This window comes from Curtobacterium sp. MCLR17_036, from assembly GCF_003234445.2.
GTDB lineage: Bacteria > Actinomycetota > Actinomycetes > Actinomycetales > Microbacteriaceae > Curtobacterium.
In genome coordinates this window covers 2,274,070-2,331,740 of sequence record NZ_CP126269.1, presented here as the reverse complement: position 1 = coordinate 2,331,740, position 57,671 = coordinate 2,274,070, and the positions used below count along the sequence as shown (strand labels likewise).

General features: G+C 70.3%; 46 protein-coding genes, 3 tRNA genes and 3 rRNA genes (2 of these 52 only partly in view). 45 read left to right on the top strand and 7 right to left on the bottom strand.

Features of this window, described 5'->3' with window-relative positions; translation table 11 throughout:
• From DEI99_RS10900 to DEI99_RS10790, 23 genes are all read left to right on the top strand, one after another.
• Nucleotides 1-901, top strand: partial view of an alpha,alpha-trehalose-phosphate synthase (UDP-forming) gene (locus tag DEI99_RS10900; RefSeq protein WP_071261822.1) — the 3' portion only. It extends 692 nt beyond the left edge of the window; only the last 901 of its 1,593 coding nucleotides appear in the window; its start codon lies off the left edge, out of view; the stop codon is at nt 899-901.
• Nucleotides 894-1,676 (top strand): trehalose-phosphatase, encoded by a 783-nt coding sequence (gene otsB / locus DEI99_RS10895; RefSeq protein WP_111042872.1) that lies wholly within the window; start codon nt 894-896, stop codon nt 1,674-1,676. The genes DEI99_RS10900 and otsB overlap by 8 nt, the downstream gene beginning before the upstream one ends.
• Before the next feature lie 91 nt (nt 1,677-1,767).
• On the top strand, nt 1,768-3,462 hold the full coding sequence (gene ilvD, locus DEI99_RS10890; protein ID WP_284180799.1) for a dihydroxy-acid dehydratase: 1,695 nt from the start codon (nt 1,768-1,770) through the stop codon (nt 3,460-3,462).
• A 47-nt stretch (nt 3,463-3,509) separates the two neighbouring features.
• A complete protein-coding gene (locus DEI99_RS10885) occupies nt 3,510-5,333 on the top strand; it encodes an acetolactate synthase large subunit (protein WP_111042870.1) in 1,824 nt (607 codons plus the stop codon).
• A complete protein-coding gene (gene ilvN / locus DEI99_RS10880; RefSeq protein WP_022907763.1) occupies nt 5,330-5,830 on the top strand; it encodes an acetolactate synthase small subunit in 501 nt (166 codons plus the stop codon). Before DEI99_RS10885 ends, ilvN begins: the two co-directional genes overlap by 4 nt.
• A 41-nt stretch (nt 5,831-5,871) precedes the next feature.
• Complete coding sequence (gene ilvC / locus DEI99_RS10875; protein WP_111042869.1) at nt 5,872-6,897, top strand: ketol-acid reductoisomerase; 1,026 nt, start codon at nt 5,872-5,874, stop codon at nt 6,895-6,897.
• A 208-nt stretch (nt 6,898-7,105) separates the two neighbouring features.
• The gene (locus tag DEI99_RS10870) at nt 7,106-8,296 is read left to right on the top strand and encodes a mannitol-1-phosphate 5-dehydrogenase (RefSeq protein ID WP_111042868.1); all 1,191 of its coding nucleotides are present in this window, start codon (nt 7,106-7,108) and stop codon (nt 8,294-8,296) included.
• Between the two features lie 62 nt (nt 8,297-8,358).
• On the top strand, nt 8,359-8,820 hold the full coding sequence (locus DEI99_RS10865) for a hypothetical protein (RefSeq protein WP_111042867.1): 462 nt from the start codon (nt 8,359-8,361) through the stop codon (nt 8,818-8,820).
• On the top strand, nt 8,817-9,194 hold the full coding sequence (locus DEI99_RS10860) for a hypothetical protein (protein WP_146247192.1): 378 nt from the start codon (nt 8,817-8,819) through the stop codon (nt 9,192-9,194). The genes DEI99_RS10865 and DEI99_RS10860 overlap by 4 nt, the downstream gene beginning before the upstream one ends.
• A 180-nt stretch (nt 9,195-9,374) precedes the next feature.
• On the top strand, nt 9,375-10,964 hold the full coding sequence (gene serA / locus DEI99_RS10855) for a phosphoglycerate dehydrogenase (RefSeq protein ID WP_071261842.1): 1,590 nt from the start codon (nt 9,375-9,377) through the stop codon (nt 10,962-10,964).
• Nucleotides 10,964-12,034: a 3-isopropylmalate dehydrogenase gene (locus tag DEI99_RS10850; RefSeq protein WP_111042865.1), complete on the top strand. Its 1,071-nt coding sequence runs from the start codon at nt 10,964-10,966 to the stop codon at nt 12,032-12,034. The genes serA and DEI99_RS10850 overlap by 1 nt, the downstream gene beginning before the upstream one ends.
• Before the next feature lie 12 nt (nt 12,035-12,046).
• Complete coding sequence (locus DEI99_RS10845) at nt 12,047-13,162, top strand: branched-chain amino acid aminotransferase (RefSeq protein ID WP_111042864.1); 1,116 nt, start codon at nt 12,047-12,049, stop codon at nt 13,160-13,162.
• Between the two features lie 30 nt (nt 13,163-13,192).
• Nucleotides 13,193-13,963, top strand: coding sequence for a fumarylacetoacetate hydrolase family protein (locus tag DEI99_RS10840; RefSeq protein WP_071261851.1), 771 nt, complete (start codon nt 13,193-13,195; stop codon nt 13,961-13,963).
• A gap of 457 nt (nt 13,964-14,420) precedes the next feature.
• Nucleotides 14,421-15,942, top strand: a 16S ribosomal RNA gene (locus DEI99_RS10835).
• 433 nt (nt 15,943-16,375) lie between these two features.
• Nucleotides 16,376-19,503 (top strand): 23S ribosomal RNA (locus DEI99_RS10830).
• Between the two features lie 155 nt (nt 19,504-19,658).
• A 5S ribosomal RNA gene (rrf, locus tag DEI99_RS10825) occupies nt 19,659-19,775 on the top strand.
• The 16S, 23S and 5S rRNA genes sit together here, the layout of an rRNA operon.
• 93 nt (nt 19,776-19,868) lie before the next feature.
• Entirely contained in the window at nt 19,869-21,356 is a 1,488-nt protein-coding gene (gene gltX / locus DEI99_RS10820; RefSeq protein WP_111042464.1) for a glutamate--tRNA ligase, read from the top strand.
• 10 nt (nt 21,357-21,366) lie between these two features.
• On the top strand, nt 21,367-22,368 hold the full coding sequence (locus DEI99_RS10815; protein ID WP_111042465.1) for an NAD(P)/FAD-dependent oxidoreductase: 1,002 nt from the start codon (nt 21,367-21,369) through the stop codon (nt 22,366-22,368).
• A 44-nt stretch (nt 22,369-22,412) separates the two neighbouring features.
• A tRNA-Gln gene (locus DEI99_RS10810) sits at nt 22,413-22,484 on the top strand.
• Nucleotides 22,485-22,944: 460 nt separating this feature from the next.
• Complete coding sequence (locus DEI99_RS10805; RefSeq protein WP_258369502.1) at nt 22,945-23,826, top strand: glycosyltransferase family 2 protein; 882 nt, start codon at nt 22,945-22,947, stop codon at nt 23,824-23,826.
• Nucleotides 23,823-24,785 (top strand): glycosyltransferase family 2 protein, encoded by a 963-nt coding sequence (locus tag DEI99_RS10800; RefSeq protein ID WP_111042466.1) that lies wholly within the window; start codon nt 23,823-23,825, stop codon nt 24,783-24,785. Before DEI99_RS10805 ends, DEI99_RS10800 begins: the two co-directional genes overlap by 4 nt.
• Nucleotides 24,782-27,019 (top strand): hypothetical protein, encoded by a 2,238-nt coding sequence (locus DEI99_RS10795; protein WP_111042467.1) that lies wholly within the window; start codon nt 24,782-24,784, stop codon nt 27,017-27,019. The genes DEI99_RS10800 and DEI99_RS10795 overlap by 4 nt, the downstream gene beginning before the upstream one ends.
• Nucleotides 27,016-27,957, top strand: a complete 942-nt coding sequence (locus DEI99_RS10790) for a glycoside hydrolase family 16 protein (protein WP_146247161.1) — start codon at nt 27,016-27,018, stop codon at nt 27,955-27,957. Before DEI99_RS10795 ends, DEI99_RS10790 begins: the two co-directional genes overlap by 4 nt.
• A gap of 402 nt (nt 27,958-28,359) precedes the next feature.
• Here DEI99_RS10790 and DEI99_RS10785 read toward each other — a convergent pair whose 3' ends face one another.
• The 3 genes from DEI99_RS10785 to DEI99_RS10775 form a co-directional block, all read right to left on the bottom strand.
• On the bottom strand, nt 28,360-29,847 hold the full coding sequence (locus DEI99_RS10785; RefSeq protein WP_111042469.1) for a lipopolysaccharide biosynthesis protein: 1,488 nt from the start codon (nt 29,845-29,847) through the stop codon (nt 28,360-28,362).
• On the bottom strand, nt 29,844-30,749 hold the full coding sequence (locus DEI99_RS10780) for a beta-1,6-N-acetylglucosaminyltransferase (protein ID WP_111042470.1): 906 nt from the start codon (nt 30,747-30,749) through the stop codon (nt 29,844-29,846). Before DEI99_RS10780 ends, DEI99_RS10785 begins: the two co-directional genes overlap by 4 nt.
• A 91-nt stretch (nt 30,750-30,840) precedes the next feature.
• Nucleotides 30,841-30,975: a hypothetical protein gene (locus DEI99_RS10775; protein ID WP_258369505.1), complete on the bottom strand. Its 135-nt coding sequence runs from the start codon at nt 30,973-30,975 to the stop codon at nt 30,841-30,843.
• Between the two features lie 204 nt (nt 30,976-31,179).
• Between DEI99_RS10775 and DEI99_RS10770 the strand changes: the two genes are divergently transcribed.
• On the top strand, nt 31,180-32,487 hold the full coding sequence (locus tag DEI99_RS10770) for a glycosyltransferase family 2 protein (protein ID WP_111042471.1): 1,308 nt from the start codon (nt 31,180-31,182) through the stop codon (nt 32,485-32,487).
• A 393-nt stretch (nt 32,488-32,880) separates the two neighbouring features.
• On the opposite strand, the gene DEI99_RS10765 is transcribed toward DEI99_RS10770, so the two are convergent.
• Nucleotides 32,881-34,206, bottom strand: a complete 1,326-nt coding sequence (locus DEI99_RS10765; RefSeq protein WP_181434495.1) for a glycosyltransferase — start codon at nt 34,204-34,206, stop codon at nt 32,881-32,883.
• Nucleotides 34,207-34,521: 315 nt separating this feature from the next.
• Here DEI99_RS10765 and DEI99_RS10760 point away from each other — a divergent pair, with 315 nt between their 5' ends.
• The 8 genes from DEI99_RS10760 (at nt 34,522) to DEI99_RS10725 (ending at nt 40,612) form a co-directional block, all read left to right on the top strand.
• Nucleotides 34,522-35,784 carry an ABC transporter substrate-binding protein gene (locus DEI99_RS10760; protein WP_258369506.1) on the top strand — a complete coding sequence of 421 codons (1,263 nt, stop codon included), beginning with the start codon at nt 34,522-34,524 and terminating at the stop codon, nt 35,782-35,784.
• A 107-nt stretch (nt 35,785-35,891) separates the two neighbouring features.
• Nucleotides 35,892-36,917, top strand: coding sequence for a carbohydrate ABC transporter permease (locus DEI99_RS10755; protein ID WP_111042474.1), 1,026 nt, complete (start codon nt 35,892-35,894; stop codon nt 36,915-36,917).
• Between the two features lie 74 nt (nt 36,918-36,991).
• Nucleotides 36,992-37,828 carry a carbohydrate ABC transporter permease gene (locus DEI99_RS10750; protein ID WP_254784716.1) on the top strand — a complete coding sequence of 279 codons (837 nt, stop codon included), beginning with the start codon at nt 36,992-36,994 and terminating at the stop codon, nt 37,826-37,828.
• Between the two features lie 5 nt (nt 37,829-37,833).
• A complete protein-coding gene (locus DEI99_RS10745; protein WP_181434496.1) occupies nt 37,834-38,328 on the top strand; it encodes a hypothetical protein in 495 nt (164 codons plus the stop codon).
• Entirely contained in the window at nt 38,325-39,353 is a 1,029-nt protein-coding gene (locus DEI99_RS10740) for a LacI family DNA-binding transcriptional regulator (protein WP_258369507.1), read from the top strand. The genes DEI99_RS10745 and DEI99_RS10740 overlap by 4 nt, the downstream gene beginning before the upstream one ends.
• Before the next feature lie 272 nt (nt 39,354-39,625).
• Nucleotides 39,626-40,261 (top strand): MBL fold metallo-hydrolase, encoded by a 636-nt coding sequence (locus DEI99_RS10735; protein WP_111042476.1) that lies wholly within the window; start codon nt 39,626-39,628, stop codon nt 40,259-40,261.
• A 164-nt stretch (nt 40,262-40,425) separates the two neighbouring features.
• Nucleotides 40,426-40,501 (top strand) — tRNA-Glu (locus DEI99_RS10730).
• A 35-nt stretch (nt 40,502-40,536) separates the two neighbouring features.
• A tRNA-Glu gene (locus DEI99_RS10725) sits at nt 40,537-40,612 on the top strand.
• Nucleotides 40,613-40,830: 218 nt separating this feature from the next.
• Here DEI99_RS10725 and DEI99_RS10720 read toward each other — a convergent pair.
• Complete coding sequence (locus DEI99_RS10720; protein WP_111042477.1) at nt 40,831-42,369, bottom strand: glycoside hydrolase family 76 protein; 1,539 nt, start codon at nt 42,367-42,369, stop codon at nt 40,831-40,833.
• Nucleotides 42,370-42,501: 132 nt separating this feature from the next.
• Between DEI99_RS10720 and DEI99_RS10715 the strand changes: the two genes are divergently transcribed.
• The 5 genes from DEI99_RS10715 to DEI99_RS10695 all read left to right on the top strand — a co-directional run bounded on the left by DEI99_RS10715 (nt 42,502) and on the right by DEI99_RS10695 (nt 48,144).
• Nucleotides 42,502-43,806 (top strand): glycoside hydrolase family 125 protein, encoded by a 1,305-nt coding sequence (locus tag DEI99_RS10715; RefSeq protein WP_258369508.1) that lies wholly within the window; start codon nt 42,502-42,504, stop codon nt 43,804-43,806.
• Nucleotides 43,803-44,786, top strand: coding sequence for a carbohydrate ABC transporter permease (locus tag DEI99_RS10710; RefSeq protein WP_258369510.1), 984 nt, complete (start codon nt 43,803-43,805; stop codon nt 44,784-44,786). Before DEI99_RS10715 ends, DEI99_RS10710 begins: the two co-directional genes overlap by 4 nt.
• Nucleotides 44,783-45,739 carry a carbohydrate ABC transporter permease gene (locus DEI99_RS10705; RefSeq protein WP_111042479.1) on the top strand — a complete coding sequence of 319 codons (957 nt, stop codon included), beginning with the start codon at nt 44,783-44,785 and terminating at the stop codon, nt 45,737-45,739. Before DEI99_RS10710 ends, DEI99_RS10705 begins: the two co-directional genes overlap by 4 nt.
• Before the next feature lie 90 nt (nt 45,740-45,829).
• The gene (locus tag DEI99_RS10700; protein ID WP_111042480.1) at nt 45,830-47,086 is read left to right on the top strand and encodes an ABC transporter substrate-binding protein; all 1,257 of its coding nucleotides are present in this window, start codon (nt 45,830-45,832) and stop codon (nt 47,084-47,086) included.
• Nucleotides 47,083-48,144: a glycoside hydrolase family 76 protein gene (locus tag DEI99_RS10695; RefSeq protein WP_111042481.1), complete on the top strand. Its 1,062-nt coding sequence runs from the start codon at nt 47,083-47,085 to the stop codon at nt 48,142-48,144. The genes DEI99_RS10700 and DEI99_RS10695 overlap by 4 nt, the downstream gene beginning before the upstream one ends.
• On the opposite strand, the gene DEI99_RS10690 is transcribed toward DEI99_RS10695, so the two are convergent.
• Complete coding sequence (locus tag DEI99_RS10690) at nt 48,098-49,228, bottom strand: GntR family transcriptional regulator (protein WP_111042482.1); 1,131 nt, start codon at nt 49,226-49,228, stop codon at nt 48,098-48,100. The genes DEI99_RS10695 and DEI99_RS10690 overlap by 47 nt on opposite strands.
• Before the next feature lie 86 nt (nt 49,229-49,314).
• On the opposite strand from DEI99_RS10690, the gene DEI99_RS10685 reads away from it, so the two are divergent.
• From DEI99_RS10685 to DEI99_RS10675, 3 genes are read left to right on the top strand one after another with little or no spacing between them, the layout of a single operon-like run.
• On the top strand, nt 49,315-49,725 hold the full coding sequence (locus DEI99_RS10685; RefSeq protein WP_111042483.1) for a fluoride efflux transporter FluC: 411 nt from the start codon (nt 49,315-49,317) through the stop codon (nt 49,723-49,725).
• Nucleotides 49,722-50,096: a fluoride efflux transporter CrcB gene (gene crcB / locus DEI99_RS10680; protein WP_071253866.1), complete on the top strand. Its 375-nt coding sequence runs from the start codon at nt 49,722-49,724 to the stop codon at nt 50,094-50,096. The genes DEI99_RS10685 and crcB overlap by 4 nt, the downstream gene beginning before the upstream one ends.
• Entirely contained in the window at nt 50,093-50,698 is a 606-nt protein-coding gene (locus DEI99_RS10675) for a histidine phosphatase family protein (protein ID WP_071253864.1), read from the top strand. Before crcB ends, DEI99_RS10675 begins: the two co-directional genes overlap by 4 nt.
• Nucleotides 50,699-51,384: 686 nt before the next feature.
• Here the strand turns inward: DEI99_RS10675 and DEI99_RS10670 are convergent.
• Nucleotides 51,385-52,452 carry an FUSC family protein gene (locus tag DEI99_RS10670; protein WP_111041949.1) on the bottom strand — a complete coding sequence of 356 codons (1,068 nt, stop codon included), beginning with the start codon at nt 52,450-52,452 and terminating at the stop codon, nt 51,385-51,387.
• A gap of 162 nt (nt 52,453-52,614) precedes the next feature.
• On the opposite strand from DEI99_RS10670, the gene leuC reads away from it, so the two are divergent.
• From leuC to DEI99_RS10645, 5 genes are all read left to right on the top strand, one after another.
• Complete coding sequence (gene leuC / locus DEI99_RS10665; RefSeq protein ID WP_111041950.1) at nt 52,615-54,072, top strand: 3-isopropylmalate dehydratase large subunit; 1,458 nt, start codon at nt 52,615-52,617, stop codon at nt 54,070-54,072.
• Nucleotides 54,072-54,668: a 3-isopropylmalate dehydratase small subunit gene (gene leuD, locus DEI99_RS10660; RefSeq protein WP_111041951.1), complete on the top strand. Its 597-nt coding sequence runs from the start codon at nt 54,072-54,074 to the stop codon at nt 54,666-54,668. Before leuC ends, leuD begins: the two co-directional genes overlap by 1 nt.
• Nucleotides 54,668-56,035 (top strand): UDP-N-acetylglucosamine 1-carboxyvinyltransferase, encoded by a 1,368-nt coding sequence (gene murA, locus DEI99_RS10655; protein ID WP_111041952.1) that lies wholly within the window; start codon nt 54,668-54,670, stop codon nt 56,033-56,035. The genes leuD and murA overlap by 1 nt, the downstream gene beginning before the upstream one ends.
• 98 nt (nt 56,036-56,133) lie before the next feature.
• Entirely contained in the window at nt 56,134-56,883 is a 750-nt protein-coding gene (locus tag DEI99_RS10650) for a lysophospholipid acyltransferase family protein (RefSeq protein WP_258369430.1), read from the top strand.
• 91 nt (nt 56,884-56,974) lie between these two features.
• Nucleotides 56,975-57,671, top strand: the 5' portion of a protein-coding gene (locus DEI99_RS10645) for an NAD(P)H-dependent glycerol-3-phosphate dehydrogenase (protein WP_111041978.1). 317 nt of this gene lie beyond the right edge of the window; 697 of the gene's 1,014 nt are visible here — the first part of the coding sequence; its start codon is at nt 56,975-56,977; the stop codon falls past the right edge of the window.

Here is a 57,671-nt window from a genome sequence, read left to right as displayed (position 1 = left end):
CCCGGACGCGCCACGGAGCCGCAAGGGCATCACGGTGCGCCACGTCGAGGCGCGGCACTTCCCGATCTCGATCGACGCCGAGAGCTTCGAGGCGATCGCCCGCCGGCCCGAGGTGCAGGAACGCGCCCGCGAGATCCGGTCGAGCCTCGGCAACCCGAAGACGGTGCTGCTCGGCGTCGACCGGCTCGACTACACCAAGGGCATCCGGCACCGCATCAAGGCGTTCGGCGAGCTCGTCGAGGACGGCCGCATCAAGGTCGAGGACGCGACGCTCATCCAGGTCGCCAGCCCGAGCCGCGAGCGCGTCGACACCTACGCGACGCTGCGCGACGAGATCGAGCTGAGCGTCGGACGCATCAACGGCGACCTCGGCGTCATCGGGCACCAGCCGATCTCGTACCTGCACCACGGCTACCCGCGCGAGGAGATGGTCGCGCTCTACCTGGCCGCGGACATCATGCTCGTCACCGCGCTGCGCGACGGCATGAACCTCGTCGCCAAGGAGTACGTCGCGGCCCGCTTCGACACCGACGGGGTCCTCATCCTCTCCGAGTTCGCCGGCGCGGCCGACGAGCTCAAGCAGGCCGTCATCGTGAACCCGCACGACATCGGCGCGCTGAAGGACAGCATCCTGCGCGCCGTCGAGATGCCCCGCCGGGAGCGCTCGACCCGGATGCGCGCGCTCCGCAAGCGCGTGCGCGACAACGACGTGGCCCGCTGGTCGCGTTCCTTCCTCGAGGCGCTCGACCGGCACGCGCCGCGCAATGCGCAGCTCGACCCGTCCGCCACGGACCCGGCGGACCGCCACCGCGAGGCGCAGACCGACGGCACGTCGATCTTCGACCAGGACGCGCAGTCCGCGCGGGCCGCCGAGGACACCCGGGAGGCCCGTGATGCGTGAGCCCACCGCCGACCTGTCCGCCGTCACGGCGGCACTCGAGACGCTCGCGGCTGCGCCGCGACTCGTCGTCGCACTGGACTTCGACGGCACGCTCGCGCCGTTCGCCGACGAGCCCTCGCAGGTCGGCGCGCTCCCGGGGTCCTGGGCGGCCGTGCTCACCCTGCACCGTGCGCCGGACACCGAGGTGGTCCTCGTCTCGGGTCGACCGCTCGACAGCCTGGCCGCCGTGTCGTACGCCCCCGAGGGCATGGCGCTCGTCGGCTCGCACGGCGTCGAGTGGCGCGTCGACGGTCACGACGAGGCCGCGCTGACCGACGACGAGGCCGAGCGCGTGGCGCGGGTCGGCGCTGCGCTCGACGAGGTCGGTGCGCGGTACCCCGGCGTCGTCATCGAGCACAAGCCGGCCGGCCACGGGGTGCACACCCGCCGTGTCAGCGCCGAGGTCGCCGCCCGGGCGGACGCCGACGCGAGCGAGGCCGCGCACGCCGCCGACCCCGACGTGCTCGAGCGCGGCGGTAAGGACATCGTCGAGTTCGCCGTCCGGCACGTCACGAAGGGCGACGCGATCGTGCGGCTCCGCGAGCTGCACGGTGCCGACGCGGTGTTCTTCGCCGGCGACGACGTCACCGACGAGGACGCCTTCCGCGTGCTCGGCGACGGCGACGTCGGCGTCAAGGTGGGTCCGGGGGAGACCACCGCCGGGTACCGCGTCGCCGATCCGGCGGCGCTCACCGACGTCCTGAAGCAGCTCGCTCGCCTCCGGGCGACGCGCTGAGCAGGTGATCCGGGCCTCCCCTCCGTCCCCGTGAACATGCGGACGCATGTTGTTGCGCGACTGGTATCCCAAAGCGTCCTAGACTCACCCCATGCCTGATATCGACGTCAAGCCGCGCAGCCGGGTCGTCACCGACGGGATCGAAGCAACCACCTCGCGTGGCATGCTGCGGGCCGTCGGTATGGGAGACGAGGACTGGAGCAAGCCGCAGATCGGCATCGCGTCCTCGTGGAACGAGATCACGCCGTGCAACCTGTCGCTCGACCGGCTCGCGCAGGGCGCCAAGGAAGGCGTGCACTCCGGCGGCGGCTACCCGCTGCAGTTCGGCACCATCTCCGTCTCCGACGGCATCTCGATGGGCCACGAGGGCATGCACTTCTCGCTCGTCTCGCGCGAGGTCATCGCGGACAGCGTCGAGACCGTCGTGAACGCCGAGCGCCTGGACGGCACCGTCCTGCTCGCCGGCTGCGACAAGTCCCTGCCGGGCATGCTCATGGCCGCTGCTCGCCTCGACCTGGCGAGCGTCTTCCTCTACGCGGGCTCGGTCATGCCGGGCTACGTGAAGCAGGCCGACGGCACCATGAAGGAGGTCACGATCATCGACTCCTTCGAGGGCGTCGGCGCCTGCAAGGCCGGCACCATGTCCGAGGAGGAGCTCAAGAAGATCGAGTGCGCCATCGTCCCGGGCGAGGGCGCCTGCGGTGGCATGTACACGGCGAACACGATGGCGAGCCTGGCCGAGGCGCTCGGCATGTCGCTGCCGGGCTCGGCCGCGCCGCCGTCCGCGGACCGTCGCCGCGACTACTACGCGCACCGTTCCGGCGAGGCCGTCGTGCGGATGCTCGAGCTCGGCCTCACCGCCCGGCAGATCCTGACCAAGGAGGCGTTCGAGAACGCCATCACCGTGCTCATGGCGCTCGGCGGCTCGACGAACGCCGTCCTGCACCTGCTCGCGATCGCCTACGAGGCCGAGGTCGAGCTGTCGCTCGACGACTTCAACCGCATCGGCTCGAAGGTCCCGCACCTCGCCGACATGAAGCCGTTCGGGCGCTACGTCATGAAGGACATCGACCAGCAGGGCGGCATCCCGGTGGTCATGAAGGCGCTGCTCGACGCCGGGCTGCTGCACGGCGACGCGATGACCGTCACCGGCAAGACCCTCGCCGAGAACCTCGCCGAGATCGACCCGCCGGCGCTCGACGGCGAGGTCCTCCGCACCCTCGACAACCCGATCCACGAGACCGGCGGCCTGACGGTCCTGCAGGGCTCGTTCGCACCCGAGGGTGCCGTGGTGAAGACCGCGGGCTTCGACGCCGAGGTGTTCGAGGGCCCCGCCCGGGTGTTCGACCGGGAGCGTGCCGCGATGGACGCCCTCACCGAGGGGACGATCCAGAAGGGCGACGTCGTCGTCATCCGCTACGAGGGCCCGAAGGGCGGCCCCGGCATGCGCGAGATGCTCGCCATCACCGCGGCGATCAAGGGCGCGGGCCTCGGCAAGGATGTACTACTCTTGACCGACGGTCGATTCTCAGGCGGCACAACCGGCCTGTGCATCGGCCACATCGCACCGGAAGCAGTGGACGCAGGTCCCGTCGCTTTCGTTCGTGATGGCGACCGCATCCGTGTCGACATCGCGGCTCGTTCGCTCGACCTACTGGTCGACCCGGCCGAGCTGGAGGCCCGCCGTGACGGCTGGGCCCCGCTGCCCCCGCGCTACACCCGCGGAGTCCTCGCGAAGTACGCCAAGCTCGTCAAGTCCGCCGCCCAGGGCGCGGTCACGGGCTAGCGTCCGACACCCGCACCACCGCCACCTCTCCAGGCAAGGACCACCTCATGCCCACGGAAGCAACCCCGTTGTCCGCGGCCGCCGGTGCACGCCGGTCGCCGGAGATCCTCACCGGCTCGGGAGCCGTCCTCCGGACGCTCGAGCACCTCGGGATCACCGACGTCTTCGGCCTGCCGGGCGGCGCGATCATCCCGTTCTACGACGAGCTCATGGCGTCGACGACGATCCGGCACATCCTCGTCCGGCACGAGCAGGGCGCCGGCCACGCCGCCGAGGGGTACGCCTCGTCGTCCGGCAAGGTCGGCGTCGCCATCGCAACCTCCGGCCCCGGCGCGACGAACCTCGTCACCGCGATCGCCGACGCCTACATGGACTCGGTGCCGTTCATCGCGATCACCGGCCAGGTGTTCTCGACGCTGATGGGCACGGACGCGTTCCAGGAGGCCGACATCGTCGGCATCACGATGCCGATCACGAAGCACTCGTTCCTCGTGACGAACCCGGCCGACATCCCGGCGACGCTCGCCGCCGCGCACCAGATCGCGACGACCGGTCGCCCCGGCCCGGTGCTCGTCGACATCACGAAGGACGCCCAGCAGCTGTCGGCGCCCTACGTGTGGCCGCCGCAGGTCGACCTGCCCGGCTACCGACCGGTGACGAAGGCGCACGGCAAGCAGATCACCGCGGCCGCCCAGCTGCTCGCCGAGGCCGAGCGCCCGGTGCTGTACGTCGGCGGCGGCGTCATCCGCTCCGGCGCGACCGCCGAGCTGCTCCGCTTCGCCGAGGCGACCGGTGCCCCCGTGGTCACGACGCTGATGGCCCGCGGCGCGTTCCCGGACTCGCACCCGCAGCACCTCGGCATGCCCGGCATGCACGGCACCGTGCCCGCGGTGCTCGGCCTGCAGGACAGCGACCTCATCATCGCGCTCGGCGCCCGCTTCGACGACCGCGTGACCGGCAAGGCGGACGAGTTCGCGCCCGGCGCCAAGGTCGTGCACGTCGACATCGACCCCGCCGAGATCTCGAAGATCCGCTTCGCCGACGTCCCGATCGTCGGTGACGCACGCGAGGTCCTCGTCGACCTGCTCGACGCCTGGGGCGGCATCGCCGCCGACGACCGCGCCTCGACCGCCGCGTGGTGGGCGAAGCTCGAGCAGCTGAAGACCGACTTCCCGCTCGGCTACGCGGAGCCCACCGACGGACTCCTCGCCCCGCAGGCGATCATCAAGCGCATCGGCGAGCTGACCGGCCCCGAGGCGGTCTACGCCTCCGGTGTCGGCCAGCACCAGATGTGGTCGGCGCAGTTCATCAAGTACGAGCGGCCGAACGCCTGGCTGAACTCCGGCGGCGCCGGCACGATGGGCTACTCCGTCCCGGCCGCGATGGGCGCGAAGGTCGCCCAGCCGGACCGCGTGGTCTGGGCGATCGACGGCGACGGCTGCTTCCAGATGACGAACCAGGAACTCGCGACCTGCGTCATCAACGACATCCCGATCAAGGTCGCGATCATCAACAACTCGTCGCTCGGCATGGTGCGGCAGTGGCAGACGCTGTTCTACGACGGCCGGCACTCCTTCACCGACCTCGAGACGGGGCACCAGTCGCGCCGCGTGCCCGACTTCGTGAAGCTCGCCGACGCCTACGGTGCCCTCGGCATCCGCGTCGAGAAGGCGGACGAGGTCGACGCCGCGATCGAGCTCGCCCTCGCGACGAACGACCGTCCGGTGGTCATCGACTTCGTGGTGAGCCGCGACTCGATGGTCTGGCCGATGGTCCCGCAGGGGGTCGGCAACTCCTCGATCGAGTACGCCCGCGCCCTCGCCCCCAGCTGGGACGACGAGGACGCCGACATGACGGGGGAAACCGCATGAGCCACGTCCTCTCCCTCCTCGTCGAGGACAAGCCGGGCCTGTTGACCCGCGTGGCCGGGCTGTTCGCCCGCCGCGGCTTCAACATCGAGTCGCTCGCCGTCGGCAACACCGAGGTCGACGGCCTCAGCCGGATCACCGTCGTCGTCGACGTCGAGGACCTCCCGCTGGAGCAGGTGACGAAGCAGCTCAACAAGCTGGTCAACGTCATCAAGATCGTCGAGCTCGACTTCTCGCAGTCGGTCCAGCGCGAGCACATGCTCGTCAAGGTCCGGGTCGACAACCAGACCCGTTCGGCCGTGCTCGAGGCAGTGAACCTGTTCCGCGCACAGGTCGTCGACGTCGCGAACGACTCGCTCATCGTCGAGGTGACCGGTGACCCCGGCAAGATCCAGGCGATCCTCCGCGTCCTCGAGCCCTACGGCATCAAGGAGCTCGCGCGGGCCGGCCTGCTCGGCATGGGCCGCGGGCCGAAGAGCATCACCGACCGGGTGCGCTGAGCGCACCCCACAGACCACCAGAACCAAGGAGACACACCCTCGTGACTGACATCGTGTACGACGCCGACGCCGACCTGACGCTCATCCAGGGCAAGAAGGTCGCCGTCATCGGCTACGGCTCGCAGGGCCACGCCCACGCACTCAACCTCCGCGACTCCGGCGTCGAGGTCAAGATCGGCCTCAAGGAGGGCTCGAAGAGCCGTCAGAAGGCCGAAGAGGCGGGCTTCGAGGTCCACACGCCGGCCGAGGCCACCGCCTGGGCGGACGTCGTCGTCATCCTCGCGCCGGACCAGGTCCAGCGCATCGTCTACGCCGAGGACATCGCGCCGAACCTCAAGCCGGGCGCGACGCTCGTCTTCGGGCACGGCTTCAACATCCGCTTCGGCTACATCGAGGCGCCCGAGGGCGTCGACGTGTCGCTCGTCGCCCCGAAGGGTCCGGGCCACACGGTCCGTCGCGAGTACGAGGCCGGCCGCGGCGTCCCCGTCATCGTCGCCGTCGAGGTCGACGCTTCCGGTTCGGCGTGGGAGCTCGCCTGGTCGTACGCGAAGGCCATCGGCGGCCTGCGCTCCGGCGGCATCAAGACGACCTTCACCGAGGAGACCGAGACCGACCTGTTCGGCGAGCAGGCCGTCCTGTGCGGTGGCACCTCGCAGCTCATCCAGTACGGCTTCGAGACCCTGGTCGAGGCGGGCTACCAGCCGCAGATCGCCTACTTCGAGGTCCTGCACGAGCTCAAGCTCATCGTCGACCTCATCTGGGAGGGCGGCCTCACGAAGCAGCGCTGGTCGATCTCCGACACCGCCGAGTTCGGTGACTACGTCTCCGGCCCGCGCGTGATCTCGCCCGAGGTCAAGGAGAACATGAAGGCGGTGCTCGCGGACATCCAGAACGGTGCCTTCGCGAAGCGCTTCATCGACGACCAGGACGCCGGTGCGCCGGAGTTCAAGGCGCTCCGCGCGAAGGGCGAGGGCCACCCGATCGAGGCCACCGGCCGCGAGCTCCGCGCGCTCTTCGCGTGGAAGCAGAACGACGGCGACTACGTCGACGGCTCGGCTGCGCGGTAGTCTCGCAGGACCACTCGATGACGAGGCGGCGGTGTCCCGGCACCGCCGCCTCGCGATGTGACCCGAACGTTATGCATCTCCCTCTTGCCCACAACCACGCCGTGCACCGGCCCGTCCTCGCCGCGCTCGGCGACGATCACCGACGGCCGACGGCCGCTCAGCGCGGCCGCGGTCCGGGGCGCCCCCGACAGCATGGGATGATCGTCGGATGGCGGTGACGAAGCGAGCGGTCCACATCGGCGCCGGCAAGATCGGGCGCGGGTTCGTGGGCCAGTTCCTCGTGGCGAGCGGCTACGAGCTCACCTTCGTCGACGTCGACGAGCGCGTGGTCTCCGCGCTGAACGAGGCCGGGCGATTCGTGGTGCACGAGGTCGGCGAGCTGCCGGTCGAGCACCTCGTGTACGGCTTCCGGGCGCTGAACAGCAAGACCGACCGCGAGCGCGTGGTCCAGGCCATCGCCGAGGCCGACGTCGTCACCACGGCGGTCGGCGCACGCACCCTGCCGCTCGTCGCGCCGCTCATCGCCGAGGGGCTCGCCGCCCGCCCGGCCGAGCGCGGTGACGTCACGGTCGTCGCCTGCGAGAACGCGTTCAACGCCACCGACTCGCTGCACGCGAGCATCCGCCGCGCCCCCATCCTCGAGGACCGCGTCGTCGCGGCCGTGTTCGCGAACTGCGCGATCGACCGCATCGTCCCCGACCAGTCCGGTGTGCTCGGACAGTCCGGCGGCCTCGACGTCGTGCTCGAGCCCTTCTACGAGTGGGTCATCGAGCGCACCCCGTTCCGCGGCTCGGACTCCGAACCGCCGGCGATCGAGGGCGTGACCTGGGTCGACGACCTGCAGCCCTTCGTCGAGCGCAAGCTCTACACGGTGAACACCGCGCACGCGACGGCGGCCTACCACGGCTACGTCCGGGGCATCCGCCTCATCCGCGAGGCCCTCGAGGACTCCGCGGTGCGCGCCGAGGTCGACGGGGTGCTCGCCGAGACCACCGCGCTCCTCGTCGCCAAGCACGGCTTCGACCCCGAGGACCACGCCCGGTACGTCGCGGCGAACCTCTCGCGGATCGCGAACCCGCTCCTGCCGGACACCACGGCGCGCGTCGGACGCAACCCCCTCCGCAAGCTCGGTCGACGGGAGCGCTTCATCGGTCCGGCCTCCCAGCTCGCCGAGCGCGGCCTGCCCGTCGACCACCTGCTCGGCTCGGTCCGTGCCGCGCTCGCCTTCGACGACGAGAACGACCCCGAGTCGATCGAGCTCCACGCGCTGCTGCGTTCCGGGGCGACGGCGCACGCCCTCACCGAGATCCTCACCGGCCTGATGGAGAGCCACCCGCTCTTCCCGGCCGTGCGCGACGTCGTCGCGAGCGTCCTCGAGACGCAGCCCGCCGACGCCTGAGCGCACCCGGTCCGGGGCCCGGGTGGTCCCGTCCGTCGCCGGTCCCTCGTAGGATCGGAGGCATGACCACGGCAGCATCCCCACCAGACGGGTCGACCGACCCGGACGCGCCGAACGCCGTCGACCACGACGACGACGCGCTCAGCTGGGGCGACGCGGACGACGCCACCCACGTCGACGCGGCGCACAACCCGGTCCGCGTGAAGGACCGCGCCTCCCACGACCCCGAGGCGCCGACCGGCTCGGGCGCGCTCGTCGGCATGGGCGTCCTCGGCGGGCTGTACCTGCTCTACACGGTGGCCTGGCTCGTCAGCGCGAGCCTGCTGACGGTCAGCGGCACCGGCCTCGCGGGCGTCGCGTCCGAGACCATGCGCGTGCTCGCGATCATGGCCCCCGCGCTCTGGTTCGCCGCGACGCTCTGGCTCTGCCAGGGGCACCGTGACCGCACGCGGTTCACGTGGCTCGTCGTCGGCGCGGTCGTCCTCATCCCGTGGCCCTTCATCATGACGCGGAGCTTCGGGTGAGCGCGACACCGGTGGAACGCGCCCGGGTCGTCACGATCGGCAAGGTCGTCGTGTGGGTCGTCGCGGCCGTCGCCCTGGCCTACGTCACCTGGCAGGCGGTCGGCAACCTGGTCGGCGTCTCGCGCAACGTCACCGCCTTCAACGAGTTCGCGGCGAGCAACGGCGGGACCACCCTGCAGACGGCCGTGCCGTGGCCGGCACTGGTCGTGGACGTCGCCATCGCGCCCGTGGCCTTCGTCGTCGCCTGGCTGGTGTCGCGGCGGATGGACGTGCTCCGCACGGTCGTCGTCTTCCTCGCCGCCGGCTGCGCCGTCTCCGCGCTCTGGTTCACCCTGCTGCAGTACGTCGCGAGCACGCTGCGAATCGGCGGCTGAGCGATCGGTCCGAGCGATCGGTCCGCGTGACCGCACGACGGACGGGAGGCCCGTGGCGACCCCGCCACGGGCCTCCCGTCCGTCCGGCGCCACCACCCGACCAGCGGGACGGTCGTCACGGACCCGTCGCGTCGATAGCATGGTGGGATACCACCCGTCTCGTGTGAGGAAACAGCAGCTGTGTCGAAGCCGGTCGTCCTGATCGCCGAAGAACTCTCGCCCGCCACGGTCGACGCCCTCGGGCCCGACTTCGAGATCCGGAACGTGGACGGCACCGACCGATCCGCGCTCCTGTCAGCGCTCGCTGACGCGGATGCCGTGCTGGTGCGTTCCGCCACCAAGGTCGACGCCGAGGCGATCGCCGCCGCGCCGGGGCTCAAGGTCGTCGCCCGCGCCGGCGTCGGGCTGGACAACGTCGACATCAAGGCGGCGACCACCGCCGGCGTGATGGTGGTGAACGCGCCGACGTCGAACATCATCTCGGCGGCCGAGCTCACCGTCGGCCACATCCTGTCGCTCGCGCGCCACATCCCCGCGGCGCACGCGTCGCTGGCCGCCGGTGCCTGGAAGCGCTCGTCGTACACCGGCGTCGAGCTGTACGAGAAGACCGTCGGCATCATCGGCCTCGGCCGCATCGGCGCGCTCATCACGCAGCGTCTGCAGGCCTTCGGGGTGTCGGTCATCGCGTACGACCCCTACGTCACCACGACCCGTGCCCAGCAGCTCGGGGTCGAGCTCGTCTCCCTCGAGGACCTGCTGCGCCGCGCGGACTTCACGACGATCCACATGCCGAAGACGCCGGAGACGATCGGCATGATCTCGGACGAGCAGTTCGCGCTCATGAAGCCGACCGCCTTCGTGGTGAACGTCGCCCGCGGCGGGCTCATCGACGAGGACGCCCTGCACCGCGCCCTCACCGCGAACACCATCGCCGGGGCCGGTCTCGACGTCTTCGTGTCCGAGCCGCCGACCGACTCGCCGCTCCTGTCGCTGCCGAACGTGGTCGTCACGCCGCACCTCGGCGCCTCGACCGACGAGGCGCAGGAGAAGGCGGGCGTCTCGGTCGCCAAGTCCGTTCGCCTCGCGCTCGGCGGCGAGCTCGTGCCCGACGCCGTCAACGTCGCCGGCGGGGTCATCGACCCGTACGTGCGTCCCGGCATCCCGCTCGTCGAGAAGCTCGGGCAGGTGTTCACCGCCCTCGCCACGTCGCCCGTCACGAGCATCGACGTCGAGGTCCACGGCGAACTCGGCCAGTACGACGTCAGCGTGCTGAAGCTCGCGGCGCTCAAGGGCGTGTTCACCGACGTCGTCAGCGACCAGGTGTCCTACGTCAACGCGCCGCTCATCGCCGAGCAGCGCGGCGTCACGGTGCGGCTCATCAGCGACACCGACAGCCCCGAGTACCGCAACGTGCTGACGATCCGCGGCGCACAGTCCGACGGCCCGGCGATCAGCGTCTCCGGCACGCTCACCGGGCCGAAGCAGGTCGAGAAGCTCATCGAGATCAACGGGCACGACGTCGAGGTCGCCCTCGGCCAGCACCACGTCGTGATGGTCTACACGGACCGTCCCGGCATCGTGGCCGTCTACGGCAAGGAGTTCGGCGACGCCGGGATCAACATCGCGGCGATGCAGATCTCGCGTCGCGAGGCCGGCGGCCAGGCGCTCAGCGTCCTGACCGTGGACTCCCCGGTGCCGACCGAGATCCTCGAGCACGTGGGCCGGGCGATCGACGCGTCCTCGCTCCGCGAGATCGACATCACGCTCTGATGGAGACGCGCACGCTCAAGCTCGCGGTGATCCGCGGTGACGGCATCGGTCCGGAGGTCGTCGACGAGGCGCTGAAGGTCCTGCACGCCGTGGTCCCGGCCGACCTCGTCGTCGAGGAGACCCCGTTCGCCCTCGGGGCGACCCGGTACCTCGAGACCGGCGACGTCCTCACCGAGGACGACATGGCCGCCCTCGCCACGCACGACGCGATCCTGCTCGGCGCGGTCGGCGGCGACCCGCGTGACCCCCGTCTCGCCGGCGGGATCATCGAACGCGGGCTGCTCCTCAAACTGCGCTTCGCCTTCGACCACCACGTCAACCTGCGGCCGACGAAGGTCCGCGACGCCGTCGCGACCCCGCTCGCGGCGCCCGGCGAGGTCGACTTCGTGGTCGTGCGCGAGGGCACCGAGGGGCCGTACGTCGGCAACGGCGGCGTCATCCGCGCGGGGACGCCGCAGGAGATCGCGACCGAGGTCTCGCTCAACACGGCGTTCGGCGTCGAACGGGTCGTCCGGTACGCGTTCGACCTGGCGGACCGCCGCCCGCGGCGGCACCTGACCCTCGTGCACAAGAGCAACGTCCTCGTGCACGCCGGAGCGCTCTGGCAGCGGACCGTCGCGGCGGTCGGTGCCGAGTACCCCGACGTCACCGTGGACTACCAGCACGTCGACGCGGTCACCATCCACATGGTCCGCGACCCCGCGCGCTTCGACGTGATCGTCACCGACAACCTGTTCGGCGACATCATCACCGACCTCGCCGGCGCGATCAGCGGCGGCATCGGTCTGGCGGCCTCGGGGAACATCAACCCCGACCGCACCTTCCCGAGCATGTTCGAGCCGGTGCACGGCTCCGCCCCGGACATCGCGGGCCAGCAGCTCGCCGACCCCACGGCCGCCGTGCTGTCCGTCGCCCTGCTGCTCGACCACATCGGTCGGAGCGACCTGGCCGCCGCCGTCACGGCAGCGGTCGAGCAGGACCTCGCCGAGCGCGGCACGACGCAGCGGAGCACCGCCGAGATCGGCGACGCGATCGCCGCGGCCGCCACGGCCCGCACCACCTCAGCCTGACAAGGAGTCCCCATGAGCACCGACACCGACGCCGAGTTCGGGCCCACGTTCGCCACCACCCCCTCCGCCGACCGTCGTGCGGCCGCCGAGCGCGAGGAGATCCTCGCGGACCCGGGCTTCGGCAAGCACTTCACCGACCACATGGCGACCGTGCGGTGGACCCTCGACGACGGCTGGCACGACGCGTCGATCCACCCGTACGGACCGCTCACCCTCGACCCGAGCGCGAGCGTGCTGCACTACGCGCAGGAGATCTTCGAGGGGCTGAAGGCCTACCGCCACCAGGACGGCTCGGTGTGGACGTTCCGCCCGGACGCCAACGCCCGTCGCTTCCAGCGGTCGGCCCGACGCCTGGCACTGCCGGAACTGCCGGTCGACGCCTTCGTCGAGTCGATCCGGCAGCTCGTGCGCGCCGACGTCGACTGGGTGCCGTCGGCGCCCGAGACCAGCCTGTACCTGCGGCCGTTCATGATCGCCACCGAGTCCTTCCTGGGGGTGCGGGCCGCACAGGCGGTGGCGTACCACTGCATCGCGAGCCCGGCCGGCGCCTACTTCACGTCGGGACCGAAGCCCGTGTCGATCTGGCTGTCGACCCAGTACGCCCGCGCCGGCAAGGGCGGCACCGGTGCGGCGAAGACCGGTGGCAACTACGCGTCCTCGCTGCTGCCCCAGCAGGAGGCCTACGAGCACGGCTGCCAGCAGGTGATGTTCCTCGACTCGGTGGAGGGCAAGTACCTCGAGGAGCTCGGCGGCATGAACGTCGTCCTGGTGAAGGCCGACGGCACCCTCGTCACACCGGACTCCGACTCGATCCTCGAGGGCATCACCCGCGACTCGATCCTGCAGCTGGCGGAGGACCGGGGACTGCGCGTCGAGCGTCGTCGGGTGACCCTCGACGAGTGGCGCGACGGTGTCGCCGACGGCTCGATCACCGAGGCCTTCGCCTGCGGTACGGCCGCTGTCGTCACACCGATCGCCGAGCTGCGCGGCGACGGGTTCACGATCGGGTCGCCGACCGTGGGCGCGGGGGAGCTGACGATGTCCCTGCGCGACGAGCTCACCGACATCCAGTACGGCCGTCGTCCCGACCCGCACGGGTGGATGACGAAGCTGACCGACGCGTCCTGATCGACCGGCGAGCGTGGGTAGGGTCGAACGGTGAAGATCGCACGGTTCAGCAGCAAGGGTGAAGACCCCCGGTACGGCATCCTCGACGAGCGGCACCTGGTGGTGCTCGCGGGGGACCCGATGTACCAGGGCTTCGAGACCACGGGGGAGCGCGTCGCCCTGGCGGACGCCAAGCTCCTCGCCCCGGTGATCCCGCGGTCGAAGGTCGTCGGTGTCGGGCTCAACTACTCGGAGCACGCGTCCGAGATGGACGAGCGCGCGAGCGACGACCCCGTCGTCTTCCTCAAGCCGAACACGTCGGTGATCGGTCCCGAGGAACCGATCCGGCTCCCCGCCGACGTCGGCCGCGTCGACCACGAGGGCGAACTCGCCATCGTGATCGGCTCGCTCGCCAAGAACGTCCGCCGCGAGGACTTCGCGAGCGTGATCCTCGGGTACACCATCGCGAACGACGTCACCGCCCGTGACCTGCAGGCGCGCGACGGCCAGTGGACCCGGGCGAAGGGCTTCGACACGTTCTGCCCGCTCGGCCCGGTGATCGAGACCGAGATCGACCCTTCGGACATCCGGATCGAGACCCGCGTCGACGGCGACCTGCGTCAGGCGGCCTCGACGAACGAGATGGTGCACGACATCCCGTCGCTCGTCGAGTTCGTCTCGTCGATCTGGACGCTCCTGCCCGGCGACGTGATCCTGACCGGGACACCCGCCGGCGTCGGACAGATCCGCGACGGCGAGGTGGTGGAGGTCACGATCTCCGGCATCGGTTCGCTGAAGAACCCGGTGATCGCGCGGCACTGACGCACGCTCCGAGACGGCCCGTTCCCCAGCAGGGGAGCGGGCCGTCGGCGTTCGTGCCGGATGCCCCGTCGGCACGACACGCCCGGGATGTGGGCTGGCTTGGCGCAGCCGTTCACCTCTGCGTAGAGTAATCACTCGTTGCCGCTGAGGCGGAGAACGGAACGGCCGAGACGGTCACCGGGTCAACACCCGGAGATCTTGTCCGCCACGGTTCTTCCCCGGGCAACGAAACCGAAGCCTCTCTGGCGGAGTCTCCATGTGGGACCGAGCGGGGAGTGCGTCTGGTCCTTGAGAACTCAACAGCGTGCACATTGTCAATGCCAATTTATTGATTGACCTCGTGCCTGGTCGGCTTGCTGACCGGGTCATGATGCAATTCCTTTTGGATTGAAGATTGTCAGTAGACAGTCGACAGTCAGAATCAACTCGCTGACGCCTCGGGTGTTGGTTGTATTTTTTTACGGAGAGTTTGATCCTGGCTCAGGACGAACGCTGGCGGCGTGCTTAACACATGCAAGTCGAACGATGATCAGGAGCTTGCTCCTGTGATTAGTGGCGAACGGGTGAGTAACACGTGAGTAACCTGCCCCTGACTCTGGGATAAGCGTTGGAAACGACGTCTAATACTGGATACGATCACCGGCCGCATGGTCTGGTGGTGGAAAGATTTTTTGGTTGGGGATGGACTCGCGGCCTATCAGCTTGTTGGTGAGGTAATGGCTCACCAAGGCGACGACGGGTAGCCGGCCTGAGAGGGTGACCGGCCACACTGGGACTGAGACACGGCCCAGACTCCTACGGGAGGCAGCAGTGGGGAATATTGCACAATGGGCGAAAGCCTGATGCAGCAACGCCGCGTGAGGGATGACGGCCTTCGGGTTGTAAACCTCTTTTAGTAGGGAAGAAGCGAAAGTGACGGTACCTGCAGAAAAAGCACCGGCTAACTACGTGCCAGCAGCCGCGGTAATACGTAGGGTGCAAGCGTTGTCCGGAATTATTGGGCGTAAAGAGCTCGTAGGCGGTTTGTCGCGTCTGCTGTGAAATCCCGAGGCTCAACCTCGGGCTTGCAGTGGGTACGGGCAGACTAGAGTGCGGTAGGGGAGATTGGAATTCCTGGTGTAGCGGTGGAATGCGCAGATATCAGGAGGAACACCGATGGCGAAGGCAGATCTCTGGGCCGTAACTGACGCTGAGGAGCGAAAGCATGGGGAGCGAACAGGATTAGATACCCTGGTAGTCCATGCCGTAAACGTTGGGCGCTAGATGTAGGGACCTTTCCACGGTTTCTGTGTCGTAGCTAACGCATTAAGCGCCCCGCCTGGGGAGTACGGCCGCAAGGCTAAAACTCAAAGGAATTGACGGGGGCCCGCACAAGCGGCGGAGCATGCGGATTAATTCGATGCAACGCGAAGAACCTTACCAAGGCTTGACATACACCGGAAACGGCCAGAGATGGTCGCCCCCTTGTGGTCGGTGTACAGGTGGTGCATGGTTGTCGTCAGCTCGTGTCGTGAGATGTTGGGTTAAGTCCCGCAACGAGCGCAACCCTCGTTCTATGTTGCCAGCGGGTTATGCCGGGGACTCATAGGAGACTGCCGGGGTCAACTCGGAGGAAGGTGGGGATGACGTCAAATCATCATGCCCCTTATGTCTTGGGCTTCACGCATGCTACAATGGCCGGTACAAAGGGCTGCGATACCGTAAGGTGGAGCGAATCCCAAAAAGCCGGTCTCAGTTCGGATTGAGGTCTGCAACTCGACCTCATGAAGTCGGAGTCGCTAGTAATCGCAGATCAGCAACGCTGCGGTGAATACGTTCCCGGGCCTTGTACACACCGCCCGTCAAGTCATGAAAGTCGGTAACACCCGAAGCCGGTGGCCTAACCCTTGTGGAAGGAGCCGTCGAAGGTGGGATCGGTGATTAGGACTAAGTCGTAACAAGGTAGCCGTACCGGAAGGTGCGGCTGGATCACCTCCTTTCTAAGGAGCATCTGGCACCTCTTGGGGTGTCCAGGCGCCCGATTCGGACCGAACGTGTCCGACGGGTAGCTCATGGGTGGAACATTGACAGTGCAGTCGGGAGTGATGCTTCCGGTCTTAGTACACCTTGCTTGCAGGGTGGGAACGGGTCGGGGTGGAGCTGCTGGCTGGTGCACGTTGTTGGGTCCTGAGGGACCAGGCTTCCCGGCCGAGTGTGGTCGGGGGTTGAGCCGTGACTGGTGGCGAGGTTCTCGCTTGCTGGTTGCTGGTTCTTCGTCGGGCCAGGATGAGTCCACCGTAGGGTGGGGGAGTGCTGGTGCCGATCGTATGTTGAGAACTACACAGTGGACGCGAGCATCTTAGATCGCTCGTGACGATGATGAAGCCTTCGGGTGGAGTTGTTGTTCGAGTCGATCGCAATTTTAATCTTTGTGGTCAAGTTTCTAAGAGCAAACGGTGGATGCCTTGGCATCTGGAGCCGAAGAAGGACGTAGAAATCTGCGATAAGCCTCGGGGAGCTGATAATCGAGCTGTGAGCCGAGGATTTCCGAATGGGGAAACCCCGCCAGGCGCTTTTGTGACCTGGTGACTCCCGCCTGAATATATAGGGCGGGTAGAGGGAACGTGGGGAAGTGAAACATCTCAGTACCCACAGGAAGAGAAAACAACATGTGATTCCGTGAGTAGTGGCGAGCGAAAGCGGATGAGGCTAAACCGATCATGTGTGATAGCCGGCGGGCGTTGCATGGTCGGGGTTGTGGGACACGTCGCTCAGTTCTGCCGGACTGGGGCGGTTACAGCGCATCATAGTCGAACCGGTTTGAAAGCCGGGCCGTAGTGGGTGCCAGCCCCGTAGACGAAATGGTGTTATGGCCGGATGTGTATCCCAAGTAGCACGGGGCCCGAGAAATCCCGTGTGAATCTGTCAGGACCACCTGATAAGCCTAAATACTCCCAGATGACCGATAGCGGACAAGTACCGTGAGGGAAAGGTGAAAAGTACCCCGGGAGGGGAGTGAAATAGTACCTGAAACCGTTTGCTTACAAACCGTCGGAGCCTCCTTGTAGGGGTGACGGCGTGCCTTTTGAAGAATGAGCCTGCGAGTTAGTGATATGTGGCGAGGTTAACCCGTGAGGGGCAGCCGTAGCGAAAGCGAGTCTGAATAGGGCGTTTGAGTCGCATGTTCTAGACCCGAAGCGAAGTGATCTATCCATGGCCAGGTTGAAGCGACGGTAAGACGTCGTGGAGGACCGAACCCACTTCAGTTGAAAATGGAGGGGATGAGCTGTGGATAGGGGTGAAAGGCCAATCAAACTTCGTGATAGCTGGTTCTCTCCGAAATGCATTTAGGTGCAGCGTTGCGTGTTTCTCGCCGGAGGTAGAGCTACTGGATGGCCGATGGGCCTCAACAGGTTACTGACGTCAGCCAAACTCCGAATGCCGGTGAGTGAGAGCGCAGCAGTGAGACGGTGGGGGATAAGCTTCATCGTCGAGAGGGAAACAACCCAGACTACCAACTAAGGTCCCTAAGCGTGTGCTAAGTGGGAAAGGATGTGGAGTTGCATAGACAACCAGGAGGTTGGCTTAGAAGCAGCCACCCTTGAAAGAGTGCGTAATAGCTCACTGGTCAAGTGATTCCGCGCCGACAATGTAACGGGGCTCAAGCACACCACCGAAGTTGTAGATTTCGCACTATAGACAAGCCTTCGTGGTTCAGTCGTGCGGAGTGGTAGGAGAGCGTCGTGTGGCGAGTGAAGCGGCGGAGTGATCCAGCCGTGGACGCTACACGAGTGAGAATGCAGGCATGAGTAGCGAAAGACGGGTGAGAAACCCGTCCTCCGAAAGACCAAGGGTTCCAGGGCCAGGTTAATCCGCCCTGGGTAAGTCGGGACCTAAGGCGAGGCCGACAGGCGTAGTCGATGGACAACGGGTTGATATTCCCGTACCGGCGAACAACCGCCCAAGCTAATCCAGTGGTGCTAAGAGTCCTAACCCGGTGCATCCGGATCCCTTCGGGGTGATGGTGTCCGGTCTAACGCTCGACCCCATGCTGGTGCGGTTAGCGTATGAACAGGTGTGACGCAGGAAGGTAGCTGAGCCAGGCGATGGTATCCGTAAGGTGAACCTGGTGTAAGGATGTAGGGCTGACGATAGGCAAATCCGTCGTCTGTATGCCTGAGATCCGACGCGTACCCGTAAGGGGAAATCAGTGATCCTATGCTGCCGAGAAAAGCATCGACGCGAGGTTGCAGCCGCCCGTACCCGAAACCGACTCAGGTGGTCAGGTAGAGAATACCAAGGAGATCGAGAGAATCGTGGTTAAGGAACTCGGCAAAATGCCCCCGTAACTTCGGGAGAAGGGGGGCCGGACGCGTGACCGGATTTACTCCGTGAGCGTTGAAGGCCGCAGAGACCAGTGGGAAGCGACTGTTTACTAAAAACACAGGTCCGTGCGAAGTCGCAAGACGATGTATACGGACTGACGCCTGCCCGGTGCTGGAAGGTTAAGAGGAAGGGTTAGCCTCACGGCGAAGCTCTGAATTTAAGCCCCAGTAAACGGCGGTGGTAACTATAACCATCCTAAGGTAGCGAAATTCCTTGTCGGGTAAGTTCCGACCTGCACGAATGGCGTAACGACTTCCCAGCTGTCTCAACCGCGAACTCGGCGAAATTGCACTACGAGTAAAGATGCTCGTTACGCGCAGCAGGACGGAAAGACCCCGTGACCTTTACTACAGTTTGGTATTGGTGTTCGGAGTGGCTTGTGTAGGATAGGTGGGAGACTGTGAAGCGGGCACGCTAGTGTTCGTGGAGTCATTGTTGAAATACCACTCTGGTCACTTTGGATGTCTAACGTAGGACCCTGATCGGGTTCATGGACAGTGCCTGATGGGTAGTTTAACTGGGGCGGTTGCCTCCCAAAGAGTAACGGAGGCGCCCAAAGGTTCCCTCAACCTGGTTGGCAATCAGGTGGCGAGTGTAAGTGCACAAGGGAGCTTGACTGTGAGACTGACAGGTCGAGCAGGGACGAAAGTCGGGACTAGTGATCCGGCAGTGGCTTGTGGAAGCGCTGTCGCTCAACGGATAAAAGGTACCTCGGGGATAACAGGCTGATCTTGCCCAAGAGTCCATATCGACGGCATGGTTTGGCACCTCGATGTCGGCTCGTCGCATCCTGGGGCTGGAGTAGGTCCCAAGGGTTGGGCTGTTCGCCCATTAAAGCGGTACGCGAGCTGGGTTTAGAACGTCGTGAGACAGTTCGGTCCCTATCCGCTGCGCGCGTTGGAAATTTGAGAAGATCTATCCCTAGTACGAGAGGACCGGGATGGACGAACCTCTGGTGTGTCAGTTGTTCTGCCAAGGGCACCGCTGATTAGCTACGTTCGGACCGGATAACCGCTGAAAGCATCTAAGCGGGAAGCCGTCTTCGAGATGAGATTTCCATGCACCTTGAGTGTGAGAGGCTCCCAGCAGACTACTGGGTTGATAGGCCGGATGTGGAAGCGGGGACTAACGACCCGTGGAGCTGACCGGTACTAATAAGCCGAAGACTTGACAACACAATTATTTCCCACACCTTCGGGTGTGGGGCTCGCGTCCACTTTGTGGTTCCCGACAGACGATCGGGAATCGAAACTGAATACACCGCTCTGTCACCTTCGGGTGACGGCAGTCGGGACAGCTTTGAGACCAAGTATGATCTGGTCGAAGGTGTTCCGGTGGTCATAGCGAGAGGGAAACGCCCGGTCACATTCCGAACCCGGAAGCTAAGCCTCTCAGCGCCGATGGTACTGCAAGGGGGACCTTGTGGGAGAGTAGGACGCCGCCGGACTTAACTCAGTAAGACCAGGGAACCCCTGACCATTCGTGGTCAGGGGTTTTCTGCGATCCCGGAGCCTGGAGGCCACGGTAGGATCGGCGGGTCATGACTGCGCCATTCACCACTGCCTCCGGCTCCGACATCCGCGTCCGCTTCTGCCCGAGCCCGACGGGGACCCCGCACGTCGGGCTCATCCGCACGGCGCTCTTCAACTGGGCGTACGCGCGCCACACGGGCGGCAAGCTCGTCTTCCGCATCGAGGACACCGACGCCGCCCGTGACAGCGAGGAGTCGTACGCGCAGATCCTCGACGCGCTGCGCTGGCTGCGGCTCGACTGGGACGAGGGCGTGGACGCCGGCGGCGAGCACGGCCCGTACCGGCAGTCCGAGCGCACGGCGATCTACGACGACGTGATCGAACAGCTCAAGGCCTCCGGGCACGTCTACGAGTCCTACGTGACCCCGGACGAGATGGAAGCCCGCAACCGTGCGGCCGGCCGCGACCCGAAGCAGGGCTACGACAACCACGAGCGCGACCTCACCGACGCCGAGCGTCAGGCCTTCCGCGACGAGGGGCGCGAGCCGGCGCTGCGCCTCCGTGTGCCGGACCGCGACCTGAGCTTCGACGACCTGGTGCGCGGGGAGATCACCTTCAAGCAGGGGACCTTCCCGGACTTCGTCGTCGTGCGGCCGAACGGCAAGCCGCTCTACACGTTCACGAACCCGCTGGACGACGCCCTGATGGGCATCACGCACGTGCTCCGGGGTGAGGACCTGCTGTCGTCGACGCCGCGGCAGATCGCGCTCTACGAGGCGCTGTACGAGATCGGGATCGCTCCGGCCATCCCGGTGTTCGGCCACCTGCCGTACGTGATGGGGGAGGGCAACAAGAAGCTCTCGAAGCGCGACCCCGAGTCGAACCTGTTCCACCACCGTGCCGCCGGCATGATCCCGGAGGGGCTCGTCAACTACCTCGCGCTGCTCGGCTGGTCGATCGGCCCGGACCGCGACGTGTTCTCGATCGACGAGATGGTCGCCGCGTTCGACGTGACGCAGGTCAACCCGAACCCGGCCCGCTTCGACCACAAGAAGGCCGAGGCGATCAACGGGGACCACATCCGTCTGCTCGACGCCGACGACTTCCGGTCGCGCCTGCTGCCGTACCTGACCGAGTTCGTCTCGGACCCGGCGACACCGGAGCAGCTTGCGGTCCTCACCAAGGCCGCGCCCCTCGTGCAGGAGCGCATGCAGCTGCTCGGCGAGGCGCCCGCGATGCTCGGCTTCCTGTTCACCGACGACGCCGATCTGGTGGTCGAGGACGACGCGCTCGCCTCGCTGAAGGGCGACACCACCGAGGTCGTCACGGCCAGCACCGCCGCCCTCGAGCAGGTCGAGGACTGGACGACCGAGGCGATCGAGGCCGCGCTCCGTGCGGCGCTCATCGACGGGCTCGGACTGAAGCCGCGGGTGGCCTTCGGGCCGCTCCGCGTCGCGGTGTCCGGCCGACGCATCAGCCCGCCGCTGTTCGAGTCGATGGAGATCCTCGGCAAGGACTCGACCCTGACGCGGCTCCGCGCCTTCGCGGCCCGCTGACCCGCTGACGATGAGCACCACCGAACCGCAGGACGGGCCGGTCGTCCACGACGTCGCGGTGATCGGCGCCGGCCCGGCCGGGCTGAGCGCTGCGCTCAACCTGGTCCGTGCGAAGCGGACGGTGCTGCTCGTCGACGCCAACCGACCCCGGAACGCGGCCACGCTGCGGTCGCACGGGTTCCTGACCCGCGACGGGATCTCGCCGCTCGAGCTCCGCAAGCTCGGCCGTACCGAGGTGGAGGGGTACCCCGAGGCCACGGTCGTGCAGTCCGTCGTCGACCTCGTCACGCCCGACGCCGCGGGGTGGCGCCTGCACGGTGCGTGGCGGGGGACCGAGCTCGACGCACGGGCGCGCGCCGTCGTCGTGGCAACGGGGCTCCGCGAGGAGTTCCCGGCGCTCCCGACGTTGCGGGCGTTCTACGGCACCTCCGTGCACAGCTGCGTCGAGTGCGACGCCTACGACAAGGCCGGTGAGCCCCTCGCGTTCATCTGCGAGACCGACGACGTCGTGGACCGCGCCCTGCTCGTCGCGGCCTGGACGGACGACCTGGTCGTCTACACGAACGGCGTCGCCCGGGTGGACGACGCCGGCCGTGCCCGACTCGCCGCCGCGGGCGTCGTGGTCGACGAGCGACGGGTCGAGGACCTGGAGGGCGACCGGACCGGCATGACCGGCGTCCGGCTCGCCGACGGGCACGTGGAACCCCGCTCCGGTGGCTTCGTGCGCCCGACCTGGCACGCCGACCTCGACTGGCTGCAGGTCGGGGACGGTCCGGACGAGCGTGACGACACGCCCGGAGCGTTCCCGCCGCTCCGTCGGGACGCGGACGGGTTGCTCGTCGTCGACCGGGTCGGTCGGACCTCGGTCCCGGGGCTCTACGCCGTGGGAGACGTGACGCCTCCGGGGCCGGAACAGCTCATCGTGGCTGCCGGCCACGGTGCCGCGACGGCCGCCGCCGTGCACCGGGACCTGGTGGGTGGTCTCACGGACCTCCGGGATGCTGTACAGTAGTTGATCGTGCCCCGGACAACGGGACACGAGGCCGCAGGGCCTCTTGGGGTATGGTGTAATTGGCAACACAGCGGTTTCTGGTACCGTCGTTCTTGGTTCGAGTCCAGGTACCCCAGCACTCGACGAACAGCCCCCGGGATCTTCCCGGGGGCTGTTCTCGTCTCTGCAGGTGATCCGCGAGACCGACGCGTCGCGTCGTGGAGGCGCCCGTCGCCGTGTCGCCGGACCACGGACGGACAGGAGGCGCGGTGCGGGGCCGCGCCGTGCCTCCCGTCCGGCAGCCGGTCCCGTCCCCGGACAGTGCGCCGCCGCGCCGACCGCGCCACCTGCGCGGCGGTTGCGGGTTTCCGTATCCGCGCCGGAGTGTCCGCAAGCGCATCGGACCCGCATTGACCGCTGCCCCGCCCACGGCGATGGTTGGACCGCGGGCGAGGGTACCCACTCGGCCGCGTTCCCGGTGGCGACGGTGCCGTGCCCACCCGACGGCGGCGTCCCGTGCCGTCGCGGCGTCGTCAGCGGACGCCGGTCCCACTCCGAGACACCCGACCGCAACCCTGACCCGACAGGACCGTGCTCATGCCCGTTCGAACCGTCCGCCCCGCAGACCCGCGGGTCTCCGTCGTCATCCCGGCCCGCAACGAGGCCCGCAACCTCGAGATCATCCTGCCGATGCTCCCGCCCGTGCACGAGGTGATCCTGGTCGACGGCAACTCGGTCGACGACACCGTCGCGACGGCGCAGCGCGTGCTGCCCGGCATCCGTGTCGTGCACCAGACCCGCAAGGGCAAGGGCAACGCGCTCGCCTGCGGGTTCGAAGCCGTGACCGGCGACGTGGTCGTCATGTTCGACGCCGACTGCTCCGCCGACCCCGACGAGATCCCGCGCTTCGTGCAGGCGCTCGTCGACGGCGCCGACGTCGCGAAGGGCACCCGGTACGCCCTCGGCGGGGGGAGCGACGACATCACGATCCTGCGCAACCTCGGCAACCGCGGGCTGAACGCGCTGTGCAACGTCATCCTCGGCACCCGGTACAGCGACCTCTGCTACGGCTACAACGCCTTCTGGGCGGACGTCCTGCCGGAGATCGGGCTGCTCTCCTCCGAGCTGCCGCGCCCGGCCGACGGGACGATGCTCTGGGGCGACGGCTTCGAGATCGAGACCGTCCTGACCTGCCGCTGGTCGTCGGCCGCGTTGGCGATCACCGAGGTGCCGAGCCACGAGAAGCTCCGCGTGCACGGTCACAGCAACCTCAACGCCGTCACGGACGGCATCCGCGTGCTGAAGTCGATCATGCACGAGCGTCGTCGCGCCGTCGCCGGCCGTGCCGAGGCACGTCGCGTCGCCGTGCACGCCGTCCCCCCGATCGTCGCCGGCCAGCCGGCGGCGGCGCACGGCGCTCCCGTCGCGGCCGCTGCGGCCGCCGCCGTGGTCGTCGGCCTCGAGGAGGACGTCGCGTGACGACCGTCGCGGTCGTCATCTGCGCGTACACGCAGCAGCGGTGGGGCGACCTGCAGGACAGCGTCGAGTCCGCCGTCCGCCAGTCCGAGCAGCCCGAGGTGGTCGTGGTGATCGACCACGAGCCCGAGCTCCTGGCCCGGGCGTCGGCGCGGTGGCCCGACCTGCGGGTCGTGCCGAACACCGAGGACCGCGGGCTCTCCGGCGCGCGGAACACCGGCGTCGCCCTGACCGAGGCGGACGTGGTCGCGTTCCTCGACGACGACGCCACGGCGGACCCCGACTGGTTGCGCCACCTGCTCGCAGCGCTCGAGGACCCCGAGGTCGTCGGCGTCGGCGGCCGTGCGACGCCGTCCTGGCCGACCGCCACCGGGGCCGGCCCCTACGCCGACGAGCTGCTCTGGATCGTCGGGTGCTCGTACCGCGGGCTGCCGGAGGCGCCGGGCGACGTCCGGAACGTGATCGGGTCGAGCATGGCGTTCCGCCGCGAGGCGATCCTGCTGGCCGGGGGCTTCCGCTCCGGCATCGGCCGTGTCGGCGACCAGCCCCTCGGCTGCGAGGAGACCGAGCTGTGCATCCGGATCGCCCAGGTGCGGCCCGGCGCACGGATCCGGTACGAGCCGCGGTCGAACGTCGCGCACCGGGTCTCGCCGGACCGCGTGACCGTGCGCTACCTGCGCCGTCGGAGCTACTACGAGGGCATCTCGAAGGCGGTGCTCAGCCGGCGCGTCGGCACGGGTGACTCGCTCGCGAGCGAGTCGACGTACCTGACTCGGGTCATCCCCGGCGCCGTCCTGCGCGAACTCGGCCGGATCGGCCGCGGCGGCGGGCGCCGGGCCGGCGCGATCGTGCTGTCCGTCGCCGCGACCGTCCTCGGCTACGCCGTGGGCCGGGTGCTCGGCGGCGTGGTCGTCACCACGCCGGCGGCCCGCCCGGTCGAGCAGCCGGTGAGCGCGAGGTGACCGGCACGACGATCGCGCCGGTCACCTCGCCGGACCCGTCCGGCCCGCCCGCGTCCGACGACGGCACACCGGTGCGCGACGGCCGCGACCGGGTGATGGGACCCGCCGCGCGGCTCACGGCCGCTGCGACGGTCGTGGCCACGCTCGTCGTCGCGCTCGTCGGCACGGTCGCGGACCTGCCGACCCTGCGGGGGAGCGCCGTCGGGGTCTTCCTGTTCGCACTGCTCGGCGTCGCGCCGCTCCTGCTCGTCCGGCCGATGCCGCTCGCGCGGTTCGCCGTCCTCGCCGTCGCCGGCTCCCTGGTCGGGACGATCGGCATCGGGTACGCCATGGCGACCGCCCACAGCTGGGAGCCGTCCGGACCGTTCGTCGCCCTGGTCGTCGGCACCGTGGTGGTGCTCAACGTCGTCGTGCCGCGCGACCTGCGGGCGCTGCGGGCGCTGCGGACAGCACGCCCGGCCGGTGCGCCGCGCGGGTGGCGCGCCGGACCGACCACGATCGTCACGACGCTCTCGCTCGTCGGGCTGGGCATCGTGGTCGTCGCCGCGGTGACCCACGTCGGCGACCCCGTGCCCGCCGGGCTGTTCGGCTCGCTCGGGCCCGGGCTCGTCGTCGGGCTCGTCCTGGTGGTCGCCGCGACGGTGCTGGCACTCGTCCGCGGACGCGGACTCGCGGTCCCCGTCGTGGTGCTCGGCGGTGTCGTCCAGCTCGCACAGGCGATCACGTACGGCGTGCCGACCGTGACCGCCGCAGCCCGGCACATCGGCGTCCTCGAGTACATCCGGCAGCACGGCGGCACCGATCCCGCCGCCGACATCTTCCAGACGTGGTCCGGCCTGTTCGCCGGCGGTGCCTGGGTGGCCGACGTCGGCGGCATCGTCGACACGATGACGATCGCCGCGTGGGTGCCGGTCCTGCTCGCGTTCAGCACGACCATCGCCGTCGGGGTGCTCGCGGCACACTGGTTGCCCGGGGCCCGACGCCCCTGGGTCGCCGCGCTGCTCACCGCGATGACGGGGTCGCTCAACACGACGTACTTCTCGCCGCAGTCGACGGGCATCCTGCTGTCCGTGGTCATCCTGGTGCTCGCGACCGGGCCCGTCCGGGACGCCACGACCCCCTCCCTCGCGCGCACCCGGACCGTCGGGCCGACCCGCATCGTCGCCATCGCGGTGATCGGCGTCGTGCTCGCCGTCACGCACCAGATCTCGCCGTACCTGACGGTCGCCGCGCTCGTCGTCCTGGTGGTCTTCCGACTGCTCCGGCCCTGGTGGTTGCCGGCCGTCGTGCTCGTGCCGGCGGTGGTGTTCGCCGCGTTGAACGGCGACGTGCTCGGCAAGTTCCTGTCCCTGGCCGCCGTCGGCCGTGTGCTCGACAACGTCCAGCCGCCCGCCCACGACCTGACCGTGCTGCCGCGACCGCTCGTCACCCGGTTGGCGTTCGACGTGCCGGCGGCGGCGCTCGTGCTGCTCGGCATCGCGGCGGTCGTCACGGTGCTGCTCCGCCGGGACCGCGTGCACTGGGCCCTGCTCGCCGCGGCGGCGAGCCCGGTGTCGCTGCTCGTCGCGACGAACTACGGCCAGGAGGGCGTGTTCCGCGTCGTCCTGTTCGCGACGCCCTGGATCGCCGTCCTCGCCGCAGCGCTCCCGCTGCCGGCCGGTCGGTTCGCACCCGTCGGCGCGCTGCTTCGTCGGGTGGGCCGTCCCACCGCGGTGCGGTACGCGGTCGCCGCTGCGGGGGTCGCCGCGCTCGTCGCGGTCGGGGCGTTCGGGCAGACCGCGCTCGACTGGAACCGCGTGATGACCCGCAGTCAGTCCGAGGCCACGCGGCTGTACGACCGCACCGCACCCGCAGGATCGGTGATGCTGCTGACCGGCTCGGCGAACGCGGTGCCGAGCAACACCGGCGCGCGGTACTTCGACGTCGGCTACCTGTCCCGCGAGGCCCTGGGACCGTACCCGTCCCCGCAGGGCTACGACGCGACCGCCGACGTGTCCGTCCTGACCCGGGAGCTCGTGCAGAACTGGGCCGCGACGAAGTACTACGCGCTCGTCGCCGAACCGTTCGGCGCCTACGACGAGCGGTACGGCTACCAGAGCGACGCCGACTACCAGCGGCTCGCCCGGGCGATGGCGTCCTCGTCGCAGTGGCAGCGGGTCTGGTCGTCCGGAACCACGACGCTCTACGAGCTCACGCCGGCGGGGCTGCGCCGGGCCGCCGGGGCCGCGGGGTGACCCGCGTCGGACCGACGCTCGACCCCCGTGCCGCAGCCGCGAACGGCGCGCCGGCGGCGCACGCCACCGGGCGCTCCCGACACCGCCGTGCGGCGGGCAGCGGCCGCCGTGCCGCGCTCGTCGCCGCGGCGGTCGTGGTCGCCGCGGCCGTCGTCGCCGGTGCCACGACCGGGCGGGGCGTCGACGCGGTCGACCCGAGCGGAGCGGTGATGCCGACGGCCGACGGCGGCGGCGGGTGGCAGCGCGTCTTCGCCGAGGACTTCGCCGAACCGACCGCGACGGGCGCCTTCGAGCGCACCTACGGCGACCGGTTCTCGGTGTACCACGGGTTCGCGGACACCGCCGGGACGGGCCGCTACCAGGCCTCCGCCCTGAGCGCGCACGGCGGCGTGCTCGACGTGCACCTGCGCACCACCGCGGGCGGCACACCGCTCGCCGGCGGCGTCGTCCCCCTGGTCGACGGCCGGTGGGGCGGACAGACCGCTGGTCGGTACAGCATCCGCATGAAGAGTGACCGCGTCGACGGCTACGGCGTCGCGGTGCTGCTCTGGAGCGACGACAACGTCTGGGCGGACGGCGAGGTCGACTTCCCCGAGGGTGCGCTCGGCGGCACGGCCGGGCTCAACGTGCACTGCGTGGGCGACCCGGAGCAGAAGTGCGTGCAGCACGAGACCGCTGCGTCGCTGGCCGACTGGCACACGTACACGATCGAGTGGACGCGCTCGCGGATGTCGTTCCTGGTCGACGGTGCCCTCGTCGGCACGACGACCGAGTCGATCCCGACGGCCCCGATGCACCTGGTCGTGCAGGCCGGCTCGATCGCCGGTGTCCCGCCGCGGAGCGCCGCCGGGTCCCTGCTCGTCGACTGGGTGACGATCGACGTGCCCGCGGCCGGCGCCGACCCGCAGGCGACCACGCCGGACCGTGACGGGCGCTGAGCGCCGGCACGGTGCGTGACGGGCGCTGAGCGCCGGCACGGTGCGTGACGGGCGCCGGGCGCCGGCACGGTGCGTGACGGGCGCTGGGCGCCGGCGCGGTGTGCGACGGGCGCTGGGCGCTGGGCGGCGGCGCGGTGCGTGACGGGCGCTGGGCGGCGGCGCGGTGTGCGACGGGCGCTGGGCGCTGGGCGCCGGCGCGGTGTGCGACGGGCGTGGGCGCCGAGGCGGTGCGCGACGGGCGCTGGGCGCCGGCATGGTGCGCGGCGGGCGCTGGGCGCCGACGCGGTGTGTGCCGTGCGCTGCGCGCCCGCGCAGTGTGCGGGCGCTCGGCGCCGGGTCGGTGCTCGGCGCGGTGCGGCTTGGCGAGCCGCCCCCTACCGGACGCGCGCCCACGTGCCGCCGTCAGGACGAGGTCGCCGCGCCTCGTCCTCGAGCCGACCGCAGCCGGACGACGAACCACGGCAGGCAGGCGAGCACCCCGGCGGCCCGCACCCAGTTCCAGAGCGCGTCCTCCGGTACGAAGAGCGACGCGGCCGCCACGAGGAGCGCCCCGGCCACCGGGAGCACGACCGCGGGACCCGGGCCGTTCCAGGCACGCCGGTCGGGCAGGACCGCGAGCTGCAGCACCGCGAGCACGACGTACGCCAGGACGGTCGCGGCGCCGGCGCCGGCGATGCCGAACAGCGGGACGAGCACGAGGTTCGCGCCGATGTTCACCGCTCCGGCGACGGCCGCGATGACGCCGACGGCCACGCCGCGTCGCTCCACGAGCAGCAGCCGGCCGGTGGCGCCGCTCGCGACGACCGGCAGGGCCGTGACCGCGACGATGAAGACGACGACCGTGAGCCCCTGCACCCGGTAGGACGCCGGCGCCAGGACGGGCAGGGCGATCGGCGACACCAGGGTCACCGCGAGGAGCACGGGCGCGAGCAACCGGTACAGCTCGTCGCGGGCGTGCACGGCGAGCTCGCGCCGGGCCACGGCGTCGCGGACCGCGGCGAAGTGCGGCGCCCACGCCTGGTTCGTGAACGTGAGCAGCAGGATGACCGCCGACCCGACGACGTAGGCGATCTGGTAGCGCGCGACCTCGTCCGGACCGAGCAGCCGCTGCACGACGATCCGGTCGCCGGCGTTCAGCACGAAGTACGACAGGTTCCCGAGCGCCACCGGGATGCCGAGACGGAACGCGCGGGCGGTCGTCCTGCGGTCGAGCAGCCCCGCGATCCGCGGTCGCGTCGCTGCGATCCCCACCACCATCGCCGCGCCCTGCGCGACGACACCGCCCCACGCGTACGTGGTGGCGTCGGCGTGCACGGCGGCGAGCAGGCCGAGCCCGATGACGGACCCGCCGATCGACGACAGCAGGCTCGTCACGGCGAAGACGCGGATGCGGTCCTGGGCGACGAGCACCGCGAGGGACAGCTGGACGATCGCCGACGGCCCCGTCCAGAGCACGGCGACGAGGAGCAGCGGGTGTGCGCCGACGAACCCGGCGGCGTCGCCCCACGCGGGGATCGTCGCGAGCGCGACCGCAATCACGACGGCGGCGGTGACGACCCCGACCGCGAGCAGCCCGCGGGCCCGGCGGTCGTCGCCGTCCTCGGCACGCTGCAGGACGGTCGCCTGGTCGAGGCCGGCGACCGCCAGCACGACGAGCGCCTGGTACAGAGCGATCGCCGATGCCAGGACGCCGAACTCCGACGGCGGCATGAGGTGCGCGAGCACGGGCGAGATGAGCGACGAGACGACGAGCTGCATCGACCAGACGACGACGTAGAGCAACCCGCGGCCGAACAGGACCGAGGCGCCCTTGCGGACGGCTGATGCACCGCCGTCCTCGCCGTCCCGGGTGGCCCGGGCCTGCCGCCGGGTCTGCGGGGGCAGGGTCACGAGGCGACCGCGGCGGCCAGGCCCGGACGCAGCCCGAACGCGCCGTCGACGACGTCGAGCAGGTCGGCGCTGCGGTCCGTCGAGAACTTCCGCGCGAAGACCTGCGGCAGCGCGTCCGCGGTGTCGGTCCGGCCGGCGAGGAGCCGCCCGGCGTCCTCGATGGTCAGCCACGGCGGGCTCTTCTGCGCCGTGCCGTCCCACCCGATCCACCACAGCGAGTGCGGCACGTGCTCGTCGGCGAAGCCGGGCACCAGCGCGGGGGAGCCGAGCACGGAGAGCACGAACGTCTCGTCGGCCACCCAGGTGCGCCGCCAGAAGTCCGTCAGGTCCGGCCGGCGGTCCACCGTGTCGACGACCGCGGCCGCGTGCCGGCGCGCGAGGACCTTGAGCTGCGAGCCACCCGTCAGCACGACGTCACGCGGCGCTCGCCGGGGCACCGGCAGCCGCAGCATGTGCTTCCGCCAGGCCCAGTGCCGGTAGCGGATCCGGCCGACACCGCCGTCGCGACCCCACTCGGGGTGCGGCAGCGGGTGCGCGAACACGAACGAGCGGTCCCGGTGTGCCTCGAGCAGCGCCGTCGTCTCCGCCGGGGACGCCAACGGGTAGTCGCTGCCGGTCAGCACGGCGACGTGCGTCGCGTCCGTCTCGGCGAGCGCCGCACGGTAGCCGGCGACCTCGGCCTCGACGTTCTCCCACCGGGCCCAGCCGGTCCGGATCCGCGGCAGCAACCGCACCCGGTCGGGCAGCCCCTCGGTCATCGCCTGGTGGACGTCGTCCGGCGTCCGGGAGTCGCAGTGCAGGAACACGGGGAACGGGTCGAGCGCCTCGACGAGCCGCCGGACGTGCACGGGGTCCTCGTGCGCGAGGACGACGCAGGCCGGAGCCGCGGGGGAGATGGCCATGGACGCGACGCTAGGTGCACGCGATCGGGGCGACAAGGCGCCCGTGGGGCCACTGCGGTGAAGCGGCGGTTTCCCGCACCGGGCCCGAGGATCAGCGCTGTCGGCGGAACCTCGGGCAGTCGCACAGTGCGCAGTCGCTGCCCGGGCGGTAGTGCTCGTGGGCGTCCTGCACGTGGCCGCAGACGCAGGTGGGGACGCCGAGCTCGGTCGTGGGGCCCAGCGACATGCGTCCTCCTCGTGCCCGACGTGCTGCCGCCGGTCCTGTCGTCGATCCTAGGGGCAGCGCCCGGGAGCCGCCCGGACCGCGGAACCCGGTCCGCTCCGCCCGCCCGTCCGGGCACCTGGCGGCAAACCGCAAGTCGCGCGTCCGTCGCCGCACGCGCCCCCGGTCGTCGTTGACCGGCCGGAGCCCCCACCCGAGCATCGGAGCATGACCGAACCCCGGGCGACCGTCAGCGGCGTGCTCACCGTCACCCCCGCGATGCCGTCAGCCGGGGTCCCGACGTGGGCCGGAGCCGCCTGGGTCGGCGCCGTCGACCGGCAGGAGGCGGCCACCGCGACCGCCGTCGCCCTGCAGGACGCCGAGGGCTTCCGCCGCGCACGGCTCCTCGTCCGGGACGGCCGTGAGGTCGCCGGCTTCGTCGACGTCGCCGTCGACGCAGCGGGGGCGGTGGACCCGGCCGAGCTGGGACCGGCCGTCCGTGCACTGCGCGCCACGGGCCTCCCGGCCGCACCGACCGGCACGCCCGTCGGCCGCGTCTCCGTCGTCATCGGTACCCGCGACCGGCCGGACGACGTGCGTCACGTCGTCCGGTCGGTGCTCGACTCGGCGTACGACGACCTCGAGGTCGTCGTCGTCGACAACGCGCCCTCGACCACCGCCACCCGCGACGTGGTCGCGTCGTTCGACGACCCCCGGTTGCGCTACGTCCTGGAGGCCCGACCCGGCGTCTCACGCGCACGGAACGCCGGTCTCGCCGTCGCCTCCGGAGCCGTGGTCGCCTTCGTCGACGACGACGTGGTCGTCGACCGCCTCTGGCTCGCGGCGCTCGCCGAGGCGTACGCCCGCGACGCGGACGTCGTTTGCGTCACCGGGCTCGTGCCGAGCGGGGAACTGCGCACGCCCACCCAGCGGTACTTCGACGAGCGGGTGACCTGGGCGCGGAACACCGACCGCCGGGTCTTCCGGACCTCGGCGCCGCCGGCCGACCTGCCGCTCTTCCCGTTCTCGGTCGGCGCGTTCGGCACCGGGGCGAACATGTCGCTGCGGCGCTCGGCCGCGCTCGCCCTGGGCGGCTTCGACGTCGCCCTCGGCCCGGGGACCCCCGCCCGCGCCGGCGAGGACCCGGACCTGTTCACGCGGGTGCTGTTCTCCGGCGGGGCGCTCGCCGTGGAGCCCGCCGCGGTGGTCTGGCACCGACACCGCTCCGACCGCGCCGCCCTGCGGTCCCAGGCGCTCGGCTACGGCACCGGTCTCGGGGCGTGGGTGACGAAGCTCGTGCTGCGACCGCGGACGGCGGTGGCGGTGCTCCGTCGGGCCGTCGGCGCGCTGCGGCAGCTCGGGGCGCTCGGGCAGGGGACGGCCGGTGCCGGCGAGCCCGTCGCGGTGGACACCGTGGGCGGCTGGCCCGTCGACGACGAGTTCCGGCAGGCCACCGCCGGGCTGCAGCGCGTGGAGCTCCTCGCGGCGCTCGGCGGTCCGTGGCGGTACCTGGTCGGACGGGCGCGGCGGGGCTGACCTCCGCGCGCGGGGCCGCGGCGCGCAGGGATGGTGCGCGGGCTGGCGCGACGACGTCGGTGTCGTGCGACGGCGGTGTCGTCGCGCTCGGCGCGGCTGGCGGAGCTGCGACATCGTCGAGGTCGTGCGACGTCGAGGTTGTCGCGCTCAGCGCGGCTGGCGGGGGCTGCGACATCGTCGAGGTCGTGCGACGTCGACTTTGTCGCGCCGTGCGAGGGGCATCGGCGGCTGCGACATCGTCGGTCTCGTGCGACGTCGATCTCGTCGCACGGCAGCGCCGCCCGCACGTGCACGGCACCGGCGCACGGCACCGGCACACCGCACCGGCACAGCGAACGGACCGCACGGCACCGGTACCGGCATACCCCACCGGCACGGCACCGCCCGGTGCCCCTACGGGCGGAAGCGGCCCTCCTCGACCGAGCGCCAGAACCGTCGGCTGCGCAGGTACGCCGCCGGGCCGGCCGGGAAGCCGCGGAACTCGTGGAACGCGAGGGACCGGGGGATGCGCGTCGTCGAGGCCTCGGTCACCGTCTCCGGTGCTGCGTCGCGTCGTCCGGCCAGCCGGGAGACGAGCTGGCGGGTCTTGACGTCGGCGGCGACGGGCATGAGACGGGCCAGGGCCAGCAGGTGCCGGCGGTCCTTCACGACGAGCGCGCACATCAGGGCGGTGAAGCCGACGCCGTTCGAGTGCAGCTGGTGGTGCAGGCCGGCGAGGTCCTGGCGGTGCCGGTGGTGCACGACGGCGCGGGGTTCGAAGCCGATCCGGCCGCCGTTCCAGAGGATGTCGATGAAGATCGCCAGGTCCTCGCCGCCGCGTGCTGGTACCCCGGCGCCGAGCGTGGTGTCGAAGCCGCCCGCGGCGTCGAACGCGGACCGTCGGCACGCCCAGTTCGCGCCGGCGCCGTAGCCGCCGATGCCGTACACGGCGAAGTGCTTCCGGATCGAGCCGTCCGGGGCGACCGCGGAGACACGGGCGTGGCGCATGACACCGGGTACGTCGTCGGGCACGATCGTCACCGGGTCGAAGGTGCGCTCGCCGCTGAAGCCGCCGTAGTACGCCTCGTACCAGATCTGTGCCGGGGTGGCGAGCTCGACGGGCAGGATCATGCCGGTCACGGCCGAGAGCGCGGGCTCCCGCACGAAGCGGGTGCCGATCATCCGGAGCCACTGCGGGTCCACCCGCACGTCGTCGTCCGTGAAGGCGATGACCTCGCCGAGTGCCGCGGCGACCCCGGCGTTCCGACCCGCCGAACACCCCGGGCGGCGTTCCGTGACGAGCCGGACCGTCCGGCCCTCGAGCAGGGCGGGCAGCGGGTCGGACCCGGGCAGCACCACCCGGTTGTCGACGAGGACCACCTCGTGCCGCGGGTAGTCGAGGTGCTCGAGCACGTCGAGCAACCGGCCGAGGTCCTCGACCCGGGCGACGACGGTCGAGACGACGATCGAGATCATCGGCAGCAGCTCGTCCGGCACCGGGGTGTCGTCACCGGCGCGGTCGGCGCGGACGCCCGCGATCGGCTCGAGCGCGCGTGCGGCGTCGTCGGGGTCCGCCGTCAGCAGCACCTCGCGCGTCGCGACGGGGTGTCCGTCGCGGTAGCCGACCACCAGCGCCGAGATACCGGTCTCGTCGGCGACGAGCCGGGGCAGGGGAGCGTCGAGGTCGACGCTGACGACCCGTCGGGGCCCGGGCACGGAGACGGAGGAGAGCTGGGTCATGCCGCGGACGCTACGGGGGCACGCCGGAGCCGGACAACGGCGCAGGAACGCAGTGGCGGTGTTCGTGCGGACTCCCGCACCGTGGCGGAGCCACCCGAGCGGGGGTGAGCGCTCACGGGACATCCACGTCGGTTTCCGAGGTCACGCTCAGGTCACGGTGTCAGTGCAACCGGTTGCAGGAGCACGCCGCCGGGCGTAGCGTCACCGCCCAGCAGGCAGCGTCGCCTGCTCCAGGACAGCGTCGGACGGTCCCGTCCGACGCCGTCCTGGTGATCTCGATGAGGAGACAACGCTGTGAAGACAACACGCTCCAGGGTGCGTTTCGCATCCGTTGCCGGGGTCGCCGTCATCGGCCTCGTGCTCACCGGCTGCTCGAGCGGGAGCTCCGGCGCCGGTTCGGACGACGCCAAGAGCGGCCAGGACAGCCGCGGGCCCATCACGTACGTGCAGGGCAAGGACAACTCGAACGTCGTCCGCCCGCTGATCGCGAAGTGGAACAAGGCCCACCCCGACGAGAAGGTCACCTTCAAGGAGCAGTCCGACCAGGCCGACCAGCAGCACGACGACCTCGTGCAGCACTTCCAGGCCAAGGACGCGAACTACGACGTCGTCGACGTGGACGTCGTCTGGACCGCCGAGTTCGCCGCGAAGAGCTGGCTGACGCCGTTGACCGGGGACATGGAGATCGACACGTCGAAGCTCCTGCCGGCCACGGTGAAGACCGCGACCTACAACGACACCCTCTACGCCGCCCCGCAGACCTCGGACGGCGCGCTGCTCTACTACCGCAAGGACCTCGTCAAGACGCCCCCGACGACGTGGAGCGACATGATGGACGACTGCCAGATCGCGAAGGACAAGGGCATCGGCTGCTACGCCGGGCAGTTCGCGAAGTACGAGGGCCTGACGGTGAACGCCTCCGAGGCCATCAACGGCTCCGGCGGTTCGGTGCTCGGCAAGAGCGGGGACCCGGACGTCGACACCGCCGACGCCAAGGCCGGCCTGCAGAACCTGGTCGACGCGTTCCAGGACGGGAACATCCCGGCCGAGGCGATCACGTACCAGGAGGAGCAGGGCCGCACCGCGTTCGAGGCCGGCAAGCTGCTGTTCCTGCGCAACTGGCCGTACGTCTACAACCTGGCGAAGACCGACGGTTCGAGCAAGGTCAAGGACACCTTCGGCGTCGCCCCCATCCCGGGCGCGGACGGCGTCGGCGCCTCGACGCTCGGCGGGCACAACGCCGCGATCAGCGTGTACTCGAAGCACAAAGCGACGGCGCACGACTTCCTCGAGTTCCTCATCTCGAACGACACGCAGAAGTTCTTCGCGACCCAGGGGTCGCTCGCCCCGGTCGTCGGTGACCTCTACACCGACTCCGAGCTGACGGCGAAGCTGCCCTACCTGCCGACGCTGCTCAAGTCGATCGAGTCCGCCGAACCGCGGCCGGTCACGCCGTTCTACCCGGCGGTGACGAAGGCGATCCAGGACAACACCTACGCGGCGCTCAAGGGCTCGAAGTCGGTCGATGAAGCCCTGAAGGACATGCAGGACGCCCTCACGTCGGCGACCAGCAGCTAGCGACACGCGGCGCACGCCGCATCGGACTGGAGGCACGGTGTCATCCCGGCACGTGCCTCCAGTCCGCCCCTACTTGCGTTCCGACACCCCGGCAAGGAGGCCGACACGTGTCAGCAGCAACCGAGATCCCCGCAGCCGTCCCGAACCCCACAGGGACGGAGCCGGAGCGCCGACGGCGCCCCGGCGGACTCAACGCGGACCACGGCCGGTGGGCCGTGTACCTCATCGGCCCGACGATCGTGCTCCTCGCGGTCGTCATCGGCTACCCGGTGGTCAGCGCGGTCATCCAGTCGTTCCAGCTCGACCAGGGCCTGGACAAGGCGACGGGCATGTTCGTGCAGGGCGGCTTCGCCGGCCTGGCCAACTACGTGCACTGGCTCGGCCAGCGGTGCGGCGAGGTCAGCTGCCCGCCCGGCAGCCTCGGCTCGCAGTTCTGGGTGGCCTTCGGCAACACCTTCTTCTTCACGGCCGTGACCGTGGTGCTCGAGACCGTCATCGGGCTCTGGATGGCGATCATCATGAACCGCGACTTCCGCGGCCGTGCGTTCGTCCGCGCCGCGATCCTCGTGCCGTGGGCGATCCCGACCGCGGTGACGGCGAAGCTCTGGTACTTCATCTTCGACGCGAACGGCGTGCTCAATCACGTCATCGGTCACCAGGTCCTCTGGTTCTCGGACGAGTGGGCGTCCCGCTTCGCCATCGTCATCGCCGACACGTGGAAGACGACCCCGTTCATGGCGCTGCTCATCCTGGCCGGCCTGCAGCTCATCCCCGAGGACGTCTACGAGGCCGGCAAGATGGACGGGGCGTCGACCGTGCAACGCTTCCTGCTCATCACGTTGCCCCTGGTCCGTCCGGCACTGATGGTCGCCGTGCTGTTCCGCGTGCTCGACGCGCTGCGCATCTACGACCTCATCGCCATCATGACCGGCGGCGGTGGCGGATCCGGCAACGCGACCGTCTCGCTCTCCGTGCTCGTCGTCGACCAGATCCGGCAGGGGTTCAACGCCGCCTCGGCGCTGTCCACCATCACGTTCCTCATCGTCTTCATCGTCGCCTTCGTCTTCGTCCGCTTCCTCGGGGCGAACGTCGTGCAGACCCAGGCAGCCCAGCAGAAGGGTGAACTCAAGTGACCCTCGCAGCCGACCGACCACGGTCCCCGGCGGCGACGAGCCGCGACCGCGCCGCCGACCGTCCCGACGTCCGGGTGCGCCGCCACCACGGCCCGACCGTCCGCACCGTCGTGCAGGCCGCCGTCATCGCCGTCTGGTGCCTGCTGCCGTTCTACTGGATGGTGGTGACGAGCTTCCGCGACGTCGGCTACACCTTCGACCCGACGCCGTGGTTCACCCACGTCACGCTCGACAACTACGCGACCGCGTTCTCCACGGCACTCGGCAACCACCTCGGTCGGGCACTGCTCAACAGCGTCTTCATCGGGATCGCCGTGACCGTCATCGCGCTGCTGGTCGGCACGTCGGCGGCGTACGCACTCGCCCGGCTCGAGTTCCGCGGCAAGTCGCTCATCGCCGGCGCGATCCTCGCGGCGTCGATGTTCCCGGGCGTCGCGCTCATCTCGCCGCTGTTCCAGCTCTTCACCGACATCGGGTGGATGGGGAGCTACCAGGCGCTCATCCTGCCGAGCATCTCGTTCGTGCTGCCGCTGACGGTCTACACGCTGGCGTCGTTCTTCCGTGAGATGCCCTGGGACCTCGAAGAGGCAGCGCGCATCGACGGGTGCACCCGCATCCAGGCGTTCCGGCGGATCATCCTGCCGCTCGCCGCGCCCGCCGTGTTCACGACGGCGATCCTGGCGTTCATCTCGAGCTGGAACGAGTACCTCATCTCGTCACAGCTGTCGAGCGACGCGACGCAGCCGGTCACGGTCGCGATCGCCTCGTTCGCCGGGTCGCAGCCGCACCAGGAGCCCTACACGGCGGTGATGGCCGCGGGCACGATCGTCACGATCCCGCTCGTGGTCCTCGTCCTCGTCTTCCAACGCCGCATCGTGGCCGGCCTGACCGCCGGCGGCGTGAAGGGCTGACGACGATGGCCCAGCGCGGCCCCACCCGGCCCACCGCACGGATCGAGGAGGCGATCGGCTTCGTCGGCGCGTTCGGCGTCCTGTTCCTCGTCGTCACGGTGTCCTGCGAGCTCACCGGGCGACCGGCGCTCGGCTGGGCGCTCACCCTGCTCGCGTGCGTGCTCGCCGTGGTCGCGCTCGACCGCTGGCGGGTCCGGGTCCTCCGGCGGCAGGACGACGACGGCTCCGGGACCGCCGCCGCGTTCGTCCCCGTGCGGTCCGGCAGCAGCCGCGACGACCAGCCCGGCCCGGACGGCCGGGTGCACGGACACGTCGGCTGGGACGAGGTCGAGCGGGCCGGACGTGCCCGACGAGCCGGACGGCCACGGCGCGAGCGGCGTGACGGACCGGCCGAGCGCGGCCGCCCCGGCCCGATGGACACGACGGACGCACCCGCGGAACCGGACCACGGCGCTCGGGCCGTGCACCCGGCGGACGCGACACGCGCGACGGAGCGGTGACGGGCCTCCCGGGCGGTGCGGCGGGCATCCAGCAGATCGCGACCGCCACGGGGTTGTCGAAGTCGACGGTGTCGCGCGCGCTCCGCGGGATGCCGAGCGTGGCGGACACCACCGTCGACCAGGTGCGGCGCGTCGCCGACGAGCTCGGCTACGTCCCGAGCTCCGCGGCGGCCGGCCTCGCGACCGGGCGGCAGCGCGCGGTCGGCGTCGTGCTGCCGGTGATCGACCGGTGGTTCTTCGTCAAGGCGCTCGGCGGGGTCGACGCCGAGCTCAAGCGCGCCGGGTACGACCTCGTCCTCTACAACCTCGGCGGGCCGGGCGGCGACCGCGACCGGGCGTTCCGGCGGTCGATGCTGCGGCACCGGGTGGACGGCCTCGTCCTCATGTCCCTGGTGCTCGACGCGACCGAACGCGCCGAACTCGAACTCGCACGGCACCCGATGATCGTGATCGGCGGCCTTGCCCCGGGCCTGCGGAACGTCGGCGTGGACGACCGTGCCGTCACCCGGACCGCGGTCGGGCACCTGTGCGCGCTCGGGCACCGCGCGGTCGCCTACGTCGGCGGGCAGGACGAGGCCGGGATGAACGTCGCCGTCCCGCACCTGCGCCGGGACGGCTTCGTCGACGCGATGCGGGCCGCGGGCCGGGTCGTGCCGGCACACCGGCTGCTCGACGGCGGCTTCTCGTTCCCGGGCGGCGTCGCGGCGGGATCGGCGCTGCTCGACGCGCCGGAGCGGCCGACGGCGGTGCTCTGTGCCTCGGACGAGATGGCGCTCGGGGTGCTCCTTGCGGCGCACCGTGCCGGGCTGTCGGTGCCGGAGGACCTGTCGGTGATGGGGATCGACGGCCACGAGTACGGCCGGACCGTCGGACTGACGACGGTCGCGCAGGACCCGGAGGCGCAGGGGAGGACGGCCGCGCGCGCGGTACTCGCCGAGGTCGAGGGGGCGGCCACGCGGTCGATCGCGGCGGCGCCCGCGGCGCTCGTGGTGCGCGCGACGACGGGGCGGGTGCCGGGCGGCTGACAGCGGACGGGGCGCGGGCGCGGCGCACGCGGCTCCGGACGACGGGTGGCGCGACGCACGCGGCTCGGTGCGGGCGGCGCGGACGTGGCGCGGATTCGTGTCGCACAACCGAAGTGCGCTCGAACCCGGGAACCGCGCGGCGCGGGCTCACTTTGGTTGTGCGGCGTCACTGTCCCCGAGCGGCGAGCGGCGAGCGGCGAGCGGCGAGCGGCGAGCACCGGGCGGCGACGCGACCCACGAAGTCCCCGTCGACGCCGCGTAGGGTCGCCCGCATGGAGGTCACCAAGCTCGAACACGCCTGCCAGATCGTCACCGAGGGCACCGCACGCCTCGTCCTCGACCCCGGCGAGCTCACCCGGCCGGTGGACACCACGGGGGTCGTCGCCGTCGTGGTCACGCACGAGCACCCCGACCACGTCACGCCCGAGCAGGTGCTCCGGATCACGGCGGCGAACCCCGGCGCCGTCGTCATCGGGCCCGAGGGGGTCCGGGCCGTCCTCGCCGACGCGGGCATCGAGGTCGACGTCGTCACCCACGGCGACCACCGCACGGTCGGGCCGTTCACGCTCGACTTCCACGGGACGCGGCACAACGTCATCCACTCGAGCGTCCCCGTCGTCGACAACACCGGCGTCCTGGTGGGCGGCCGGCTGTTCCACCCCGGCGACTCGTACACCGTCCCCGACGTCCCCGTCGAGGTGCTCGCCGCTCCGGTCGGGGCACCGTGGCTGAAGGTGGGTGAGCTGATGGACTACGTCGCCGCGGTCGGTCCGGCCCGTGCCTACCCGGTCCACGAGGCCACCCTGTCCGACGTCGGGTACGCGATGCACACCGGGCGCCTCCGCGAGGCGCTCGGCACCGCGGGTGAACTCGTCGTGCTCCGACCGGGGGAGTCCCTGACCGTCTGACCACCGCCTCGTCCGCGGGGCGACCGGTCCAGGACGCCCGCACGGTCGGACGGGAGGCCCGTGGCGGGGCCGCCACGGGCCTCCCGTCCGACGGCACACCCGGGCGACACGCCTCGTTTTGGCTCCGTGCGCGGCTTGTGCCATACTTGTCGAGTTGTCGGAACGGCCCCATCGTATAGCGGCCTAGTACGCTGCCCTCTCACGGCGGTAACGCGGGTTCGAATCCCGCTGGGGTCACCACAGGTGGCTAGCCTCCGAGTCCGACGACACGCCGCGGCCCCATCGTATAGCGGCCTAGTACGCTGCCCTCTCACGGCGGTAACGCGGGTTCGAATCCCGCTGGGGTCACCAGCACGACGAAACCCCGCCGGACTCCTGTCCGGCGGGGTTTCGTGCGTTCCGCGGTTGCTCTGCTCCGCTCAGTGTCTTCCGGGGTTGCTTCGCTGCGCTCAGTGTCTTCCGGGGTTGCTTCGCTGCGCTCAGTGTCTTCCGGGGTTGCTTCGCTGCGCTCAGTGTCTTCCGGGGTTGCTTCGCTGCGCTCAATGTCTTCCGGGGTTGCTTCGCTGCGCTCAGTGCGACACGGTCATCGCGTCGAGGTTGAGGTAGTTCGCGTTCCCGGACCCTGCGGCGACGACCACCGCGTTCGAGCCCGCGGCCAGGTCGACCGTCACCGTCGTGGTGGTCCACTGCGACCAGGACGACGTGCCCGGGAACGACACGGTCGTCGCGGGCCCGTCGCCGACCCGCACGGACCGGACGGCCGTGCCGGCCGCGGCGGCGGAGCGGAACGTGAGGGTGTGGGTGCCCGCGGTCGCGACGTTCACGTGGAACGTGGCCGCGGTGCCGGCGGTGTTCCAGCCGGCGAGGTACCCGCGGCCGGTCGCCCCGGCGTTCGAGGACTCCGTCGAGATGCCCGGGTGGTCGACGTTCTCGGCCTGGTACACGCCGTCGCCCTCGACGACCGCGGTGGAGCCGTCCGGCACGGCCTGCTGCGTGATCGCGACCGTCGCCGCGGCGCCGAGCGACAGCTGGGGCGTGGTCGTCACGGACGGCGTCGGTGCGGTCCAGTCCGCGCCGCCGATGCCCTCGGGGGAGACGTGGTTCGCGGCCTGTGAGGCGTTCCGGGTGAGCACCGCCTCGTACTGGGTCTGCCCGGCATCGTCGATGAGGGCCCGGATGTCGCGCGTGAGGATCGCCTTGAAGCCCTCGGTGTCGCTCGTGCCCTCGTTCAGGAAGGTGCCCGCGACCGTCAGGTTGTCGACGGCCCAGTCGGTCGCACGTGTCGCGCGGTCGAGGTACTGCTGGTCGTCGGTGAGCAGGTACATCTGCAGGGCGGCGCCGGCGAACTGGCCCTGGTTGTAGGTCCAGTCGTAGTCGGTGAACTGTCCGGTCCCGCTGACGTGGTCGCGGATGTGGCCGTCACGGTCGAAGTTCGTCTGCAGCCAGGCGTAGAGGCGCTCGGCGGTGTCGCGGTAGGTGGTGTCCCCGGTCGCGGCGTAGAGCCGGAGCGCGGTCCAGACCGCGGTGCCGTTCGTCGCGACGTTCTTCTCGTTGCGGGTGCCGTCGCCGACGTCGACGTTCTTCCACCAGATCCCGCCGCCGTACGTGGTGTCCTCGTACTGCGCGATGTACGCGAAGATGTCCTGCGCCTCGGTGAGGTACCGGGCTTCGCCGGTGAGCTCGTAGGCGCGGATGCTGCCCCGCGCCCACCAGCCCATGTCGTCGTTCCAGTCGTTCTCGCGGAAGTCCGGGTACGCCGCACGCCAGCCGTCGAACACGTCGTCGATCATCTGCCGGCTCGCCGCGTCGTGCGTGCGCTCGTACCGGTCCATCACGGCTTCCCAGGCCTGGGCCTCCCACCAGTAGTCGGTGTACGCGCCGCCCTGTGGACCGACGGCGTGCTCGGAGTGCACCTGGTGGTCGCTCCAGGTGAAGAAGTACTTCGCGTCCGGGTCCCAGTAGGTGTCGACGAACGCGTCGTACGCGTCCGTCGCCTGGGTCGAGGTCAGCGCGGAGGCCCGGTCGGGTGCGGTCGCGAGACCGGCCCCGGTGAGCCCGGCGGTGGCGAGCGCCCCCGCGACGAGCAGGCCGACGAGTCTGTGCTGCATGGAATCTCCTTCGATCCACGCCTCATCCCGATGCCCTGCGCATCAGTAAAAAGTATACTCAAACTACTTCTTGCGCGGATGAGGCTAATCAATATAGTTGGAGCCACACCAAGAGAAGTCAAGGGGAGCAACGTGGCTCAGACGCATCAGGACCTGGTCGACCAGGTCGCAGCACAGGTGACGGACCGGCTCGGCAGCGAGGTCGGCGACCTCTTCGCGAACTGCTTCGCGAACACGCTGTCGACGACCATCACGGCGATGCCGGACGGGACGGCCTTCATGGTGACCGGCGACATCCCCGCGATGTGGCTCCGGGACTCCACGGCGCAACTGACGCCCTACCTGCACTTCGTCGCCGACGACCGGGCACTCGCCGACACGGTCGCGGCGGTGTCGCGACGCCAGCTCGCGTTCGTGCTCGTCGACCCGTACGCGAACGCCTTCAACCGCGCACCCGACGGCGCCGGCCACACCGACGACCACACGCCGATGAGCCCGTGGGTCTGGGAGCGGAAGTACGAGATCGACTCGCTCTGCTACCCGATCCAACTCGCGCACGCGCTGTGGACGCGCACCGGGCGGACGGACCACCTCGCCGACTTCCGCGCCGTCGCGGCCGCCGCCGTCGACCTCTGGACCCTCGAGCAGGACCACGAGACGGCGTCCGGCTACCGGTTCGAACGGCCCGATCCGCTGCTGCCGTCCGACACCCTGGTGCGCGACGGCGCCGGCCCGCTGACAGCCCGGACCGACCTGACCTGGAGCGCCTTCCGTCCGAGCGACGACGCGACGACGCACGGCTACAACGTGCCCGGCAACGCCTTCGCCGTGACCGAGCTCCGGCACGTGGCCGAGATCGCGACGGTCGTGCTCGACGACCACGACCTGGCCGAGCGCGCCACCGCCCTGGCGGACGAGATCGACGCGGCGATCCACCGGCACGGAACGGTCCTGCTGCCGGAGCACGGCGAGGTCCTGGCCTACGAGGTCGACGGGCTCGGCTCGGCGCTCGTCATGGACGACGCGAACGTGCCGAGCCTGCTGTCGCTGCCGATGCTCGGCTGGTGCGCGGTCGACGACCCGCTCTACCTGCGCACCCGCGCCGCCGTGCTGTCCCCGGCGAACCCGTACTGGTACGCGGGAGCTGCCGGCAGCGGCATCGGCAGCCCGCACACCCCGGGCCGGAACGTGTGGCCGATCGCCCTCGCCGTGCAGGGTCTGACGTCCACCTCGGCCGACGAGCGGGCCGCGGTGCTCGCGCAGCTCTGCGCCACGCACGCCGGTACCCGGCTCATGCACGAGTCCTTCGACGTCGACGACCCCACCGAGTTCACCCGGCCGTGGTTCTCGTGGGCGAACGCGATGTTCTGCGAGTTCGTCCTCGACGTGGCCGACCTGCGGACCGGCGCCCGTCAGCCGGAGCGGAGCACCCGGTGAGCGTCGTGACCACCCCGGAGGCGCAGGCCGTCGTCGGGGGCGAGGCCGCCGAGGCCGTCGGCGCTCCGGGACCGCAGCGTCGCCGGACCGAACGCGGCACGGGGGTCAGCGCCACCCGCAAGCAGCAGACCCGTGCGGCCTGGGTCTTCCTGGCCCTGCCCGGCGCGCTGTTCCTGCTCTTCACCGCCCTGCCCGTGGTCGTCGCCGCGGTCGTCAGCCTGAGCGACTACGCGGTCATCGGTGACCTCAAGTGGGTCGGGTTCGACAACTACACGCGGATCGCCGGCGACCCGTTCTTCTGGACGGCGCTGCGCAACACCGTGTACTACACGGCCCTCTACGTGCCGCTCGGACTCGTCATCGCGCTCGCCACCGCGCTGCTGCTCAACCGCAGTGGTCGGGCCGTCCGGATCTTCCGCACGCTCTTCTACATCCCGGTCGTCTCGTCCACCGTGGCGACCGCCACCGTCTGGTACTGGGTGCTCAACCCCCAGCACGGCCTGCTCAACGCCGCACTCGGGTGGTTCGGCATCGACGGGCCCGCGTGGCTGTACGACTCGCACTGGGCGATGTTCGCGATCGTCATGATGAGCGTCTGGGCCGGCTTCGGCGGCAACATGATGATCTTCCTCGGCGGCCTGCAGGGAGTCTCGCCGGACCTGCGCGAAGCGGCCCGGCTCGACGGCGCCAACGCGTGGCAGGTGTTCCGCTACGTGGTCCTGCCGAGCATCCGACGCACCACCTTCCTGGTGTCGACGCTGCTCATCATCAACGCGTTCCAGGTGTTCGACCAGGCCTACGTCCTGACGAAGGGCGGGCCGGGCAACTCCACCGTCACGATCGTCTACTACATCTACGACCGCGGGTTCGGATCACTGCAGATGGGCTACGCGTCCGCGCTGTCGTTCGTCCTGTTCGTGATCATCCTGGCGTTCTCCCTGATCAACGCCCGCCTCACGAACCGGGACTCCGAACGATGACCGCCACCGCACCCCGCGCCTCCGCCACCGCCACCGCCACCTCCGCTCGCCCGGCGTCGCCTGGGCCCTCGCGGCTCCGCCGCCGGGCGACCACCGTCGGACGGGTCAAGACCGTCGCCTGGTGGATCGGTGTCGTGCTGGTCAGCGTCGTCACCGTCGCGCCGCTCGTCTGGACCCTCGCGACGTCGCTGAAGCCCGCGGGGGAGATCCTCGCGCACTCGCTCTCGCTCGTCCCGCTGCGGCCGACCGTCGACAACTACGTCCAGGCCGTGACGACCGTGCCGTACGGGCGGTACTTCGTCAACACGCTCATCCTCGGCGTCGGCGGTGCCGTCGCGAACCTGTTCTTCGGGTCGCTCGCCGGCTACGCGCTGGCGAAGCTCCGGTTCGCAGGCCGTCAAGCGGTCTTCATCACGTTCCTGTCCTCGCTCATGGTGCCGAGCATCGTGACGATGATCCCGACGTTCCTGGTGCTCCGGCACTTCCCGCTGCTCGGCGGCAACGACCTGAGCGGCAACGGTGGACTCGGCCTCATCAACACGTACTGGGCCGTCATCGTCCCCGGTGCCGCGGGCGCGTTCGCGGTCTTCTTCATGAAGCAGTTCTTCGAGTCGCTGCCCGACGATCTCGGCGAGGCCGCGCGCATCGACGGAGCGGGGGAGTTCCGCATCTTCACGTCGATCTACTTCCCGCTCACGAAGGCCGGACTGGCCGTGCTCGGACTCCTCAGCTTCCAGGCGGGGTGGAACAACTTCCTCTGGCCGCTCATCGTCCTCAACGACCCGAAGATGATGACGGTCCAGGTCGGGCTCGCCGGCTTCGTGAACAACTACACGACGAACTACGGCCCGCTCATGGCCGGCACGATCATCACGATGGTCCCGGTGCTCGTGGTCTTCATCCTCGCGCAGCGCTGGATCATCGAGGGCATCGCGCACGCCGGCACCAAGTGAGACCTCCGGGAGAGCCCCCCACCGTCTGACACCCGACCACCACGGCGTCGCCGTCCGCGCGACGCCCACGCAACGAAAAGGAACACGACAATGAAGTCACGACGTCTCCTCGGAGCCGCTGCGGCCCTCGCCGCCGCGGCCCTCGTCCTCACCGGCTGCTCGTCCGGCTCGAGCGGCACCACCGGTGCCGACGGCCGCCAGCAGGTCACGATGTGGGGATCCTGGTCCGGTGACCAGGTCGAACAGATCGAGCAGATGACCACCGCGTTCAACGACTCGCAGAAGGAGTACACGGTCAAGTACGTGCCGCAGGAGCTCGTCGAGCAGAAGCTCCTCACCGCGATCGCGGGCGGACAGGTCCCCGACCTCGTGCTCTGGGACCGCTACCAGACCTCGCTCTACGCGCCGAAGGGCGCCCTGCAGGCCATCGACGACCGTGTCGAGTCGGACAAGGTCGACACCGACGAGTTCTACCCGCAGGCCCTGTCCGAGATGCGGTACGACGGCAAGCTGTACGGGCTGCCGCTGCTCGTCGACAACCGCTCGCTCGTCTACAACAAGAAGCTCTTCTCGGACGCCGGGCTCACCCCGCCCACGACCTGGGACGAACTGAAGACCGACGCGCAGAAGCTCACGGTCGACAAGGGCGGCAAGCTGCAGCAGTCCGGGTTCATGCTGAACGACCCCGGCCTGTTCTCGATGTGGCTGCAGCAGGCCGGTGGGCAGCTGCTCAGCGACGACGGCACGAAGACCGCCTACGACAGCCCCGAGGGCGTCGAGGTGCTCGACTTCTGGAAGTCCCTGATGGACGACGGCGTCTACACGAACGGCTTCGGTGACAGCAACGACGTCTTCGCCGCCGGTCAGGCAGCGATGAAGTACGACGGCCCGTGGGACGTCCCGAACCTCGACAAGGCGGACGACCTCGACTGGGCGGTCACCGAGCCCGTCGCCGGACCCGGCGGCGACAAGGGGGCCGTGATGGGCGGCTTCGGCCTCGCGATCCCGACCGGCGCGAAGCAGGCCGACGGCGCGTGGGCCTTCGAGAAGTGGTGGGCCACCAAGGCCGAGAACGGCGTCGACTTCGCCAAGATCTCCGGCTGGATCCCCGCCAACCGTGCCTCCGCCAACGACCCGTTCTTCACCGACGACCCCCGGTACGCCGGCTTCGTGAAGACGCTCGAGTACGCGAAGGTCCGCCCCGACGTCCCCGGGTACAGCGACGTCGAGGGCAAGGCGCTCACCCCGGCGCTCGAGAAGTTCATGTCCGGACAGCTCACCGCCGAGCAGGCACTCGCCCAGGCCGCGAAGCAGGGCGACCAGATCCTCCAGGAGAACCGCAAGTGACCACCACCGCAGCCACCGGCACCGCCACCTGGGCGGACCGGGCCGACCGGATCCAGGACAGCATCGAGCAGCTCTACGGCGCGCCGTGGCCCCAGTACCTGCACAACTCCTGGCCCACCGCCGACAGCGACGACGCCACGTTCAACTACTGGTGGCTCGCCCACCTGATCGACGTGCGCCTCGACGCCCACGAGCGCAGCGGCGATCCCGAACGGCTCGAACAGGCGCGGCAGGCGCACCGGAACATCGTCGAACGCAACGGCGGGAGCCTGTACAACGACTACTTCGACGACATGCTCTGGTTCGCCCTCGCGACGCTCCGCCTGCACCACGCCACCGGGGACGTCGCCTACCGGGACGACGCCGTCGCCCTGTTCGACCACGTCGTCGAGCACGGCTGGAACGACCGCGGCGGCGAGAGCCTCGCCTGGCGCAAGCAGCAGCTCGCGTACAAGAACACCCCGGCGAACGGGCCGCTCGTCATCCTCGGTGCCCGCCTGCACCGGCTGACCGGCGACGACCGGTTCCTGCGCCACGCCGACACGGCCTTCGACTGGCTCCGCCGCACCCTGGTGGGCGCGGACGGCTTCGTCGAGGACGGGATCAACCGCGAGGACGACGGCCGCGTCGACACCCAGTGGCGCTTCACCTACAACCAGGGCCTCTGGGTCGGCGCCGCCGTCGAGCTCGCCGCGACACACGACGACGCAGCGCTGCTCGACGTCGCCGCCCGCACCGCCGTCACGGCCGTGCGGGAGCTGTCCGACGGCACGGTCTTCCGACAGGAGGGGGACGGCGGCGACGAGGGGCTGTTCAAGGGGGTCTACTACCGCTACCTCGGGCTCCTGCTCGAGCGGCTCCCCGAGCAGGACGCACGCCGCACCGAGCTCCTCGACTTCCTCCGCGCGAGCACCGACGCGCTGTGGGCGTCGGTGCCGGACGCGCTCGACCGTCCCGCCGCGAACGACTGGAGCGGACCGGCGGAGGAGCGGGTGCCGTACTCGACCCAGCTCAGCGCCGTGATGGCGACGGAGCTGCGCGCCCGCCTCGACGCGTAGGCGGCGCAGCCGTCGACGCCCCCGGCACCAGCTCGGCAGGCACGAGGATCTTCCGGGACGCCGTCTCGCCCCGTGCCTGCCGCAGCAGCTGCTCGACAGCCCGGCGTCCCACGCCGGGCTGGTCCTGCGCCACGTGCGTGAACCGGAACATGCGCCGGTCGAAGGTGGCGGCGGGGTGGTCGAAGCACACGACGGACGCGTCCTCCGGCACCCGCTTGCCCAGTGCCTCCAGGGCGTCCCGCAGGAGCAGCGCGATGTTGTACTCACCGGCCACGAAGCCGGTGGCCTCCGGGTGGGACTCGACGAACGCGACCAACCGGGCGACGTCGTCCTCGGGGCGGTCCGTCGCACCCGGCAGGGTCGACTCGACGTCGTGGAAGGCGAGCCCGTCGTCGAGCGCCTTGTCGTTGCGCGCGTGCGCGCCGACCCAGCCGCGGCGGCGGTCGTCGTTCGACGTCACCCGACTGTCCGACGTCACGAGCGCGACGGCGCGGTGCCCGAGCGCGAAGAGGTGCTCGGTCGCGGCCGACCCGGCCGCGATGTTGTCGGTCGAGATGTCCGACACCGGGATCCCCTCGTACCGCCGGTCCAGGATCACCACCGGGAACCCGGCCGGCAGCAGCTCCAGCACCGCCGGCGGGATGAACTCCGAGCTGCTCGGCAGCACGATGAGGCCCTGCACCCGGGACGCCAGGGAGCGGATCGCGGCGTCCTCGGCGTCGTGGTCGCCGTGCGTGCGCTTCAGGATGACGTTCGCGCCGGTACCGGCCTCGTCGAGCATCCCCTCGAGCAGACGCGTCCCGAAGGTGTCGTCGAAGTTCGTCAGCACCACGCCGACGTCGATCTGCGCGGTCGGGTCGGTCGGAGCGGTCGCGTCGACGCTGACGACGGTGGTGCCGACCCGGGGACGCCGGGCGACGTAGCCCTCGGCGCGCAGCATGTCGAGGGCGCGGCGCAGCGTGATGGCGCTGATGCGGTAGTGCTCGAGGAGTTCCGCCTCGGTGGGGAGCCGGTCGCCCACGGCGAACTCCCCGCTCCGGATCCGTGCGCGGAGGTCCTCGAAGGTCGACTGGTACAGCATCATCGCTCCTCAATGTGTCTATTCATAATACGACTTGGCGTGCACGTGTGGGCCGTCCGGCGCCGACTCCTTCCGTTAGCCTGATCGCTGTGCGCGACGACCGACCACTGCACCGGCGGTGGCGGCTGATCGCCCTCGTCGCGCTCGGCGGCGCGATCGGCACCGGTGCGCGGGCAGCGCTCGCCGAGGCGTTCCCGGCGCACGACGGCACCAGCTGGACGATCCTGGCGATCAACGTCGTCGGGGCCTTCTGCCTCGGACTCCTGCTCGAGCGACTCGCCCACCTCGGCCCCGACACCGGCCGGCGACGGCTGGTCCGCCTGTTCGTCGGCACCGGGGTGCTCGGCGGCTTCACCACGTACAGCACCCTCGCCGACGACACCGCGCAGCTGCTCGTCGCCGGTCGCTGGGGAGCCGGCAGCGGCTACGCCCTGCTCTCGGTGCTCCTCGGACTCGTCGCCGTCGCGGCCGGCACCTGGATCGCGAGCCGGGCGCGGTGACGGCCCTCGGACTCCTGCTCGTCGCGGTGGGCGGCGGCGTCGGCGCCGCCCTGCGCTTCGTGCTCGACGGCGTCGTCAAGGCGCGGGTGACCGGGTTCCCGCTCGGCACCCTCGTCATCAACGTCTCCGGATCGCTCGTGCTCGGCGTGCTCACCGGCCTCGGACAGGCCGGGACCATCCCGCTCCCGGCGGTCGCCGTGCTCGGGACGGGCATGATGGGCGGGTACACGACGTTCTCGACGGCGAGTGTCGAGACCGTCCAGCTCCTCCGATCCGGCAGACCCCGGCTCGCCGTCCTGAACGGCCTCGGCATGCTCGTCGTCTCGGTCGGCGCGGCTGCGCTCGGCCTCTGGCTCGGAAGGAACACATGACCTCGGAACGCCCCGGCGAACTCGTCCTCGTCCGTCACGGTGAGACGGAGTGGTCGAAGAGCGGCCAGCACACCGGCCGCACCGACATCCCGCTCACCGACGCCGGCATCCAGCAAGCCGAACGCGCCGGCCGGTACCTCGCCGACCGCACGTTCGCGACGGCCCTGTCCAGCCCGCTGCAGCGCGCCCGCGACACCGCCCGCCTCATCGGCGTCGACCCCGAGCTCGACGAGGACCTGTACGAGTGGGACTACGGCGCCTACGAGGGCCTGACCACCCCGCAGATCAAGGTGCTCCGGCACGGCCCGTGGGACCTCTGGACCGACGGCGTCCCGGCCGGTGACACCCCGGGGGAGACCGCTGCCGAGGTCCGCGTCCGCGTCGAGCGCGTCCTCGACCGGGTCCGGCCGGTGCTCGCCGAGGGCGACGACGCCGTCGTCGTCGCGCACGGCCACGTGCTGCGCGCGCTCGGCGCCGCGTGGATCCGCCTCGCCCCGCAGGACGGCGCCGTGCTCGCACTGTCGACCGCGTCGGTGAGCGTCCTCGGCTACGAGCACGGCCGGCCCGTCATCGACGCCTGGAACATCCAGCCGCGCGACTGAAGCGGCGGCGCGCGCTTGGTACCGGGCGCGCGCTGGCCACGTGGTCCTTGTGGTCGGCCGGGAGGCGCGGGGCGGCTCCGTCCCGCGCCTCCCGCCCCCGGCGGGCCCGGGTCCGCACCCGCTGCTCCCGTCGTCGACGTCGCGTCGCGTCGCGGCGCTTCGCGGTTGGGAGCGATGCGGTACGGATCGTCTGGCTCCGCGGAGGTCGTCCGACCACGCGCGAACAGTCCGACCATGCGGGGATCGTCCGACCACGCGCAGTCGTTCCCATCGCCTGGGGGATGGGAAGCGGAAACGCGCGTGGCGAGGCGGAACGAACGGCATCCGACGCGCGGAACAGCCTGCCGTGCGCGGAACGGCCTCCGACGCGCGAGACGACCTGCCACGCGCAGTCGTTCCCATCGCGCGGGGGATGGGAAGCGGGAACGCGCGTGGTGGGGCGGAACGAACGGCCTCCGACGCGCGGAAGAGCCTGCCGTGCGCGGAACAGCCTTCTGTGCGCGGAACGCCCTGCCATGCGCAGTCGTTCCCATCGCGCGGGAGATGGGAAGCGGAAACGCGCGTGGTGGGGCGGAACGAACGGCCTCCTACGCGCGGAAGAGCTCCCGACGCGCGGAACGACCACCTGCGCGCAGAACAGCACCCCGCGCCCCGGCCCACCCCGGCGCCCACCCCGGCGCCCGCGCTCACACCGTACGGATCGCGCTCGTGGCGCCGAGGGCCCGGCCGCGGCGCCGCTCGATCGCCCGGCCGACGACGAGCAGCGCGACGCTCACCACGGCGCCGAGGGTGGTCTGTGCGACGCGGTCGAGCGCGAGGAGCTCGGGGGCCTCGGGCAGGCTCAGCCACGACACGGCGAGGGCGAGCGGGGTCAGGAAGAGCAGGCACACGGCGTAGTTGCGGGCGACGAAGATCTCTGCGAAGAACTGGCCGACCACCGCGATGACGACCACCCACCAGGCCGACGGTTCGAGCAGCAGGATGCCGACGGCGATCACGGTGCCGCCGATCGTCCCGATGAAGCGCTGGAACGCCCGGAGCACGGTGTGGCGCTGCCGGATCGCGGGCAGCGTCGACACGACCGCGATCACGGCCCAGTACGGGTGCCCGAGCCACGGGATCGTCGACGCCACCGCCCCGGCGGCGAGCGCGCCGACGAGGTTGAGCAGGACGGTCTCCCAGAGCGCCGGGGTGCCGAGGACCGCGAAGGAACGGTGCTTGCGGTCGGCGAGCGGCCGGAACCGGTGCGGGGCGTGCGGGTGCAGGAGCCGACGGAGCACGGCGCCGGACATCGCGACGAGCCACGCCCACGCCACGGAGCAGACGATGATCGTCGTGACGAGCGGGAGGTCGGCGGGCTGCGCCGGCACCAGGGCGGACACCAGGAAGGCGAACGTCGGGAAGATCGGCTGTGCCGGGATGGCCCGGAGCGTCGAGAGCGTGCACACGGCGAAGACGAGCACCGCGACGAGGCCGAGGGCCTGCAGCCAGAGCGGCGCGCCGAGGAGCCCGACGCCGACGCCTGCGAACATGCACAGCGCCTGCATGCCGCCGGCGACCCCGGTCGTGACGGCGCGCTGCCGGTAGGGCTCGGTCGCGCCGAAGATCGCGGTGAACCCGGCGAACACCCCGAAGGCCGCGTACTGCGGCAGACCCAGGGCGATGAGCAGGGCGAGCGGGGCGCCGCCGGCGATCGCGGCGCGTGCTGCGCCCTCGAGGTTGGTCGTCCGGGTCGAGTGCGCAGGTGTGGTCATGTCGCGACCATCCTCCCACCGCGACGGGTGTCGGGGAGTCGAGCCGGGCCTCCAGACCGTCCACCGGCCCGGGGCGCACGTTGGTATACCAAGCTGGTAGGCTGCCACCGCAGCGTCGCGTCAGCGGCGCCCGACGACACGAGAACGAGGGAGGCCGAGCCGATGGGAAAGACGCTCGCCGAGAAGGTCTGGGACGACCACGTCGTGGTCAAGGGCGAGGACGGGAAGCCGGATCTCCTCTACATCGACCTCCACCTCGTGCACGAGGTCACGAGTCCGCAGGCGTTCGACGGCCTGCGGCAGGCCGGCCGGCCCGTCCGTCGCCTCGACCTGACGATCGCGACCGAGGACCACAACACCCCGACGCTCGCCATCGACCGCCCGATCGCGGACCCGACGAGCCGGACGCAGATCGAGACCCTCCGCCGCAACTGCGAGGAGTTCGGCGTCCGTCTGCACTCGCTCGGCGACAAGGAGCAGGGCATCGTCCACGTGGTCGGCCCGCAGCTCGGCCTCACGATGCCCGGGATCACCGTGGTCTGCGGCGACTCGCACACGAGCACCCACGGGGCCTTCGGCGCCATGGCGTTCGGCATCGGCACCTCCGAGGTCGAGCACGTCCTGGCCACCCAGACCCTGCCGCTGAAGCCCTTCAAGACGATGGCGATCACGGTCGAGGGCACGCTGCGCCCGGGCGTGACCGCGAAGGACATCATCCTGGCGGTCATCGCGAAGATCGGCACCGGCGGCGGGCAGGGGTACGTGCTCGAGTACCGCGGCTCGGCGATCCGCGCGCTCTCGATGGAGGGCCGCATGACGATCTGCAACATGTCGATCGAGGCCGGCGCCCGCGCCGGCATGGTCGCCCCCGACCAGACCACCTACGACTACGTGCAGGGCCGCGACCACGCACCGACCGGCCAGGACTGGGACGACGCCGTCGCGTACTGGGACACCCTGGCGACCGACGACGACGCCGTGTTCGACGCCGAGGTCTTCATCGACGCCGACGAGCTCGAGCCCTTCGTCACCTGGGGCACGAACCCGGGCCAGGGCGTCTCGCTGTCCGAGAGCGTGCCGTCGCCCGCCGACTTCGAGGACCCGAACGACCAGGCCGCCGCGAAGCGTGCGCTGGAGTACATGGACATCGCGGCCGGCACCCCGATGAAGGACATCGCCGTCGACGCGGTCTTCATGGGGTCGTGCACGAACTCGCGCATCGAGGACCTGCGGGCCTTCGCGTCGATCATCCAGGGGCGCACCAAGGCCGACGGCGTCCGCGTGATGGTCGTGCCGGGCTCCGCGCGGGTCCGGCTCGAGGCCGAGGCCGAGGGGCTCGACAAGGTGTTCACCGACTTCGGTGCCGAGTGGCGCTTCGCCGGGTGCTCGATGTGCCTCGGCATGAACCCGGACCAGCTGGCACCGGGGGAGCGCTGCGCGAGCACCTCGAACCGCAACTTCGAGGGGCGCCAGGGCAAGGGGGGCCGCACCCACCTGGTGTCGCCGCTCGTCGCCGCCGCCACCGCGGTGCGCGGCACGCTGTCGAGCCCGTGGGACCTGGAGACCGACGACGAGATCGCGGCGGCGACGTCCGCCACCGCCACCGAGGGGACCTTCTGATGGACAAGATCACCACCGTCACCGGTATCGCCGCCCCGCTCAAGCGGTCGAACGTCGACACCGACCAGATCATCCCCGCGGTCTACCTCAAGCGCGTCACGAAGACCGGCTTCGAGGACGCCCTGTTCTCCGGCTGGCGGCAGGACCCCACGTTCGTGCTGAACCAGGCTCCGTACGACAACGCGAAGGTCCTGGTCGCCGGCCCGGACTTCGGCACCGGATCGAGTCGCGAGCACGCCGTCTGGGCGCTCCGCGACTTCGGGTTCCGGGTCGTCGTCTCGCCCCGGTTCGCCGACATCTTCAAGGGCAACGCGGGCAAGCAGGGACTGGTCACCGCGATCGTGACCGAACCGGAAGTCGAGCGGCTCTGGGCCGAGATCGAGCGGAACCCCGGGGTGTCGGCGACCGTGGACCTGGTGGAGCAGCGCGTGTCGCTCGGGGATGTGGACGTCCCCTTCGAGATCGACGCCTACACTCGTTGGCGGTTGATGGAAGGGCTCGACGACATCGGGCTCACCCTCCGTGACGAGACCTCGATCACGGAGTTCGAATCCCGCCGCTCCAGTTGGCGGCCGAAGACATTGCCGGTGAAGTAGTGAACTCTCTCGTACAGGACGCAGCGGCCGCAGGGGCGCGCGTCGGCCTCAAGTCGGACGAGATCGTCATCCGCGGGGGCAAGCCGCTCGTGGGGCGCATCGAGGTGCGCGGGGCGAAGAACCTCGCGACCAAGGCGATGGTGGCGTCGCTGCTCGGCGACACCCCGTCGATCCTCAAGGACGTGCCGGACATCTCCGACGTCAAGGTGGTCCGCGGGCTGCTCGAGGTGCACGGCGTGCGCATCACCGACCCCGCCCGCGGCGAGCTCATCCTCGACCCGTCGAACGTCGAGTCGGCCCACTTCGCCGAGATCGACGCACACGCCGGGTCGAGCCGCATCCCGATCCTGTTCTGCGGTCCGCTGCTGCACAAGCTCGGCGAGGCGTTCATCCCCGACCTCGGCGGCTGCCGCATCGGCGACCGTCCGATCGACTTCCACCTCGACGCCCTGCGCGCCATGGGCGCCGTCGTCGACAAGCAGCTCAACGGCATCCACCTGACGGCCCCGGACGGCCTCAAGGGCGCCTACATCGAGCTGCCGTACCCGAGCGTCGGGGCGACCGAGCAGGTCCTGCTCTCCGCGACCCTGGCCTCCGGTGTCACGGAGCTGCGGAACGCCGCGATCGAGCCCGAGATCATGGACCTCATCGCGATCCTGCAGAAGATGGGTGCGATCGTCTCGGTCGAGCCGAACCGCGTCATCTTCATCGAGGGCGTCGAGTCGCTCCGCGGCTACACGCACCGCGCGATCAACGACCGCAACGAGGCCGCCAGCTGGGCCTCCGCCGCGCTCGCCACCGACGGCGACATCTTCGTCGAGGGCGCGAAGCAGCAGGAGCTCATGACGTTCCTCAACGTCTTCCGCAAGGTCGGCGGCGGCTTCGACATCCAAGAGGACGGCATCCGCTTCTACCGCGAGCGCGACGTCCTGCAGCCCGTCGTCATCGAGACCGACGTGCACCCCGGCTTCATGACCGACTGGCAGCAGCCGCTCGTCGTGGCGCTCACGCAGGCCGAGGGCCAGAGCATCGTGCACGAGACCGTCTACGAGAACCGCTTTGGCTTCACCGACGCGCTCAACGAGATGGGTGCCGACATCGTCGTGCACAAGGAGGGCCTGCCCGGCCACGACCGTCGCGTCGCCCGTCGCCCCTTCGAGCAGGCCGCGGTCATCACCGGCCCGACGAAGCTGCACGCCGCGAACGTCCGTGTGCCGGACCTGCGCGGTGGCTTCAGCCACCTCATCGCGGCGCTCACCGCCGACGGCGAGTCCCACATCACCAACGTCGGCATCATCAGCCGCGGCTACGAGCACTTCATCCCGAAGCTGCGGAAGCTCGGCGCCGACTTCGACTTCGCCGGCTGAGCGCGGTGTCGGCTCCGCAGACGGGTGACGGATCGGCGCGCCCGGACGGCCGGGAGGCCCGTAGTGCGTCCGCCCTGCCCGTCGCGACCGGCGTGCCGGTGCGTGGACGGCGCTGGAAGCGCGGGGAGCTCAACCCCGCGTTCCGCACCGTGGCGTCGATCGTCATCCCGACGTTCCGGTTCTCGTCGAACTACCACTGGGTCGGCCCGAACCGCCTGCCGGCGGACGGGGCGTTCGTGCTCGCGCCGAACCACTTCACCAACATCGACCCGCTCGTCGTCGGTACCGCCGTCTACCTGAGCCGTCGGGCCCCGCGGTTCCTGGCGAAGGCGTCCCTGTTCAAGGTGCCCGTCTTCGGCAGGCTCATGTCCGGCATGGGGCAGATCCCGGTCGAGCGCTCCGGGCGCACCCGGCTGAGCGACCCGCTCGGTGGCGGTCGATCGCTCATCGAGCAGGGCGGCGCGATCATCGTCTACCCGGAGGGCACGCTGACGCGTGACCCCGACCTGTGGCCGATGCGGGGCAAGACCGGAGCCGTCCGCATCGCGCTCGAGAACGACGTGCCGCTCATCCCGATGGCTCACTGGGGCACGCAGGGCATCATGGCGCGGTACTCGAAGAAGCTCCGGCTGTTCCCGCGCTCGCGCGTCGACGTCATCGTCGGCGACCCGGTGGACCTGTCGGCGTACCGGGGGCGTCCGGTCGACCAGCAGACGCTCATCGAGGCCACCGAGGTGCTCATGCAGCGCATCACCGAGCTGCTCGAGCAGCTGCGCGGCGAACGGGCACCCGCGACCCGCTGGGACCCGGCGGCGAACAACCAGAAGGAGACCGGGAAGTTTGAGTGACCAGGGACCGGGCCTCCGCCCGCACGAGGACCGTCCGGACCCAGTGGCCGCTGCGCCGGGAGCGATCGACACCGCCGCGATCCGGGTGGTGATGCAGTCGACCGACAAGCCGCGGGTGGCGGTCATCGGTGCCGGCAGCTGGGGGACCACGTTCGCGAAGGTGCTCGCCGAGGGCGGGGCCTCCACCGTGGTGTGGGCACGTCGCCCCGAGGTCGCCCGCGAGATCACCGAGACGAAGCGCAACTCCGACTACCTGCCCGGCATCAACCTGCCGCGCACGCTCACCGCGTCGACGTCGCTCGAGCAGGTGCTCGACGGCGCCTCGCAGGTCTACGTCTCGGTGCCGTCGCAGACCCTCCGCTCGAACCTCGACGCGATCCGCGGGCTGCTGCCGGCCGACGTGCCCGTGGTCAGCCTGATGAAGGGCGTCGAGAAGGGCACCGGCCTGCGGATGAGCGAGGTCCTGCTCGAGGGGCTCGGCATCGACCGCGACCGCATCGCCGTGGCGAGCGGACCGAACCTGGCGCTCGAGATCGCCCGCCGGCAGCCGACCGCTGCCGTCGTGTCGTCGTCGTCCGCGGACACCGCGAGCGCGGTCGCGGCGGTGGCGACGAACCCGTACTTTCGGTCGTTCATCAACACCGACGTCATCGGCACCGAGTTCGGCGGCGTGCTGAAGAACCTCATCGCCGTCGCGATCGGCATCGTCGACGGTGTCGGGTACGGCGAGAACACGAAGGCGTCGATCATCACGCGCGGTCTCGCCGAGATGACCGACTTCGCCGTGT

Coding starts and splice junctions, on each gene's coding strand:
- otsB (WP_111042872.1), top strand. CDS start 894: ATGCGTGAGCCCACCGCCGACCTGTCCGCCGTCACGGCGGCACTCGAG.
- ilvD (WP_284180799.1), top strand. CDS start 1,768: ATGCCTGATATCGACGTCAAGCCGCGCAGCCGGGTCGTCACCGACGGG.
- DEI99_RS10885 (WP_111042870.1), top strand. CDS start 3,510: ATGCCCACGGAAGCAACCCCGTTGTCCGCGGCCGCCGGTGCACGCCGG.
- ilvN (WP_022907763.1), top strand. CDS start 5,330: ATGAGCCACGTCCTCTCCCTCCTCGTCGAGGACAAGCCGGGCCTGTTG.
- DEI99_RS10870 (WP_111042868.1), top strand. CDS start 7,106: ATGGCGGTGACGAAGCGAGCGGTCCACATCGGCGCCGGCAAGATCGGG.
- DEI99_RS10865 (WP_111042867.1), top strand. CDS start 8,359: ATGACCACGGCAGCATCCCCACCAGACGGGTCGACCGACCCGGACGCG.
- DEI99_RS10850 (WP_111042865.1), top strand. CDS start 10,964: ATGGAGACGCGCACGCTCAAGCTCGCGGTGATCCGCGGTGACGGCATC.
- DEI99_RS10845 (WP_111042864.1), top strand. CDS start 12,047: ATGAGCACCGACACCGACGCCGAGTTCGGGCCCACGTTCGCCACCACC.
- gltX (WP_111042464.1), top strand. CDS start 19,869: ATGACTGCGCCATTCACCACTGCCTCCGGCTCCGACATCCGCGTCCGC.
- DEI99_RS10815 (WP_111042465.1), top strand. CDS start 21,367: ATGAGCACCACCGAACCGCAGGACGGGCCGGTCGTCCACGACGTCGCG.
- DEI99_RS10805 (WP_258369502.1), top strand. CDS start 22,945: ATGCCCGTTCGAACCGTCCGCCCCGCAGACCCGCGGGTCTCCGTCGTC.
- DEI99_RS10780 (WP_111042470.1), bottom strand. CDS start 30,749: ATGGCCATCTCCCCCGCGGCTCCGGCCTGCGTCGTCCTCGCGCACGAG.
- DEI99_RS10775 (WP_258369505.1), bottom strand. CDS start 30,975: ATGTCGCTGGGCCCCACGACCGAGCTCGGCGTCCCCACCTGCGTCTGC.
- DEI99_RS10770 (WP_111042471.1), top strand. CDS start 31,180: ATGACCGAACCCCGGGCGACCGTCAGCGGCGTGCTCACCGTCACCCCC.
- DEI99_RS10765 (WP_181434495.1), bottom strand. CDS start 34,206: ATGACCCAGCTCTCCTCCGTCTCCGTGCCCGGGCCCCGACGGGTCGTC.
- DEI99_RS10745 (WP_181434496.1), top strand. CDS start 37,834: ATGGCCCAGCGCGGCCCCACCCGGCCCACCGCACGGATCGAGGAGGCG.
- DEI99_RS10735 (WP_111042476.1), top strand. CDS start 39,626: ATGGAGGTCACCAAGCTCGAACACGCCTGCCAGATCGTCACCGAGGGC.
- DEI99_RS10720 (WP_111042477.1), bottom strand. CDS start 42,369: ATGCAGCACAGACTCGTCGGCCTGCTCGTCGCGGGGGCGCTCGCCACC.
- DEI99_RS10705 (WP_111042479.1), top strand. CDS start 44,783: ATGACCGCCACCGCACCCCGCGCCTCCGCCACCGCCACCGCCACCTCC.
- DEI99_RS10700 (WP_111042480.1), top strand. CDS start 45,830: ATGAAGTCACGACGTCTCCTCGGAGCCGCTGCGGCCCTCGCCGCCGCG.
- DEI99_RS10690 (WP_111042482.1), bottom strand. CDS start 49,228: ATGATGCTGTACCAGTCGACCTTCGAGGACCTCCGCGCACGGATCCGG.
- DEI99_RS10675 (WP_071253864.1), top strand. CDS start 50,093: ATGACCTCGGAACGCCCCGGCGAACTCGTCCTCGTCCGTCACGGTGAG.
- DEI99_RS10670 (WP_111041949.1), bottom strand. CDS start 52,452: ATGACCACACCTGCGCACTCGACCCGGACGACCAACCTCGAGGGCGCA.
- leuC (WP_111041950.1), top strand. CDS start 52,615: ATGGGAAAGACGCTCGCCGAGAAGGTCTGGGACGACCACGTCGTGGTC.
- leuD (WP_111041951.1), top strand. CDS start 54,072: ATGGACAAGATCACCACCGTCACCGGTATCGCCGCCCCGCTCAAGCGG.